54 protein-coding genes (1 of these 54 running past the window's edge) are annotated in these 57671 nt (G+C 56.9%); 31 read left to right on the top strand and 23 right to left on the bottom strand.

Translation table 11 applies throughout. The features are described from left to right. The 5 genes in view from ACOTTU_RS20765 to ACOTTU_RS20745 are tightly spaced (at most 10 nt apart) and all read right to left on the bottom strand, a layout consistent with a single transcriptional unit that may run on beyond the window. On the bottom strand, positions 1–595 hold the 5' portion of the coding sequence (locus tag ACOTTU_RS20765; protein WP_298921928.1) for an SDR family oxidoreductase. It extends 152 nt beyond the left edge of the window; 595 of the gene's 747 nt are visible here — the first part of the coding sequence; its start codon is at positions 593–595; the stop codon falls past the left edge of the window. A 10-nt stretch (positions 596–605) separates the two neighbouring features. Further along, positions 606–1103 (bottom strand): GNAT family N-acetyltransferase, encoded by a 498-nt coding sequence (locus ACOTTU_RS20760; RefSeq protein WP_425660779.1) that lies wholly within the window; start codon positions 1101–1103, stop codon positions 606–608. Next, complete coding sequence (locus ACOTTU_RS20755; protein ID WP_425660777.1) at positions 1096–2709, bottom strand: ABC transporter ATP-binding protein; 1614 nt, start codon at positions 2707–2709, stop codon at positions 1096–1098. The genes ACOTTU_RS20760 and ACOTTU_RS20755 overlap by 8 nt, the downstream gene beginning before the upstream one ends. After that, entirely contained in the window at positions 2706–3521 is an 816-nt protein-coding gene (locus ACOTTU_RS20750; RefSeq protein WP_425660775.1) for an ABC transporter permease, read from the bottom strand. The genes ACOTTU_RS20755 and ACOTTU_RS20750 overlap by 4 nt, the downstream gene beginning before the upstream one ends. Continuing rightward, entirely contained in the window at positions 3518–4465 is a 948-nt protein-coding gene (locus tag ACOTTU_RS20745) for an ABC transporter permease (protein WP_425660773.1), read from the bottom strand. The genes ACOTTU_RS20750 and ACOTTU_RS20745 overlap by 4 nt, the downstream gene beginning before the upstream one ends. A gap of 77 nt (positions 4466–4542) precedes the next feature. Between ACOTTU_RS20745 and ACOTTU_RS20740 the strand changes: the two genes are divergently transcribed. Next, positions 4543–5667, top strand: a complete 1125-nt coding sequence (locus tag ACOTTU_RS20740) for an acetoin utilization protein AcuC (protein ID WP_425660771.1) — start codon at positions 4543–4545, stop codon at positions 5665–5667. Positions 5668–5815: 148 nt separating this feature from the next. Here ACOTTU_RS20740 and ACOTTU_RS20735 read toward each other — a convergent pair whose 3' ends face one another. Both ACOTTU_RS20735 and ACOTTU_RS20730 read right to left on the bottom strand, forming a co-directional pair. Further along, positions 5816–6025: a hypothetical protein gene (locus ACOTTU_RS20735; protein WP_298921934.1), complete on the bottom strand. Its 210-nt coding sequence runs from the start codon at positions 6023–6025 to the stop codon at positions 5816–5818. A 313-nt stretch (positions 6026–6338) separates the two neighbouring features. Beyond that, a complete protein-coding gene (locus ACOTTU_RS20730) occupies positions 6339–7814 on the bottom strand; it encodes an ABC transporter substrate-binding protein (RefSeq protein ID WP_425660769.1) in 1476 nt (491 codons plus the stop codon). 165 nt (positions 7815–7979) lie between these two features. Between ACOTTU_RS20730 and panB the strand changes: the two genes are divergently transcribed. Both panB and panC read left to right on the top strand, forming a co-directional pair. Next, complete coding sequence (panB, locus tag ACOTTU_RS20725) at positions 7980–8819, top strand: 3-methyl-2-oxobutanoate hydroxymethyltransferase (RefSeq protein ID WP_425660767.1); 840 nt, start codon at positions 7980–7982, stop codon at positions 8817–8819. Beyond that, positions 8816–9670 carry a pantoate--beta-alanine ligase gene (panC, locus tag ACOTTU_RS20720; protein WP_425660765.1) on the top strand — a complete coding sequence of 285 codons (855 nt, stop codon included), beginning with the start codon at positions 8816–8818 and terminating at the stop codon, positions 9668–9670. Before panB ends, panC begins: the two co-directional genes overlap by 4 nt. Here the strand turns inward: panC and ACOTTU_RS20715 are convergent. Then, the gene (locus ACOTTU_RS20715) at positions 9667–10947 is read right to left on the bottom strand and encodes an acetylornithine deacetylase/succinyl-diaminopimelate desuccinylase family protein (protein WP_425660763.1); all 1281 of its coding nucleotides are present in this window, start codon (positions 10945–10947) and stop codon (positions 9667–9669) included. The two genes, panC and ACOTTU_RS20715, sit on opposite strands and share 4 nt — an antisense overlap. A gap of 55 nt (positions 10948–11002) precedes the next feature. Continuing rightward, positions 11003–12259 carry an aminotransferase class V-fold PLP-dependent enzyme gene (locus ACOTTU_RS20710; RefSeq protein WP_425660761.1) on the bottom strand — a complete coding sequence of 419 codons (1257 nt, stop codon included), beginning with the start codon at positions 12257–12259 and terminating at the stop codon, positions 11003–11005. Positions 12260–12356: 97 nt separating this feature from the next. Here ACOTTU_RS20710 and ACOTTU_RS20705 point away from each other — a divergent pair, with 97 nt between their 5' ends. From ACOTTU_RS20705 to ACOTTU_RS20690, 4 genes are all read left to right on the top strand, one after another. Then, on the top strand, positions 12357–13181 hold the full coding sequence (locus ACOTTU_RS20705) for a formate/nitrite transporter family protein (RefSeq protein ID WP_425660759.1): 825 nt from the start codon (positions 12357–12359) through the stop codon (positions 13179–13181). A gap of 65 nt (positions 13182–13246) precedes the next feature. After that, positions 13247–13438 carry a PLDc N-terminal domain-containing protein gene (locus ACOTTU_RS20700; protein ID WP_298921944.1) on the top strand — a complete coding sequence of 64 codons (192 nt, stop codon included), beginning with the start codon at positions 13247–13249 and terminating at the stop codon, positions 13436–13438. An 18-nt stretch (positions 13439–13456) separates the two neighbouring features. Continuing rightward, on the top strand, positions 13457–14344 hold the full coding sequence (locus ACOTTU_RS20695) for a YihY/virulence factor BrkB family protein (protein ID WP_425660757.1): 888 nt from the start codon (positions 13457–13459) through the stop codon (positions 14342–14344). A gap of 90 nt (positions 14345–14434) precedes the next feature. Beyond that, positions 14435–14932: a Dps family protein gene (locus tag ACOTTU_RS20690; protein WP_425660755.1), complete on the top strand. Its 498-nt coding sequence runs from the start codon at positions 14435–14437 to the stop codon at positions 14930–14932. A 45-nt stretch (positions 14933–14977) separates the two neighbouring features. Here the strand turns inward: ACOTTU_RS20690 and ACOTTU_RS20685 are convergent, their stop codons facing one another. Beyond that, complete coding sequence (locus ACOTTU_RS20685; protein ID WP_425660753.1) at positions 14978–15787, bottom strand: response regulator; 810 nt, start codon at positions 15785–15787, stop codon at positions 14978–14980. A gap of 144 nt (positions 15788–15931) precedes the next feature. On the opposite strand from ACOTTU_RS20685, the gene ACOTTU_RS20680 reads away from it, so the two are divergent. Genes ACOTTU_RS20680 through ACOTTU_RS20670 form a run of 3 tightly spaced genes read left to right on the top strand, consistent with a single transcriptional unit; the run spans position 15932 to position 18338 of the window. Next, on the top strand, positions 15932–16054 hold the full coding sequence (locus ACOTTU_RS20680) for a NepR family anti-sigma factor (protein ID WP_425660751.1): 123 nt from the start codon (positions 15932–15934) through the stop codon (positions 16052–16054). Continuing rightward, on the top strand, positions 16051–16608 hold the full coding sequence (locus ACOTTU_RS20675) for an RNA polymerase sigma factor (RefSeq protein WP_425660749.1): 558 nt from the start codon (positions 16051–16053) through the stop codon (positions 16606–16608). Before ACOTTU_RS20680 ends, ACOTTU_RS20675 begins: the two co-directional genes overlap by 4 nt. A gap of 2 nt (positions 16609–16610) precedes the next feature. Beyond that, complete coding sequence (locus tag ACOTTU_RS20670; protein ID WP_425660747.1) at positions 16611–18338, top strand: sensor histidine kinase; 1728 nt, start codon at positions 16611–16613, stop codon at positions 18336–18338. Positions 18339–18648: 310 nt separating this feature from the next. On the opposite strand, the gene ACOTTU_RS20665 is transcribed toward ACOTTU_RS20670, so the two are convergent. After that, positions 18649–19215 (bottom strand): cupin domain-containing protein, encoded by a 567-nt coding sequence (locus tag ACOTTU_RS20665; RefSeq protein ID WP_425660745.1) that lies wholly within the window; start codon positions 19213–19215, stop codon positions 18649–18651. A gap of 198 nt (positions 19216–19413) precedes the next feature. On the opposite strand from ACOTTU_RS20665, the gene gabT reads away from it, so the two are divergent. Next, positions 19414–20820 (top strand): 4-aminobutyrate--2-oxoglutarate transaminase, encoded by a 1407-nt coding sequence (gene gabT / locus ACOTTU_RS20660; RefSeq protein WP_425660743.1) that lies wholly within the window; start codon positions 19414–19416, stop codon positions 20818–20820. A gap of 53 nt (positions 20821–20873) precedes the next feature. Here gabT and ACOTTU_RS20655 read toward each other — a convergent pair whose 3' ends face one another. Further along, positions 20874–22490, bottom strand: a complete 1617-nt coding sequence (locus ACOTTU_RS20655; RefSeq protein WP_425660741.1) for an FMN-binding glutamate synthase family protein — start codon at positions 22488–22490, stop codon at positions 20874–20876. Positions 22491–23083: 593 nt separating this feature from the next. On the opposite strand from ACOTTU_RS20655, the gene ACOTTU_RS20650 reads away from it, so the two are divergent. The 14 genes from ACOTTU_RS20650 (at position 23084) to ACOTTU_RS20585 (ending at position 40482) form a co-directional block, all read left to right on the top strand. Then, the gene (locus ACOTTU_RS20650) at positions 23084–24142 is read left to right on the top strand and encodes a carbon-nitrogen hydrolase family protein (RefSeq protein WP_425660739.1); all 1059 of its coding nucleotides are present in this window, start codon (positions 23084–23086) and stop codon (positions 24140–24142) included. 76 nt (positions 24143–24218) lie between these two features. Continuing rightward, the gene (locus ACOTTU_RS20645) at positions 24219–26969 is read left to right on the top strand and encodes an aminotransferase class I/II-fold pyridoxal phosphate-dependent enzyme (protein ID WP_298921955.1); all 2751 of its coding nucleotides are present in this window, start codon (positions 24219–24221) and stop codon (positions 26967–26969) included. A 22-nt stretch (positions 26970–26991) separates the two neighbouring features. Beyond that, a complete protein-coding gene (locus ACOTTU_RS20640) occupies positions 26992–28443 on the top strand; it encodes a biotin carboxylase (RefSeq protein ID WP_425660737.1) in 1452 nt (483 codons plus the stop codon). A 21-nt stretch (positions 28444–28464) separates the two neighbouring features. After that, positions 28465–29436, top strand: coding sequence for a C45 family autoproteolytic acyltransferase/hydolase (locus ACOTTU_RS20635; RefSeq protein ID WP_425660735.1), 972 nt, complete (start codon positions 28465–28467; stop codon positions 29434–29436). 125 nt (positions 29437–29561) lie between these two features. Further along, positions 29562–31142 carry an ABC transporter substrate-binding protein gene (locus ACOTTU_RS20630; RefSeq protein ID WP_425660733.1) on the top strand — a complete coding sequence of 527 codons (1581 nt, stop codon included), beginning with the start codon at positions 29562–29564 and terminating at the stop codon, positions 31140–31142. A 114-nt stretch (positions 31143–31256) separates the two neighbouring features. Further along, complete coding sequence (locus ACOTTU_RS20625; protein ID WP_425660731.1) at positions 31257–32822, top strand: ABC transporter substrate-binding protein; 1566 nt, start codon at positions 31257–31259, stop codon at positions 32820–32822. Between the two features lie 96 nt (positions 32823–32918). Then, a complete protein-coding gene (locus tag ACOTTU_RS20620) occupies positions 32919–33899 on the top strand; it encodes an ABC transporter permease (RefSeq protein ID WP_298921961.1) in 981 nt (326 codons plus the stop codon). Further along, a complete protein-coding gene (locus ACOTTU_RS20615; RefSeq protein WP_425660729.1) occupies positions 33899–34849 on the top strand; it encodes an ABC transporter permease in 951 nt (316 codons plus the stop codon). Before ACOTTU_RS20620 ends, ACOTTU_RS20615 begins: the two co-directional genes overlap by 1 nt. Beyond that, on the top strand, positions 34849–35412 hold the full coding sequence (locus ACOTTU_RS20610; RefSeq protein WP_425660727.1) for a hypothetical protein: 564 nt from the start codon (positions 34849–34851) through the stop codon (positions 35410–35412). Before ACOTTU_RS20615 ends, ACOTTU_RS20610 begins: the two co-directional genes overlap by 1 nt. Further along, complete coding sequence (locus ACOTTU_RS20605) at positions 35409–36389, top strand: ABC transporter ATP-binding protein (protein WP_425660725.1); 981 nt, start codon at positions 35409–35411, stop codon at positions 36387–36389. The genes ACOTTU_RS20610 and ACOTTU_RS20605 overlap by 4 nt, the downstream gene beginning before the upstream one ends. Further along, complete coding sequence (locus ACOTTU_RS20600; RefSeq protein ID WP_425660723.1) at positions 36389–37351, top strand: ABC transporter ATP-binding protein; 963 nt, start codon at positions 36389–36391, stop codon at positions 37349–37351. The genes ACOTTU_RS20605 and ACOTTU_RS20600 overlap by 1 nt, the downstream gene beginning before the upstream one ends. Next, positions 37348–38466 (top strand): CaiB/BaiF CoA transferase family protein, encoded by a 1119-nt coding sequence (locus tag ACOTTU_RS20595; protein ID WP_425660721.1) that lies wholly within the window; start codon positions 37348–37350, stop codon positions 38464–38466. The genes ACOTTU_RS20600 and ACOTTU_RS20595 overlap by 4 nt, the downstream gene beginning before the upstream one ends. Further along, complete coding sequence (locus ACOTTU_RS20590) at positions 38463–39716, top strand: flavin-dependent oxidoreductase (protein ID WP_425660719.1); 1254 nt, start codon at positions 38463–38465, stop codon at positions 39714–39716. The genes ACOTTU_RS20595 and ACOTTU_RS20590 overlap by 4 nt, the downstream gene beginning before the upstream one ends. A gap of 43 nt (positions 39717–39759) precedes the next feature. Next, the gene (locus ACOTTU_RS20585) at positions 39760–40482 is read left to right on the top strand and encodes an SDR family NAD(P)-dependent oxidoreductase (RefSeq protein ID WP_425660717.1); all 723 of its coding nucleotides are present in this window, start codon (positions 39760–39762) and stop codon (positions 40480–40482) included. Here ACOTTU_RS20585 and ACOTTU_RS20580 read toward each other — a convergent pair. Beyond that, a complete protein-coding gene (locus ACOTTU_RS20580) occupies positions 40479–41231 on the bottom strand; it encodes an MBL fold metallo-hydrolase (protein ID WP_425660715.1) in 753 nt (250 codons plus the stop codon). The two genes, ACOTTU_RS20585 and ACOTTU_RS20580, sit on opposite strands and share 4 nt — an antisense overlap. 51 nt (positions 41232–41282) lie before the next feature. On the opposite strand from ACOTTU_RS20580, the gene ACOTTU_RS20575 reads away from it, so the two are divergent. Next, positions 41283–42416 carry an aminotransferase class I/II-fold pyridoxal phosphate-dependent enzyme gene (locus ACOTTU_RS20575; RefSeq protein ID WP_425660713.1) on the top strand — a complete coding sequence of 378 codons (1134 nt, stop codon included), beginning with the start codon at positions 41283–41285 and terminating at the stop codon, positions 42414–42416. On the opposite strand, the gene ACOTTU_RS20570 is transcribed toward ACOTTU_RS20575, so the two are convergent. The 9 genes from ACOTTU_RS20570 to ACOTTU_RS20530 form a co-directional block, all read right to left on the bottom strand. After that, entirely contained in the window at positions 42413–42979 is a 567-nt protein-coding gene (locus tag ACOTTU_RS20570; protein ID WP_425660710.1) for a PqiC family protein, read from the bottom strand. The two genes, ACOTTU_RS20575 and ACOTTU_RS20570, sit on opposite strands and share 4 nt — an antisense overlap. 2 nt (positions 42980–42981) lie before the next feature. Next, complete coding sequence (locus ACOTTU_RS20565) at positions 42982–45066, bottom strand: intermembrane transport protein PqiB (RefSeq protein WP_425660708.1); 2085 nt, start codon at positions 45064–45066, stop codon at positions 42982–42984. Beyond that, positions 45059–45709, bottom strand: coding sequence for a paraquat-inducible protein A (locus ACOTTU_RS20560; RefSeq protein ID WP_425660706.1), 651 nt, complete (start codon positions 45707–45709; stop codon positions 45059–45061). Before ACOTTU_RS20560 ends, ACOTTU_RS20565 begins: the two co-directional genes overlap by 8 nt. Next, a complete protein-coding gene (locus ACOTTU_RS20555) occupies positions 45676–46311 on the bottom strand; it encodes a paraquat-inducible protein A (protein WP_298921979.1) in 636 nt (211 codons plus the stop codon). The genes ACOTTU_RS20560 and ACOTTU_RS20555 overlap by 34 nt, the downstream gene beginning before the upstream one ends. 121 nt (positions 46312–46432) lie before the next feature. Beyond that, the gene (locus tag ACOTTU_RS20550) at positions 46433–47521 is read right to left on the bottom strand and encodes a substrate-binding domain-containing protein (protein ID WP_425660703.1); all 1089 of its coding nucleotides are present in this window, start codon (positions 47519–47521) and stop codon (positions 46433–46435) included. 29 nt (positions 47522–47550) lie between these two features. Then, complete coding sequence (locus ACOTTU_RS20545) at positions 47551–48573, bottom strand: ABC transporter permease (RefSeq protein WP_425660701.1); 1023 nt, start codon at positions 48571–48573, stop codon at positions 47551–47553. A gap of 13 nt (positions 48574–48586) precedes the next feature. Next, complete coding sequence (locus ACOTTU_RS20540) at positions 48587–50095, bottom strand: sugar ABC transporter ATP-binding protein (RefSeq protein ID WP_425660699.1); 1509 nt, start codon at positions 50093–50095, stop codon at positions 48587–48589. A gap of 185 nt (positions 50096–50280) precedes the next feature. Next, positions 50281–51678: an NADP-dependent phosphogluconate dehydrogenase gene (gndA, locus tag ACOTTU_RS20535; RefSeq protein ID WP_425660697.1), complete on the bottom strand. Its 1398-nt coding sequence runs from the start codon at positions 51676–51678 to the stop codon at positions 50281–50283. Beyond that, the gene (locus ACOTTU_RS20530) at positions 51675–52571 is read right to left on the bottom strand and encodes an SMP-30/gluconolactonase/LRE family protein (RefSeq protein ID WP_425660695.1); all 897 of its coding nucleotides are present in this window, start codon (positions 52569–52571) and stop codon (positions 51675–51677) included. Before ACOTTU_RS20530 ends, gndA begins: the two co-directional genes overlap by 4 nt. Before the next feature lie 73 nt (positions 52572–52644). On the opposite strand from ACOTTU_RS20530, the gene ACOTTU_RS20525 reads away from it, so the two are divergent. Continuing rightward, on the top strand, positions 52645–53067 hold the full coding sequence (locus tag ACOTTU_RS20525) for a GlcG/HbpS family heme-binding protein (protein WP_425660693.1): 423 nt from the start codon (positions 52645–52647) through the stop codon (positions 53065–53067). Between the two features lie 9 nt (positions 53068–53076). Here the strand turns inward: ACOTTU_RS20525 and ACOTTU_RS20520 are convergent, their stop codons facing one another. Next, complete coding sequence (locus ACOTTU_RS20520) at positions 53077–54108, bottom strand: L-idonate 5-dehydrogenase (protein ID WP_425660691.1); 1032 nt, start codon at positions 54106–54108, stop codon at positions 53077–53079. A gap of 139 nt (positions 54109–54247) precedes the next feature. Between ACOTTU_RS20520 and ACOTTU_RS20515 the strand changes: the two genes are divergently transcribed. From ACOTTU_RS20515 to ACOTTU_RS20500, 4 genes are all read left to right on the top strand, one after another. After that, positions 54248–55006 carry an SDR family oxidoreductase gene (locus ACOTTU_RS20515; RefSeq protein WP_425660689.1) on the top strand — a complete coding sequence of 253 codons (759 nt, stop codon included), beginning with the start codon at positions 54248–54250 and terminating at the stop codon, positions 55004–55006. Positions 55007–55026: 20 nt separating this feature from the next. Further along, positions 55027–55509 (top strand): gluconokinase, encoded by a 483-nt coding sequence (locus ACOTTU_RS20510; protein ID WP_425660860.1) that lies wholly within the window; start codon positions 55027–55029, stop codon positions 55507–55509. Then, entirely contained in the window at positions 55506–56393 is an 888-nt protein-coding gene (locus tag ACOTTU_RS20505; protein WP_425660687.1) for an NAD(P)-dependent oxidoreductase, read from the top strand. The genes ACOTTU_RS20510 and ACOTTU_RS20505 overlap by 4 nt, the downstream gene beginning before the upstream one ends. A gap of 97 nt (positions 56394–56490) precedes the next feature. Then, positions 56491–57510, top strand: a complete 1020-nt coding sequence (locus ACOTTU_RS20500) for a LacI family DNA-binding transcriptional regulator (protein ID WP_298921990.1) — start codon at positions 56491–56493, stop codon at positions 57508–57510. The last annotated feature ends 161 nt before the right edge of the window (positions 57511–57671 follow it).

Here is a 57671-nt window from a genome sequence, read left to right as displayed (position 1 = left end):
GCGTATCTTCGCCCATGAATGATTTGAGCAGGGGTGTCTCGCCCGCGACTGGATTGAGTGCATTGACCCGCACGCCATGGGGCGCCAGTTCAACCGCCATTGCCTTGGTCGCCGTGATCATCCAGCCCTTGGAAGCGTTGTACCAGTTCAGACGGGGGCGCGGCGAAACACCAGCTGTTGATGCGATGTTCAATATGGTGCCGGTTGCACGTTCTTTCATGTGCGGGACAATGGCGCGGGCGGTGAGATACACGGATTTCACGTTTACGGCCAGAACCTGGTCAAAATCCTCTTCGGTGACCTCTTCCATGGCGGCGGGCAGATGTGTGATGCCCGCATTGTTGATCAGAATATCAATGTGGCCCCATTCTTTCATCGCCTGTGCGACCATTGCGCCGACTGAATCACCATTTGCCACGTCAACATGGCAGGCAATGGCATGATCGCCCATTTGCTCAACGAGGCTTTGTGCGCCTTCTCTGTTAAGGTCCGCAATCATGACCCGGGCACCCTCGGAGGTAAACTTGCGAACGATGCCTGCGCCAAAACCTGAGGCACCGCCTGTCACAATCGCCGTTTTTCCCGTCAGTCGCATGTTAACCTCCCTAGATCTGGTGCTTCAGAACCCATCTGTTGTGCCCGTCGCTGTCTGGCGTTGCCGGGGCATATCGGTGGGGGACAAAGCCTTCGCGCGCCCAGAAATGCAACGCACGGGGGTTGGATTCCAACACGGCAAGTTTGAGCATGGTCATGCCCGCCTTGCGCGCCCTTGTCTTGATCAACTGTACCACATTGTGCCCGATGCCGCTGCCACGATATGCCGGGTCCAACAATAACAACCCTATCCACCAGTCTGTTGGCAATTCATAGCCTTTGGCAATGCAGACGATGCCGGTCATGGCCGTTTGCTGCATGACCCCGAAATTCATCAGGTCGGATTTGTTCAAATCGGGCGGGACGGCCTCGAAAAAATCATCAATGAAGGCGGCATTGGGGGCGTGGCCCACCTCAAGGATCACGTAATCCGCGGCCCGCTGAGCAAGGTCCAAAGCATCTTCGCTGTGATCTCGCTGGTTTATCGGCAACAGCTTGATGTCAGACATGGGTGGCTGTTTGCTCCTGCCTGTTGATCTGGGGAAGCTGTGGCACGGCTGCCAACAGTTTTTTCGTATACGCGTGTTGAGGATCGGTAAAGACCGCTTCTGTCTGGCCTTGCTCTACGATCTCTCCTGCTTTCATGACCATGACCCGGTCGGTGACCGAACGTACCACACTGAGGTCGTGAGATACAAAGAGATAGGTCAACCCGTAGGCCCGGCAGAGATCGGCCAGAAGGTCAAGTATCTGCGCCCTGACAGACACATCCAGTGCCGAGACCGCCTCGTCAAAGAGGATCAGGTCAGGTCGGATGATCAGCGCGCGGGCAATTGCGATCCGTTGTCTTTGCCCGCCGGAAAACTCATGGATATAGCGCCCTGCATCCTGAGGTTTCAGCCCGACATCAGTAAGGGCTGCGTCTATGGCTTTTTGCCTGTCAGCGCCAGTCGGCGGTTTTGTGAGCAAATGGAATGGTTCCGTGATCAGACGGGCGACGCGGTGCCTGGGATTGAAACTGCCGAAGGGGTCTTGAAACACCACTTGCATACGCCTGCGAACCTCGAAATCGGGCCGGCCGTCGGGGCTGATGGCGGCACCATCGAGCATTATCGTGCCTGATTGCGGGGTTTCCAGACCAAGGATCGCGCGTGTCAGCGTGGATTTGCCGCAGCCGCTTTCACCCACCAGCCCCAGCCTTTCGCCGCGCATCAGATCAAAGCTCACGTCCTTCACCGCGTCGAATGTTCCGGGTGGTTTCAACAGTGTGCGGCGGGGCAGGCGGTAACTGCAAGAAAGGTTTTTGACGCTCAATAAGGGGCGTGGTTCAGGCGGCGCGGGCAGATCGACCTTATGCGAAGACGCCTCAAAGAGCATGCGCGTATAGGGGTGGCGCATATCGCGCAATAGCTCTGCCGTCGGCGCGGTTTCAACGATTTCGCCGTGCCGCATGACGGCAATGCGGTCCGCCATATCGGCAACAACCGCAAGATCGTGGGTGATCATGATGAGCCCCATCTCGAAATCCACCACAAGCGATTTGAGCAGGTCGAGGATCTGCGCCTGTGTCGTCACGTCCAGGGCTGTTGTTGGTTCATCGGCGATCAGCAGTTTTGGCCGCAGGGCAATTGCGATGGCGATCACAACGCGCTGTCGTTGCCCGCCGGATAATTCATGCGGATACCGGCTGAGCGGGAAACGTTCCGGCGGCAGACCGACCCTTGTCAGGATGTCTTCGGCCTGTTTGCGGGCGTCCGCGGCGGAGAGGGCCGTGTGAGTGCGGATGGTTTCTGTCACCTGTCGGCCAATTGTGTGCACAGGGTTCAGGGCCGTCATCGGCTCCTGAAAGATCATGCCGATGTCATTTCCCCGCAAGTGGCACAGCTCACTTTCCGCAAGCGACATCAGATCCTTGCCATCCAATGCGATCTCGCCCATCGCTTTGGCACCGTTTGGCAGCAATTGCAGGGCGGCCAGCGCGGTCATGGATTTTCCGGAACCACTTTCCCCGGTGATGGCGACGATCTCTCCTTCTGCGACATCAAGGCTGACATCGCGCAGGATGGGCGTGTCTTGAATGCGCAGCGACAGGTTTTTGATCTGCAAAAGGCTCATGTACGCTGCCTTTGCAGCCGTGGATCAAGCGCATCGCGGAGACCGTCGCCTAGCAGGTTCAGGCCCAGTACAATGCCGATGATGGCGAGGCCGGGGAAGATCGCCAGATGCGGTGCAAAACCAACCATTGTCTGGGCATCCGCCAGCATCCGGCCCAGCGAGGGTGTCGGCGGTTGCACCCCAAGCCCGACAAAGGACAGGGCGGCCTCCACCTGAATGCCAAGGGCAAACTGAATGGTGCCCTGCACGATCAGCAGGTTCAGCACATTGGGCAGAATGTGTTCAACGGAGATATGGGCGCGGGATTTCCCGGCGACCTGGGCGGCCATGATAAATTCGCGTTCCCAAAGCGGCAGCGCCCCGCCCCGGGTGACACGGGCAAAGACGGGAATGTTGAAAATGCCAAACGCTACAATCGCATTGACGGCCGACGGGCCAAAAACGGCGGTGATCAGAATAGCCATGACCAGCAGCGGGAAGGCGAAGATGATGTCGTTTCCGCGCATGATGAATTCGTCCAGCCAACCTCCCTTGCGCATGGCGGCGATCAGCCCCAAAGGGACCCCAAAGCACAAGCCGATGGCGAGCGCCACGAGGGCCACGGCGATCGAGGTGCGCGCACCCACCATGATCATGCTGAGGATATCGCGGCCCAGATGATCTGTCCCCAGAATATGGGTGCCGCCGGGTGTTTGCAGTTTATCGGGGATGTTGAGGCTGGTGTGGTCAAAGGGCGTCCAGACCAGTGACAAAAGGGCCAGCAGGATAAAGAAGGCGGACAGGGCCGCTCCCAGAACAAGGGTCCGTCTCATGAGCGTGACCTCAAGCGCGGGTCAACGGCGGCATAGGCCAGATCCACCAGGAAATTGATCACAATGACACCGAAGACGACCAGCATGACCACGGATTCCACCACAATCAGGTCGCGGGCCGAGATGGATTGAAAAATCAGCCGTCCGAGACCGGGCAGGTAAAACACCTGTTCAATGATGATGGTCCCGGCGAAGAGAAAGGAAAATTGCAACCCGATGATCGTAAGCACGGGGATCAGTGCATTGCGCAGCCCGTGCCGCCAGAGCGTTTGGCGTTGAGACAGCCCCTTGGCGCGGGCGGTGCGCATGAAATCCTCGCCCAGCACATCCAGCAGGGCGGATCGCATCACCCGTGTCAGGATGGCGGCCTGCGGCAGAGCCAGGGCAATCGCCGGCAATGTGAGCGATTTCAGCGCGCCCCAAAACCCTTTGTCCCAGCCGGGAAAGCCGCCTGCGGAAAACCAGCGCAAATGGATTGCAAAGACCAGCACCAGCATCATGGCGAACCAGAAATTCGGTACGGCCACACCCAGTTGCGTGGCTCCGGTGACGCCAAGATCGCCCGCTTTGCCGCGCCGTGCGGCAGCGTAGAGCCCGGCGGGAAAGGCGATCACAATGGAGAGGATCAGCGCATAAAGCGCCAGCGGGATCGACACGCCGATGCGGTCGGCCACCATATCGGAGACCGGCGTACGGTAGGTGTAAGAGGTGCCGAAATCGCCCGTCAGCATGCCTCCGACCCAGTTCAGATAGCGCTGTGTCTTTGACACATCGAGGCCAAGTTCGTTGCGCAGGGCGTCGAGGGTTTCGGGCTGCGCGTTGATGCCCAGCATGAACGAGGCCGGATCGCCGGGGGCCACTTCTATCACGACAAAAATGATGCAGGATGCAACAGCGAGGCTGAGGACCAGCGAGATCAGTCGTTTGAGCACATAGCGCAGCATTGTGGAGACGTTAGGCGGTGGCTTGCCCTGGGTCCAGAGGGGTTGTTGATTGCGGCCAATGGTTTACGTCTGCTCTCATGGGTCAACCACGTTTCATCGGCGCTGAAATATTCCGTCATTCCAGCTATGGGCGCTGGCACCCGCTGCGCGTGCCGCGTGTCAGTACGGTGATGGATTTGTCCCGGGCATTGGGCTGGTTGTCGCCAGAGCAATTCATCACCGCCCCACGCGCGAAACCCAAAGCCCTGACCGCGTGGCACACACCGGACTACATTGATGCGTTGCAACGTGTCGAGGCCGATCAGTTCGCCACGGCCGAAGACACCGCGCGCCACGATCTGGGGTCCATCACCAACCCGGTTTTTCCGGAAATATATCGCCGTCCGGCCACTGCTGCCGGTGGTTCGCTATTGGCGGGCGAATTGCTGCGGGAGGGGGGTATCATCTATAACCCACCCGGCGGCACACATCACGGCATGCCTGACCGCGCCAACGGGTTTTGCTATCTGAACGATCCGGTGCTGGCCATGCTCAGCCTGCGCCGCAACGGTGTTCGGCGCATTGTCTATGTGGATATTGATGCGCATCACTGCGACGGGGTTGCTGTCGGGTTTGCGGGTGATCCCGATTGTCTGATGATTTCGGTACATGAAGAACGCCTTTGGCCCAAAACCGGCGTGCTTGAAGACACGGCAGATGGTTCAGCGCTGAATCTGCCGGTGCCGCGGGGTTTCAATGACAGTGAAATGGGGTTCATCAGGGACGCGTTGATTGTGCCGCAAACGACAGCCTTTCGACCCGATGCCATTGTCCTGCTCTGTGGTGCCGATGGCGTGGAGGAAGACCCGCTGGCGCATCTGAGCCTTTCCAACAATGCGCATTGGGCCGTTGTCCGGGCCTTGATAGGTGTCGCCCCGCGATTGCTGGTTCTGGGGGGTGGTGGATATAATCCGTGGTCTGTTGGGCGGCTCTGGACGGGGGTTTGGGCCACCCTGAACGATTTTGAGATTCCTGATCGCCTTCCGGTGGTGGCAGAAGACGTCCTGCGCGGTCTGAAGTTTGAAGGAAATCGCCTTGGTAAGAACCCGCCTGAGCATTGGTTCACGACGCTGCGCGATGTGCCGCGTGACGGCCCTGTGCGGGATACGATCAAGGACCGCGTGCGGGTTCTGATACAACGATCAATGGGAAGAGAAGTGTAGTCCAAATAAAGTGAAGGGAAAACCGAGCACGGTGTGACGTGGGTACAACGTCGGTTCCGTTTCGGTTTTCCCTTCGGTGGGAGGCACATTTCCTGCTCGAAATGTCAGGTTTTTTTGGGCCTGTCCCGTACCGGCGCGTTCGGGGGAATTACACCGGCATATTGTCGAACATGTCTTCGATAACTTCTTCCTTCAGCACGTTATTCAGCCGAATGAGCCGCTGCGGGACAACTTCCCCGCGGGCGCTTAAAGTTGCGATGACACGATCAATTTGAGGTACGAGTTCCAGTCTTTCCTTTTGTGAAGCTTTTTCGATCTGTTGTTCCAGTAGAGAGGCGCGCTGTTCGAGAGGGGTCAATGCAGTCTCCTTTTTGAGCAGAAAATCGAGTGACAGTAGTGATTGCAGCTTTGCCTATTCCAAGGTTGGCACAAACAAGTATACACGCTTAAGTAGAAATTTTGCAAGTAACTGCTCAAGAATTAAGCAAGGAATTTCCGAAAAGATTGGCTTTGGACACTTTGCAGACAGCGCGTGTCTCATCACTGCCCCAGCCTACACAGGCAATTCTGCATTTGTATTGATCTGAATCCGGACAAGTTGCGTCAATTTGAGACAGCACTAAGACGCCTCACCGAGCTGGTAGGCGCAAAATTGCGTACAGTGATAGAGGTCAATTGCCCCAGGTCACCGCCGTGAGATCAGTTGCCTGTGTCGGGGCATTTGCCCACAAACCCTGCAATTCCGCTTTGGCAACAGAGAGTTGCGCAAGTTGGAACAGGTAACCGTTCACGTAGTCATCGGCGATGATTTGTTGCGCTTCACCCATTAATTGGCCGCGCACATCCGGGTCGGTCGTGCTGTTCAATTTGGTAATAAGCGCCTGAAAATCAGGATTGTCGTATTGGAAGTAGTAGTCGGGGTTGGCGTAGATGCCGATGTCCATCGGTTCGGTGTGGCTGACAATGGTCAGGCCAAAATCCTTGCCGCGAAAAACTGATTCGAGCCACTGAGCCCATTCGACATTGTTGATCTTGGCAGTGATTCCCACTTCAGCCAATTGCGCGGCGATGATCTCGCCGCCCCGGCGAGCATAAGAGGGGGGAGGCAGGTAGAGCGTCGTCTCGAACCCGTCTGCCAGCCCGGCCTCGGCCAACAGGGCTTTGGACTTTTCGGGATCAAAAGCAGACTGACCTGTCAAATCCTTGTAAGCGGGATTATGGGGCGCGAAATGCGTCCCGATGGGTGTGCCATAGCCGAACATGGCGCCGTCGATGATGGCCTGGCGGTCAATGGCATGCGCAACGGCCTGCCGGACCAGAAGATTGTCGAAGGGCGGCAATTTGTTGTTGGTGCTCAGAATGGTTTCGCCTTCTGTCGACCCCACCAGCACCTGAAATCTCGGATCCGCTTCGAATTGCGGCAGGTTCTCCGGTGCCGGAAAGGCGTAGAAGTAATCCACATCCTCAGCCATCACGGCGGCAAAAGCGGCAGTGGGATCAGAGATGAACTTGAAGGTTGCCGCCTCCAGACTGGCGGGTGTGCCCCAGTAATCAGGGTTTCTCACCAGTTCGATCCTGTCGCTTTGCACCCATTCGACAAATTTGAACGCGCCGGTGCCGATGGGCATCTGCTTGATGTTTTCGATGCTTTCCGGGGCCACGATCACCGCATCACCCCAGGCAAGATTGAAAAGCATATTGCCGTTCTGTTCGCTCAAGGTGATTTTAACGGTCAACGGGTCGATGACGTCAACTTTGGCGATGGCCGAATACAGCGCTTTCTGGGCGTTGGCACTGTCTTCGGCAAGAATGCGGTCGAGAGAGAACTTCACATCCTCCGCGTCCATTGTCGTGCCATCATGGAAGGTGACACCTTCTTGCAATGTGAAGGTGTAGGTCAGGCCATCGTCGGAAATCTCCCAGCTTTTCGCCAGACCCGGCACAATGGAGCCATCTGCCATGAACCGTGTCAGACCCTCAAAGACATTGGCATAAAGCACCGAGTCGATGGCTCCGGCGGCGGCAGAGGTCGGATCGAGGTGCGGTGGTTCCAGTTGCAATGCGACGGTAATGTCCGTCTGGGCGGATGCCGTGATCCCAAAAGTTGCGAAAGCAGTGGCAAAAAGGGCGGTTCTCAACGTTGACATGACTGTCCTCCGTGTAGGGGCGGGGCACGGGTGCCGCGCCCTGATTTGTGGTGAAGTGTCACAACAAACCCGGCAGCAATCAAGTGGCAGGCGGGCGGTTTGCCGTAGATTTTCGGGGAGCACGTTGTTATCTGGCAGCGAAAGCTGATCGGAGGATTGCGGATCATGAGTGCCACAGCGCAGAAAAAAGCGCCGATGCCCACCGACATCAGGGCCCGCAAGGGTGACACGCCCCTCGTCAGCCTGACCGCCTATACGACACCGATGGCGCAACTGATGGACGCGCATTGCGATTTCGTTCTGGTCGGCGACAGCGTTGGAATGGTGCTGCACGGCTTGCCCTCCACGCTGGAGGTCACGATGGAGATGATGATCCTGCATGGGCAGGCTGTGTCGCGCGGTTTGAGTCGCGCGATGATGGTCATCGACATGCCTTTTGGCAGCTATGAACAGAGCCCTGAGCAGGCCTTTGACAGTGCTGCGCGATTGATGCGCGAGACCAGCGCGGGTGCTGTCAAGCTCGAAGGCGGGCAGCATATGGCCCCGACAATCGACTTTCTGGTCAAACGCGGCATTCCGGTGATGGCGCACATCGGTCTGACACCGCAATCCATCAACACGCTGGGGGGCTATACCGTTCAGGGGCGTGGGCCGCAGGCTGACAATCTGATGCAGGATGCAAAGGACGTTGCTGAGGCGGGCGCATTTGCGGTCGTGCTGGAGAAGGTGCCAGAAGGTCTGGCCGACCGGATCACGGCACAGATTGGCATCCCCACCATCGGCATTGGGGCCTCTGCGGGGTGTGACGGGCAGATCCTGGTGGTGGACGACATGCTGGGGCTTTTCACGGCCTTCAAAGCGAAATTCGTGAAACGCTACGCGCATCTGGGGGAAGCAGGGGAAGCGGCCATTGCCGCCTATGCGAGAGAGGTGCGCGCCCGCCGTTTTCCCGGCCCGGAACATGTTTTTGCCGATGAAGCCCCCAAACCGAAGGCCGGGGCATGACCGCACCGATCATCCGGCATCTGACCGATTTGCGCGCATGTACCAAGGGGTGGCACCGGGCGGAAGAAACCATTGGCGTGGTGCCGACCATGGGTGCGCTGCATGATGGTCACCTGAGCCTTGTTGCCGCCGCCAAAGCCGCCTGTGACCGGGTGATTGTGACGATCTTCGTCAATCCCAAGCAGTTCAACCAGTCAACGGATCTCGACAATTACCCGCGCACCGAAGAAGAGGATGCGCGCAAATTGGCGCGTTTTGAGGTTGATGCAATCTACGTGCCGGATGTGATGCAAATCTACCCTGAAGGGTTTGCGACAAATGTATCCGTCGGGGGCATGACAGATGTGCTTTGTGGCGCACACAGGCGCGGGCATTTCGACGGGGTTGCGACCGTTGTCACCAAGCTTTTCACCCAAACATCCGCTGATAAGGCGTTTTTTGGCGAAAAGGATTTTCAGCAACTCATGGTCGTGCGGCGTCTGGCGCGCGATCTTGATCTGGGCGTCGAGGTCGTGGGCTGCCCGACCATCCGCGAAGAGGACGGATTGGCCATGTCGTCACGCAACTTGCTGCTGTCCGACAGGGCGCGGGTGAACGCGTCGCGCCTCATTGAGATCATGGAGGATGTGGTCGGGCAACTCGGCACCGGGGCGGATTTCGCGCCGCTGCAGGCCAAAGCCCTGACACGTCTTGCCGCCGCGGGGTTCACGGATATTGACTACTTTGAGCTGCGCGCCTGCGATACGCTGGCCCTGCTTGCGCGGCCAAGCGCGCCTGCGCGGCTTTTCGCGGCGGCATGGCTGGCGGGTGTCCGGCTGATCGACAATATCGACATTCCGGTGCCAGATTAAGCCTTTGGCATAAGGAGGGTTTCCAGCGCGTGGCCCATCACCTGCGCGCTGTCGATCATATCGTCAATGCCCACATACTCGTCTGGCTTATGCGCCAGTTCCAGAATGCCCGGCCCATAGGCGATGCAGTTTTTCAGCTTGCCAATCCGGTCGATGTGTTTCTGGTCATAAGTGCCGGGGGAGGCCACGTATTCGGGGGGTTTGCCCATCACATCTTCGATGGCTTTGGCCACTGTCTGCACCACCGGTGCGTCGCGATCTGTCATGGAGGGCAGAACGCTGTTCAGCTCTGTGAGCTCATAGTCAAAGTCGGCGCGGCTGGCTTTCAACCCTTCGAGCAGCGCTTTGACTTCGTCGCGCACCTGATCCAGCGGTTCTTCCACCAGAAAGCGCCGGTCAATCACGATGCGGCAACTGTCGGGCACACAATGTGCAGGCAGGCCGGTAAAATCATCGGCCTGCTCCGGCTGCCCGCCGTGAATGGAATTGATGTTCATCGTGGATTGACGGGCCCCTTCGGGCACCACGGGCATGTCGGTGTGGCGCGCAGCCATGGCTGGAAAGAGCTTGTCCTCAAATTCCGATAGAACAGCGCTCATGTGGCGCACTGCGCAGTCGCCCAGAAACGGCATGCAGCCATGGGCGATTTCTCCTCTGGTTTCGATCTCCGCCCACCAGCCGCCCCGGTGACCAAGGCATATCCGGTCCTTGTTCAGAGGTTCTGGAATAATCACGTGCTGCACGCGTTCGGGATCGAAAAAACCCCGCTCTGCGAGATAGGCAACACCACCGTAGCCACCGGATTCCTCATCTGCCGTGCCCGAGATTTCGATAGCCCCGCAATAGGTTGGATGGGTCTCGATAAAGGCTTCGACGGCGATGATAGAGGCGGCCAGCCCGCCTTTCATGTCACAGGCCCCGCGCCCGTAGATTTTGCCGTCCTTTTCGGTGCCGCCAAAGGGGTCTATTGTCCAGCCGCGCCCGACTTCGACCACATCGGTATGGCTGTTGAAATGAACGCAGTCACCGGGTTTGCGGCCGTCACGACGCGCCACGATGTTCCAGCGTGGGTATTTGTCGCTGTCACCCGGTGTGCCCGTGGCCCGTATCAACTGCGTTTCAAACCCGCAGGCAGACAGGCGGCGGTCCAGAAATTCGCATATGTCGCGGTAGTTTTCGCCAGGGGGGTTGAGCGTGGGGATGCGAATGAGATCCCGTGTCAGCACCACAAGATCATCGCGTTTTGCCGCAATGGATTTTTTCAGGGTAGATGTCATGGCCGCAGTGTCCAAGCAGTTGCGCGGAATGGCAAGCACCGTGCTGAAAAGAATGTCAGGCGGCGGCGATTTCCTTCATGGCTGCCAGAAAGGTGCTGACCTCCTCGACGCTGTTATAGTGACACATGGAAACACGCACCGCGGCCTCCAGCCCCAGCGGCGTGAGGATATTGCCGGAATAGTGGTCGGCCTTGCGAATATGTGTCCGGATACCCTGCGCATTCAGGCGGGCAACGATATCCCCGGCAGGCGCACCTTGCAGCGCAAAGCATACCAGCCCTTCGCGCGCCGGATTATCCGCCCCACCCAGAATGGTGACGCCGGGCAGCTCCGTCAGACCCGGCAGATTGCCGACGCCGGTCAGCATTGCGCCCGTTAAAACCTGTTCATGGGCGTGAATAGCGGCACCTGCGGCTTCCAACCGGGTGCGGGGGTCATCGCTGTCACTGTGCTGATCCCCGAGCCAGTCAAGATAGGAAACAACATCTGAGAATGTGGCGTATGATCCTGTGTCGCGCGTGCCCATCTCCCAGTTTTGCCGGGGGCCATTGATCAGTTGCTCCAAGGGCAGCGCTGTCATCCGTTCCGAGACCCAGGCCACGCCATAACCGTGACGTGAAAACATCTTGTACGGGGAGACAACATATCCGTCGATGTCGTAGCTGCGAATGTCGATAGCACCGTGGCTGGCGTGCTGTATCCCGTCGACAAAGATAATTGCCTCCGGGGCCACCTTCCGGATGGCCGCCGAAATACCGGCCACATCATTGGCGATGCCGGTCACGGGCGACGTGTGCAGAATGGTTGCCACCCGCACATCCGCAGTCATGCGCGCGGCATAAGCCTCCGGTGACACCGATCCCGTCGCATCATCATGAGGGACCGATATGTAGTCCTTTCCCGCCATGCCGGCCCAATGGGTTGCCGCTGACCGGGACGCGGGATGTTCAACCGTCGAGCCGATGACGGCGCCACCCGGTTCGGATCCCATGACGGCGGTGCGGATCAACCGGAAGGACAGTTCCGTACCGCTTTCACCTACAAAATACTGACCACCATCAGCATTGAAAAACGTGGCCATATCCCTTTTGGCGAGATTGATGCGATCCACCAGCGCGTGGGCTGCGGGGTTGTCACGTCCCTGATTGTCGGGAAGGGCCGCAAACAAGGCTGACGTTTCCACAACGGAATTCAATGTCAGCGCGCCACCGGCGTTTTCGAAAAAGATGCGCGGACCCTGAAACGGGCAGCTTTCCACATGCGCGAACCTGCCGCGAATTTCAGACATTAAAGCAGGGGAAAACGCGGCCATAGGGGCTCCATCACATAATCGATTTGGAACTCATTCAGTCGTAACCGTGTTGAGTGTCAAGCGGCGTCGGCGTTTCCGGCGCTTTGAGGGAGGACATATGAATAAAACGACTGCCCGGGAAGAGAGACAAGAAGAAGCCTCGGTTCAGGAAGCCACGGCACTTGCACCCAAACTGATCTACGAAGTCATTCGCCGTGAAGGCGAGGAAGAAATGGCGCGTCCCAAGCGGTCGCTGATCTGGTCGGGCATTGCGGCTGGCGTGATGATCAGCCTGTCTGTCCTGGGCGAAGCTATTTTCCGCACCTACCTTCCGCCTTCCAAAAGCAGCTACCTGATTGAAAACCTGGGCTACTCTTTGGGCTTTCTCGCGGTCATCATGGGCCGGATGCAGCTTTTTACCGAGAATACGATCACGACGGTCCTGCCGGTAATGATGGCGCGAACATGGTACTCACTGGGCTGTATGTTGCGCCTTTGGACCATTGTAATGAGCGCCAATGTGGTTGGGGCTTTCGCGGTTGCCGCTCTGTTTGTCTTCACGCCCGCGATTGCACCGGAGGTTATGAAGGCTGACGTTGACTTGTCGCATCATGCCACGGGCATGGGCGCAAACGCGGCGTTCTGGAGGGCGATTCCTGCGGGCGTGATCGTCGCCCTCATTGTCTGGATGTTGCCACAGGCCGATAGCGCCAAGTTCTTTATCGTTCTGATATTTACATGGCTGATCGCGGCGGGCGATTTCACTCATATCGTTGCGGGTTCGGTCGAGATGGCTGTTCTTGTCTGGATGGGGGAGTTGTCGGCTTCCGGAGCTATTGGCGGGTTCTTCATACCGGTTCTGGCAGGCAACATCATCGGAGGCACTGTGATTTTTGCGCTTATGGCTTGGGGACAGGTGCGCGACGAGCTTCCCGAAGAATAACGTTAACTGCGGAACCCAACGGCAGGTCAGCGCGTTAGTCGGATGAAACTCTAAAGGAGGAATTCATGTTTGAATATGCTGGTATCGGGGGATTGATCGTGCTGGCCCTGAACATCTGGGCGATTGTTTCGATCATCGGCTCTGGCGTTGCAAACGGCAAGAAAGTGCTGTGGATTCTGCTGGTTCTGGTCCTGCCCATCATTGGCTTTGTGATCTGGTTCCTGATCGGTCCGCGGTCCTCGAAAATGGCCGTCTGATGTGATACCGAAAGGTCTATGAACCTTTCAGCAACCCGCCATGTGATCTCTGCGACCTTCGCCCAGATCACGCGCAACAACCTCGGCCTTATCGCGGCCGGGGTAGCGTTTTATTCCATGTTGTCGGTTTTTCCCGCCCTCGCCGCGCTGATCGCAGTGCTGAGCCTGATCGCTGATCCGGCCGTTGTGATCGTGCAGCTGGAAGAGATTCGCGGTCTGATGCCGGACGCCGTTTATAACATTCTGAACACGCAGATTGTCGGACTTGTCAGTACCAGTTCCGACACCCTGGGCTGGGCCGGGGCCGTTTCACTGGGCGTGGCCTTATGGTCTGCGCGGGCAGGTGTCGGCGCGATGATGCACGGTCTCAATCTCGTTTATGATACGCAGGGCCGCGCCACGCTGCGGCACTACCTGCGCGCGCTGCTCCTGACCATTTCTCTCTTGGGGGTGGGGGTCGTTTCGCTGATGACCGTGGTTGTGGCCCCGGTCGCCCTTTCATTTATACCGTTGGGCAACATAACGAGCATCATCATTGAATTTCTCAGGTGGAGCGTCGCCATTGCGGTGATTTTCGCAGGTATTGGCTTGCTCTACCGCTTTGGACCCAATCGCAGCGGCATACGCATTGGCTGGCTGACGCCAGGGGCCGTCATGGCGGGCACGTCCTGGGCCATCTTGTCGATCGCGTTTTCCTTTTATGTATCGCATTTTGGAAATTACAACGAAGTCTACGGCTCAATCGGTGCCGTTATCGCCATGTTGATTTGGTTATGGATCAGTAGTTTTCTGGTCCTGCTTGGCGCGGCCCTGAATGCTGAAGTTGAAAAGCAGCGCGCGAAAGATGAAACGCCGCGGAGCGATCCATATTTGGCACAGGTCGGATCCGGCGAGGCCGCGCAATAGCCGCGACAGACGGTCACGCCCCCGTATAAAACCGGAACAATCTACCTCCGTGCCTGTTTTTCTTTTGACGAAAATAAAAGGAAAAACAGCATGACGAGCGCTTTGAATGTAGTCCCGGAAACCACGGATATCAGCACCGGTGTCAAGGACGCCGAAGCGATGGCCAAGGGTCTGGAAAACGCTTTGGCGGACACCTATCGCCTCATTTTCAGAACCCATGCGACGCACTGGAACGTGGAAGGACCGTTGTTTTACTCGGTCCACAATCTGACCGAGACCCAGTACCAGAACCTTTTTGACGCGGCAGATGATATCGCTGAACGCATTCGCGCGTTGGGCCAGCTGGCGCCGTCGACGTTATCGTCAATTGTTGCGAATTCGGTCATTCAGGATGACGAAGCCCCGGCCTCGGCGGGTGACGCATGTGAAGCGCTTGCCGCTGATCATGAGCGCGTAGCGCACAGGTTGCATGCTTTGATCAAGATCGCGGGCGAGCACGGCGACCCGGTCACCGAAGATATGGCGACAGAGCGCGCGGCGTTTCATGAAAAAGCTGCGTGGATGCTGCGGTCCATCGCCAAAACCTGACGTCTATGGTGAAACGCCCCGCCAATTGGCGGAGCGTTTTTTTAGTCAGGCTTTCAACGTTTCGGTCGATGAAAAGAACATCGCCTGGCTGACCGCAGAAATAACCTGATCTTCCGTGTAGGGTTTGGAGATCAAAAAGGCCGGTTCGTGCTTGTCGCCTGTCAACAGACGCTCCGGGAAGGCAGTGATGAAGATCACGGGTCGCTCCCCGAGGTTCGCCATGAGGTCGTTTACCGCGTCAATGCCCGACGAGTTATCTGCCAGTTGGATGTCGGCAAGGATAAGGTCGGGTGCGTCAGCGGCGCCCAGGGCCACGGCTTCGTCTCTTGTACGCGCCACGCCGGTAACTCTGTGGCCCATCTCGGACACGATGCTTTCGATGTCCATGGCGATGATCGCTTCATCTTCGATGATCATGACCGACCCTGATACGGCATCCGCCATCTCGCGACGCGCAATCTGAACCAGTTCTTCGGCTTCGGACTGATCAATGCCGATGATGCTGGCAATCTCACCAAAGGTGAAACCTTCGATGCTGTGCAAAAGCAACGCTTCGCGGCTGTTGGCAGTCAGTTTCGCAAGATGCTTCTGGGCGCGGGCTTTCAGGCCGCTTTCGCCCTCATCAATGGGGGCACCAGCACTGGACCAGATGCTGAAAAGAACACGGAAGACACCGGTTTTTACAGAATCACCATCCAGCACTGAACGATCTGTCAGAATCGTTTCCAAAGCTGCCGCAGCGAAACGGTCACCGCTGCTCTGGCTGCCCGTCATCGCCCGCGCGAAACGGCGCAGGTAGGGCAGGATATTTCCCAACTCTACGCTGATGTCCGGGTTTGCAGTCGCATCCGACATAAGAAATCTTCCTTTTTTTGACTTTTCTCGGAACCAAACCCGCAGTGAGGGGTTTGGTTCCGATGCAGGTGGGATATTTTTTAACCTTCTCGGGGAATTAACAGCAGTATGTCTCAATCAAACGCGAACCGGAAACGCGAAAGCGTGATCGACGAAAATTTAAAGCGGGTCTACGAGGAAGCGCTCGATGAGGGTGTTCCGGACCGGTTCAAGGATTTGCTGAACGCGCTCAAGCAACAGGACCAACCCAAGGGCAGCCTGAAATGAGCGAACCTGATCCTCGCGATGCGCTGGTCGAGCATCTGCCTGCCATGCGCGCCTTTGCCATCAGTCTCACGCGGAATGGCGCAACGGCCGACGACATGGTGCAGGACACTTTGGTCAAGGCCTGGACCAATATCGACAAGTTTCAAGCCGGGACAAACATGCGGGCCTGGTTGTTCACGATCCTGCGCAACACCTATTATTCTTCGAGACGCAAGGCAAAACGGGAAGTCGCGGACGTAGACGGTACGCACACGGAGGCGCTGGCGGAAAAACCGGCTCATGACGGGCGCTTGCAAATGACCGACTTCCGCGATGCATTTGCGCAGTTGAGTGACGAACAGCGCGAGGCTCTTTTGCTGGTAGGTGCCTCCGGGTTTTCCTATGAGGAAGCGGCAGACATGTGCGGTGTGGCCGTGGGGACGATCAAAAGTCGTACCAACCGGGCGCGCCTGCGTCTTGCCGAGTTGATGCATCTGGATGACGATGAGGCGCTGGAGATGACAGATGATGCGACCATGTCTGTGCTGACGGCGTCCAAGGCGGCATCTTTCTAATCATGACCGGCGGTTTTCTGGATGGCGATGTCTTTCGGGGTCTCGCTTTCCGCATTCTGATTTTTCTGTCACTTGCATTGCTGCCGTTTGGGTTGATCGCCGTCGTCCAGACGCGAGAGATCGCACGCCAGGCCGAAATCTCGACAGAGCTGTCCCTGATCGGGTTGACGGAACAGGCCTCCGGCGCGGAACGGACCATTATTCAGGAGGGTTTTGGTGCCGCAGAAGCGCTCAGCTCTATCATTCGGCTGTTTGGCGATGACACTGAAGCCTGTGTGTCTTTTCTGAGAAACTACAAGAATGCGTCTGATCGCTATTCACTTGTGGGGTATCTGCCGGCTGATGGCATGATGACCTGTTCGTCTGACGGTGGCATTTATGATTTCAGCGCCTATCCGGATTTCGACAAGGCGATTGATGCACCGGAACGGGCTGTCACGTTGAGCACAACGGGACCGGTAAGCCAGCAACCGGTTCTGGTTATGACGCATCCCTTTTTCGAGGGGGACATATTTGCGGGTTTCATGGCCTTATCCGTCCCCCTGTCCGCGCTGCGGGATCTTCCCGAACAACCCATAGAACTACGCCCCGCCGATCTGGTGATTTTCGGGGCCGGGGGTGAAGTTGTCGCCTCCGAAAGACCACGTCTTGTGACCGAAGCTGATCTGCCGCTCAACCGAAGTCTGAAAACGCTCATCGGGAACAAAGCTGTCGTATTTGAAGATGTAAACACCGAAGGCGAAGAACGCGTCTATGCGGTGGTGTCTATTGTGCCGGGGGTGACCTACGCCATGAGCATCTGGCAACGTGAGGAAATCATTGCAAGCGTACACCAGTCCGGGACGCTCAGCATTTTCCTTCCCATCCTGATGTGGCTTGCGAGCCTTGTCGTGGCATTCTGGGCCATCAACCGGCTTGCGATCCGCTACATTCGCAAACTTGGACGCCAGATGCGTATATTCGCTTTTAATCGTTCCCTGCCGCGCTCGACGATGGGGCAGGGCGTGCCGCGAGAATTCGTTGAAATCCAACGGGCTTTCATAGGTATGGCCGATTCAATCATACGCGACGAAGCCTCCCTGGAGGATTCTTTGCGCGAAAAGAACATCCTGCTCAAGGAAGTGCATCACCGCGTCAAAAATAACCTGCAACTGATCTCTTCGATTATGAATATGCAGATACGTCGCGCCAAATCCGAAGACGCCCGATTTGTGCTGAAAAGATTACAGGAACGTATTCTGTCACTGGCGACGGTTCACAAGAACCTCTACCAAAGTGACGGCCTGGAACGCGTGGATGCGGGGGCCCTTGTCGAAGAAATCGTCGGGCAATTATTGGTGGTCGGCCTTCCCGCAGGCTCTTCCGTTGAAATTGAGCAGTCCTACGAGGCCGTGAAACTGGATACCGATGACGCTGCTCCGTTGACGCTATTGGTTTCGGAAACCGTTACCAACGCGATGAAATACATTGGTGTTCTCGATGCTAAAAACCCGGCCTTCCTGAAGATATCCTTGGTACAAACCGACCCCGAGACAGCGGATTTCACGATCATCAATAGTGTCGGCAGCGCATCGAGTGCTGCCGACGGAACGGGCCTTGGCAGCCAACTGATCAACGCCTTTGCGCGACAGCTCAATGCGCAGGTGGATGTGACAGCAAAAGACAATGTTCATGCCTTGACCGTGACTTTTCCGGTCCCGCACAGGATAAAACCTATTCAAGATTACTAATTTGCAAAGGTTTTATGGAACTATGCATGCCGGAGCCGCGTTGGCCCCACGAACACTGAAGAAAGGAACCCCGACATGTCGACAGACTTGTTCTTGTACGGGCTTTCCATTCTGACTGTGGTTGCGCTGATTGTTTTTGTTATGACAAACGAAGGCAAAAACGAGCGTGGTGATGACGGTGAATAAAGTAGACTCGTGATTACTTGACCATTGTTGGCCGTTTGGATTGACCAGACAGCCGCCATCCTCGGCGGATGGAAGCCAGACACTCAAAAACCCCGGCTGCCACGAGCGGTCGGGGTTATCAGTTTCAGAAACTGGGTGGTGTGCAGGCGCTGATGATCACACAGTCCTCATTGCCCAGATTCCGGAACCGATGCGGGAGCCTGCTGTTGAAAAGGTAACCATCTCCCGGCCCCAGAAGGCTTACCTCGTCATCCACCGTGATCTCAATCTGACCTTGGATTATGACGCCAGCTTCTTCCGCGTCGTGGCTTAACAATTCAGGTCCCGTATCCGCGCCCGGCGCGTATCGTTCGTGCAATACCTGGAGTGAATGATCCTGTGCATTGCCCAGCTGCCGCAGAGACAATAGCTGTGCCTCGGGTCCTTCCAACTCTGGCGGTGCGATCTCCGTGAACTCACCAGCAGAATAAAAATACTTGCTTTGCGTCGTTTCCTCGATGGTTGCAAAAAACTCCGCCATGGAAATCTGGATGGCATCCAGAAGGCTCTTCAAAGAGGCAACAGAGGGGCTTGTCTTGTTCTGTTCGATCAGCGAGATGGTGCCATTGGTCAAGCCCGCACGTGTGGCAAGTTCCCGCTGGGAAAGTCCGCGTTTTTTACGGATTGCGCGAAGCCGGTGTCCGATGTCCAAAGGGCGATATCCTCGTCGAGCGTGTGACGTATTGGTTTTACTCGGGTTTTTAGACAGCAGCTTGCCGGAAGTCTCAATCTTTTTCTTTTTTTCCCGACACGGGGTCATTTTTTGCGGTGCAGAATCCCGATTGACAATTAAATTAAACGGAGTATCGAGATTTTAAACACTCTGTCCCGCCATCGAAGGAATCCGTAAATGGCTACATCTGCTAAATCGAAGACACCCAAACCCGCTGTAAAGAAAGCCCGCAAGCCGCGCGCAACCAAAACACCGAAGATTGCCGTGGTATCGACAACGCCAGAGGAAAAAACAAACGCAGCCCTTTTGGCGCGCCGCGAAACGGCAGTGCCACGCGGTGTTGCTTCTGCGGCGCCGGTTTTTGCAGAGCAGGCCGAAAATGCTGAGCTCTGGGATGTCGAGGGTAAACGCTACATTGATTTCGCTGGTGGCATCGCGGTTCTGAATACCGGCCATCGGCATCCGGCAGTGGTTGCGGCTGCGAAGGCGCAGGAAGATAAATTCACCCATACGTCGTTCCAGGTGGTTCCTTATGAGGGCTACGTAGCATTGGCAGAGAAGCTGAACGCTCTTGCCCCGGGCGATTTCGCCAAGAAATCGCTGCTGGTCACAACCGGTGCCGAAGCAGTTGAAAACGCGGTCAAGATCGCGCGGGCAGCAACCGGCCGCCCCGGTGTGATTGCATTCACAGGAAGCTATCACGGACGCACATTGCTGACACTGGGCATGACCGGTAAGATCAGCCCTTATAAAAAAGATGTGGGCCCATTCCCCTCCGACATTTTCCGCGCGCCGTTCCCTAGTGTCCGCGATGGTATCACGGTCGAAGACGCTTTGACCGGATTGCAAAACTTGTTCCTCACCGACGCACAGCCGGACCGTATTGCCGCGATCATCATTGAGCCGGTACTGGGCGAGGGCGGCTATACGCCGGTACCATTCGAGATGATGCGGGCGCTGCGTGATATTTGTGATCAGCACGGCATTTTGCTGATTTCGGACGAGATTCAAGCCGGGTTTGGCCGTACTGGCACCTGGTTTGCTGTCGAACACTCCGGCGTTGTGCCTGATCTGATCACTGTGGCGAAATCTATGGCTGGCGGCTACCCGATTGCCGGTGTGATTGGACGCGCCGAAGTGATGGATGCGCTGGCACCCGGTGGTCTTGGCGGAACCTATGGTGGTAATCCGGTGGCCTGTGCGGCTGCGCTGGCAGCCATTGAGGCGATCGAAAGCGAAGGCCTTTTGGCCCGGTCTTTGGAGTTGGGCACCCATTTCCGTACGCGGTTTGCTGAAATTGGTGCGCGGGTGGCCCCGTTCCGGATGTGGGACATCCGTGGTCTGGGCGCCATGCTGGCCGTGGAATTCGTGACTGATTTCGACACGGCAACGCCTGATGCAGCGCTGGTCAAATCAATTTGTGCGCATGCGCTCAAACGCGGATTGATCCTCCTGGGGTGCGGCATGCACGGGAACGCTCTGCGGATCATGGTGCCGCTGACCGCTTCCGATGAGATCATCGAAGAGGGGCTTGCGATTTTCGAAGCATCTTTGGCGGATGCTGTGGCTGAGCTTTCAGCCTGATTTACCTTGATACCGTTGCAAGAAGGGCGCTTATCGAGCGCCCTTTTTTGTTATCAGGTCGGCGGCGCAAAACTGGCTGCATCCGCACGGGCCCAGCGTTTGCGATAATCCGCGCCGATGTCACCTTCATCCGACAACAAGAACCCTTCGGGCAGATAGGGATAGGCTTCGCTGCCCTCCGCCATTTCCTTATCTCCGAGGCGTACCATCAGGTGCTGCGGCAGAAAATCACCCGGATGTGACAGGCCCGCTGCCCCGGTGATCTCGCCAAGGGCTTTCAGTGTATTCTCATGAAACCGGGCGACGCGCTTGCTTTTGGAACCAACGTCCAGAGCGCGCGCGCGCAACGGGTCTTGTGTGGCCACGCCGACCGGGCAGTGGTTGGTGTGGCAAGCCTGCGCCTGAATGCAGCCGACCGCAAACATGAACCCACGCGCAGAATTGCACCAGTCCGCCCCAAGTGCCAAAGCGCGGGCGATGTCGAAAGAGGAGACAACTTTGCCTGCCGCTCCTATCTTTACCTGATCGCGGATACCTGCGCCTCGCAGGGTGTTGTGCACAAAAGTCAGGCCCTCCACCATTGGCATGCCAATGTGATTTGAAAACTCCACCGGTGCCGCGCCGGTTCCGCCTTCCGTGCCATCGACGACGATGAAGTCAGGGATGATCTTTGTTTCAAGCATCGCCTTGACAATGCACATGAATTCGCGCCGGTGACCAATGCAAAGCTTGAAGCCAACGGGCTTGCCACCTGAAAGATCACGTAGTTTTCCCAGAAACTGCATCATCTCCACAGGGGTCGAAAAGGCAGAATGCGCCGCAGGTGACACGCAGTCCTTGCCCATCGGGACACCGCGTGCTTCCGCAATCTCAGGGCTGATCTTGGAGGCGGGCAACATGCCGCCATGACCCGGTTTCGCGCCCTGAGAAAGCTTCAACTCGATCATCTTGATCTGGTCGAGCGATGCCGTCACCTTGAATTTCTCAGTATCAAAGGTTCCATCGTCGGCGCGGCATCCAAAATACCCTGAAGCCACCTGATAAATCAGATCGCCGCCCCCCGCCTTATGGTATCGGCTGACCGATCCTTCGCCAGTGTCATGGGCAAAACCGCCGATCTTTGCGCCTGTGTTCAATGCTTCGATCGCGTTGGCAGATAATGAGCCAAAACTCATGGCGGAGATATTGTAGAGCGAGGCATCATAGGGTTGCTTGCAGGCGTCACCGCCGATTTTCACTCTGAAGTCCGTATTCTCAATATGCTTTGGCGTGACCGAATGCGTCACCCAGGCGTAACCCGCATCATAAACACGCATCCGCGTCCCAAAGGGGCGCTTGTCCTCCTGACCCTTTGCGCGCTGGTAGACAAGGCTGCGCGCATCGCGGGAAAAGGGTTCTTCGTCCTGATCGGATTCAATGAGGTATTGGCGAATTTCGGGGCGAATGCCTTCGAAGAGAAACCGCATGTGGCCCAGAACAGGATAGTTACGCAGGATCGAATGGCTTGGTTGACGGACATCATGAATGCCCAACAGCGACAGATAGGTGAAAAATGCAAAGGGGATGAGCAGCCACCACGTCCAGATGAGAGCAGCGATCAGACATATGAAGCTGCAAAGGATGACCCCTGCAAATGTCGCGTACCGTGTCATGGAACTGAAGTCTGGCATCTGATAATTCCTACCTGTCTGGCGATTGGAAATCATTCCAGGCAAGACTGCCAAAGAGCCTGGAATGTATCGCAATATTTTAAACGCTCGGGGATGATGTTGCATTGTTCCCAAGGACGCAAGCATTGCAGTCTCTGATCGCGCTCCTGAACAAGGGTGCATAGTGCTTGAACAACATCCAAAAGCCTCGTACGCTTCGAAAAGCGGCGTTCTGCTGTTGAAGTTTTGAGTGAAATAGGGCGTGCCGGTCACGTGTGGAGCAGCATCGAATTGAATTGGGCTCGCGTCATTCCGAAGCTTTTGTTGCTTGGTTTGAATCGGCTGCTGTTTCAAAAGGAATCACAACCTATGGCTGGTCAGGACGGGGAGGCAAAATGGCGACGTTTAATATTCTGTTCAAGATTGACGAAATTTTGCTTACCCTTGATGGCTGATTTCGCCCATTTTCTGAACAAACGTTGCGTCATCACAAAAGTTTTTCCTGCGGAGCCAATTCGGCAGTTCCAACCGGTGTTCGAAGGGCGTAAGGCAGTTCGGCGCGAAGCTCAATTCGGGCCACGTTGGCCCACTTCGTCGCGACGGAGTGTTTTGTTATGACCCCATTCGCCATTGCCGGTGTGCAGATGTATGTGAATGCGTTGCAATCCAACGTGGAAGGGATGATCCAGCGGTTGGATGTGCTGATGGCGCGTTTTCCCTGGACGCAGATGGTATTGTTTTCCGAACTGGCACCTTACGGCCCGCTGGACCGGTTTGCGCAGGCGCCTGAAAACGAAGCGCTCGACACCTTTTGCGAAGCTGCGCGCAAGCATCGTGTCTGGCTGATCCCCGGATCGATGTTCCTGCGTGATCCCGAGACCGGGCTGGTTTTCAATACATCCGTCGTAATCAACCCGGAAGGCGAGATCATCCGCCGTTATGCCAAGATGTTTCCGTTCCGGCCTTACGAATCAGGGATTGCCGCAGGGACGGAATTCTGTGTGTTCGACGTGCCGGAAGTGGGCCGTTTCGGGCTTTCAATCTGCTATGATATCTGGTTTCCGGAAACCACGCGCCAATTGACAGCGCAGGGTGTCGAGGTGCTGCTGCACCCGGTTCTGACGGGCACGACCGATCGCGATGCAGAGCTGGCGATTGCGCGTTCCACGGCTGCGCAATTCCAGTGTTATGTATTTGACGTCAATGGGCTGGGCGCTGGTGGTGTCGGCAAGTCGCTGGTGGTGGACCCGTCCGCGCATGTGCTGCATCAGTCTGCCGGGCAAGAGGATATGTTCCCCATCGAAGTCGATTTATCGACAGTTCGGCGTCAGCGCGAAACCGGCATGAAAGGTCTCGGACAGGTTCTGAAAAGTTTCCGCGACCGATCCGTCGATTTTTCGGTTTATGATCGAAACAGTGGAACCGACGACTACCTCAAGACGTTGGGCCCACTGGAAATACCTCAACAAGGGACGCGCGCCGGACTTCACGTGGATGTGCCAGCAGGAAAAATTCAGGAAGCCCCCGCATTCAAGGGCCTGGCTTTTGATACGCTCACGGGCTCTGCCACAGCGCAACCGGCGATAAACGTCCATTCGGCGCCAACGACCGAACCAGAGAAACAACCCCTGAAAAGTGAAACGCAGGGGAGCGAAAAACAGTCCAGCGGGTAGATCACCGGCTCCCAACGAGCGGGGATATCCGTTCGCAGGCATCTGAGTGGTTTTCTCGTACAAGGGAGAACAACTAATGCATGCGATGAATGACTATTCTTCGGCTATACAACTGCGCTCTGATCGGTGGAGCGCTTTGCGGGAAGCAACAAGTGCCCTGACACGGGATCCAAAGCCGAAACAATTGGCCGCCCTCCGAAAACGGACCGAAGAACTATTCAAATCGCTTGCGGTGATCGAGCCCTATTGGGCGTTTCCCGGCATGTCCGCCTTTGATCACATGCGACGTCAATTCGAGCATAGCTCGCTGGACGATCTGGCATTTGCGGTCGGCAGGGTCACACGGGCCCTGACTACAGGGGCCTACCGGCGTCGGCACATTCCCTTGGAACGCGACAGTGTGGATCAGGAGGAGCATGACGATGAGGCCATGTTGCCGCCCGAAGCGCGCGCGCTGGCAAAACCCTACTTCGAAGTTCTGATCGTAGATAACGTCAATGAGCATCAGGAACGCTGGCTGCGTAATAACGTGTCCAGGATGCGACGCCCTGAGGACAACTTTGTCTATGAGGCGCTGGTTGTTCCCAGTCTCGAAGATGCTTTGGTTGCGGTGCTATTCAACCACAATATTCAAGCGATTGTGGTGCGTCCGGGATTGGTTCTGAAATCCAAGATGGATCAAAACATCATTGCCCGTTACCTCAACCGCGCCGGCGGTCAGGAAGAGATCGACAATATGCTGCCCGAAAATTATGGGCCTGAGCTGTGCCGACTTGTTGCCAAGGTACGTCCTGAACTTGATGCATACCTTGTAACAGAACGGTCCGTGGAAGAGATAGCGGGGCTTGATCTGGGTATCTGCCGACGGGTTTTCTACAATCAGGAAGACTTCATGGAGTTGCACCTGAACATTCTGCGGGGTGTGCAGGCGCGTAACAAGACGCCGTTTTTCACGGCTCTTGTGGAGTATTCCAAGCAACCCACCGGTGTTTTCCACGCCATGCCCATCAGCCGCGGCAAATCGATTTCGCGCAGCCATTGGATACAGGATATGGGTGCTTTCTACGGCCCCAATATCTTTCTGGCGGAAACTTCTGCGACGTCCGGGGGCCTCGACAGTCTGCTGGAACCACACGGACCGATCAAGGAGGCGCAGGAACTGGCCTCTCGTGCCTTTGGCTCAAAACAGACATTCTTTGCGACAAATGGCACCTCAACCTGCAATAAGATCGTCGTGCAAGCCCTTGTTCGGCCTGGAGATATCGTTCTGGTCGACCGGGACTGCCACAAGTCACACCACTACGGCATGGTGCTGGCCGGCGCGCAGGTCTGTTACCTCGATAGCTACCCGCTCAATGAATATTCGATGTATGGGGCGGTGCCGCTGCGCGAAATCAAGCACCAACTCTTGAAGCTCAAAGCCGAAGGCAAGCTCGACCGCGTGCGGATGTTGCTGCTCACTAACTGCACCTTTGACGGTCTGGTTTATAACGTCGAGCGGGTGATGGAGGAGTGTCTGGCGATCAAGCCGGACCTTGTGTTCCTGTGGGATGAGGCGTGGTTCGCCTTTGCGCGGTTCAACCCGACCTACCGCCAGCGCACCGCCATGGCAGCCGCCAATAATCTACGCGAGAAATTCCGTACAGACACGCATCAGCGCATGTACGAGGCGCAGCAGTCCATGCTGAAGGATTGCGACGATGAAAAGCTGTTGGACACACGGCTGATCCCACCACCGAATGCGCGGGTGCGGGCTTATGGCACGCAGTCCACGCATAAAACGCTCACTTCGCTGCGGCAGGGGTCGATGATCCACGTCAATGATCAGGACTTCAAAGGGGAGGTCGAACAGGCCTTCCACGAAGCTTATATGACCCACACTTCGACCTCACCCAATTACCAGATCATCGCAAGTCTTGATGTCGGGCGTCGGCAGGTGGAACTGGAAGGCTACGAGTTCGTGCAACGTCAGATCGAGGCGGCGATGTCCATGCGCCGGGCGGTCATGACGCACCCATTGCTAAAGAAGTACTTCAAGGTGCTGACCGCAGGCGACATGATCCCCGACCATCACAGGCAATCGGGTGTGACCAGCTACTATGATGCGGAACAGGGTTGGACCGACATGTGGGATTGCTGGGAGCAGGATGATTTCGTGCTCGACGCCACGCGGGTGACGCTGGCGGTTGGCGGTACTGGCTGGGACGGCGACACCTTCAAGACCGATATCCTGATGGATAAATACGGCATCCAGATCAACAAGACATCGCGCAACACTGTTTTGTTCATGACCAATATCGGCACGACGCGCTCCTCCGTGGCCTATCTGATCGAGGTGTTGGTCGAGATTGCCAAATCCATTGATGAACGTCTGGACGACGCCAGCCGGATGGAACGCCTGTCATTTGATCGTCGGGTCAAGGGTCTGATGGAAGACCTGCCGCCGCTGCCGGATTTCAGCCGGTTCCATGATGCTTTCCGGCAATGTGAAGTGACGGGCGAGGGCGATATCCGCTCCGCCTTCTTTCTCGCCTATGATGAAGAGAAATGCGACTACCACGACATCAATGGATCGCTGGGTGAGGCGCTGGAGGCCGGTGAAGAAGTGGTTTCGGCCAGCTTCATTATTCCCTATCCGCCAGGTTTCCCGATCCTAGTGCCCGGTCAGGTGGTCAGCAAGGAAATCCTGGCTTTCATGTTGGCGCTGGATGTCAGTGAAATTCACGGCTACCGGCCCGATCTGGGCCTGAGAGTCTTTACCCAAGAAGCGCTGCAAGCGCTCGTCGATGCCAAATCCGGCACAAAACTCGCCCCCGCGGCTGAATAATCAAACAGAGAGGACATAAGACATGGCAGCTACGGTTCTGAAGAACATCTCGGAGATCCGCCGCTATTTCCACCGCAACGAGGACCCGGTCTATTTCATCTCGGCCACGAACTTCAATTTGTTGGGGTTAGATGAATGGGTGAAGAATTTCAAATACATCTGCTACATTGATTGCTATGGCGGCAAGCATCCAAACGTTTTCTGCCCGTCTGAGCAGCCACATGCGGAGTTCCAATCCATTGAGGACATCAATAACTACCTTTTGCAGCACAAAGAGGTGATTGATTTCATCAAGCGGCGCGGCGGCAAGCCGAAATTTGTTTTCTTAATGTTCGATGCTGAGACTGAACGGCTGTCAAAAGAACTGGGCGCGGATGTCTGGTTCCCGAAAGCCAAGCTGCGCACGTCGATGGACAACAAGATTGAAACGGTCCGCATCGGCAACAAGGCGGGTGTGCCATCCGTGCCGAATGTGCTGGCCGAGGTGAAAGATTACGAGGGCCTGAAAAAGACCTGCGAGAAGGCCAAAATCGGGCATGATCTCGTGCTGCAATCGGCCTTTGGCGACAGCGGGCATACGACCTTCTTCATCAAATCCGAAGCGGATTTCCGACGCCACGAGCATGAGATCGTCGGCGAGGGCGAGATCAAGATTATGAAGCGCATTGATTGCCGCGGATCAGCGATCGAGGCCTGTGCCACCAAGGAAGGCACAATTGTTGGCCCCCTGATGACCGAACTGGTGGGCTTCAAGGAGTTGACACCATATCGCGGCGGCTGGTGCGGCAATGAAATCCTGTCGACCGCCTTCCCGCCGAAGGTCCGCCAGAAGGCGCGCGATCTGACCTTCAAATTTGGCGAACAACTGCGCAAGGAAGGCTATCGCGGGTATTTTGAGCTTGATTTCCTGATCGACAAGAAAACCGGTGATCTCTGGTTGGGGGAGTTGAACCCGCGCATTACGGGCGCGTCCTCGATGACCAATCACGCAGCCTTTGCCCATGCGGATGCACCGCTATTCCTGTTCCACCTACTGGAGTTTTCAAAGAAGAAATTCAATCTGGATGTGGACGAGTTGAATGCCCGTTGGGCGGACAGTGCCAATATCGATTCATGGTCACAGATGGTGATCAAACATACCGAGGACAGCGTGGATATCTGCACGGGCAGCCCCGAGACTGGTATTTACAAGATGCTTGAGGACGGTCGCGTCGTCTATGATCGTTTCGATTATCACCGTCGTGCCGTTGAATCCGAGAACGAAGCCTTCTTCTTGCGCATCCTGCAACCGGGTGATTACCGCTATGAAGGGGCGGATATCGGGATTCTGGTGACGCGCGGGCGGTCGATGACCAAGAATTTCCGGTTGAATGAACGCGCGAAAAAGTGGATTCACGGGATCAAACAAACGGTCACGGCCAAGCCATTGCCAACCGCGACGGCATTGTCGGATCCGGCCTTCAAGATCCTCTAGCCAGAAAGGACTGCGCACCCGATGTTATGGCGCGCCGTAAGTGAAGAAAGCCCCGGGCCAAAATGGTCCGGGCTTTTTGCCGAGTACTGGCCGGACTACAAGCGCTGGTGGCGGAAGGAGGGCGAGAATGCGCGCCCGACCTATGGAGAATCTCGCACAGCCCTTCAGCAGCATATGCCCGAAATCGTGCCGCTTTACGATGAGCTTTGCGAGTTAGCAGGCGGTGGTGATCTGGCCGCGCGGTTTTTATCGTTTTACTGCCCGCCGCCCTATTTGGCCGGGTGCAGCCAGGCAATCTGGACCGGTAAGGAGCCGGTCATGGTACGCAATTACGACTACAACCCCAACGCATTTGACAGTCTGGTCTTGCACACAAAATGGGGTGGGCGCGAGGTCATGGGCACGTCGGATGGGCTTTGGGGCATGGTGGACGGCGTCAATGACGCCGGCCTTTCAATCTCACTGACCTTTGGGGGGCGGCGCATCGTTGGCGATGGTTTCGGCGTCCCGTTGATCCTGCGGTATGTTTTGCAAACCTGTCAGACCGCCGATGAGGCTGGCGACGTGCTGGCCCGTGTGCCTACGCATATGAGCTACAACGTCACAGTCCTGGACAAAAAACGTAACTATCTGACCGCCATGATGGCTCCTGACAGACCGACGCTCATCACCCATGCGGCCGTCGCGACCAACCATCAGGAAAACGTGGAATGGGTCAGCCATGCGCGGTTCACTGCAACCGTCGAACGGGAGCGTTTCTTGTTACACCGGTTGAGGTTGCACCGCGACCCCGAAGAGAAGTTCATCGGAGCCTTTCTGAAACCGCCGCTTTATTCCACGGCCTTCACAGCCGGGTTTGGCACGCTCTACACAGCCGTCTATCGCCCGAAACGCCGCCAAATGGAATTGCGCTGGCCAGGGACTGTCTGGCCTCTGACCATGAAAGCTTTCGAAGAGGGTCACCGCCAGATTTTACTACCCGGTGCCGCCTGATTTCGAGCAGGTCAGTATTTTATCCAATAAAATCAATTTTGTTCTCGTTAAAGATGCAGAAGGGGCTTGCCAAACCGTGCTGCGTCCCAAAGATTGTCGCCAGAAAAATAATAGGGGAGACTACCATGAAAAAGACCACAACATTGCTGTCGGCTGCGGTATTGCTGTCGACCACCTGTCTTGCCAGCGCGGAAACGCTGCGGTGGGCCCGCGCGGGGGACAGCCTGACGCTTGATCCGCATGCTCAGAACGAAGGCCCGACGTCTGCTTTGGCACACCAGATCATGGAACCGCTTGTCATGCGGGATCATTCCGGCGCGATTGTGCCCGCCCTGGCGACCGAATGGGCGCCGTCCGAAGAAGACCCGAATGTCTGGACATTTTCACTACGCGAAGGTGTGACGTTCCACGACGGATCGGCCTTTGACAGCTCGGACGTCAAATTCAGCCTTGAGCGCGCGATGACCGAGGATTCCGACTACAAGGAATTGCTGGCCTCAGTCGCCGAAGTGCGGGCCCCGGATGACTACACTATCGAGATTGTGACAAACGGCCCGAACCCGATTATGCCAAACAACCTTACCAACATGTTCATCATGGACCAGGATTGGGCAGAGGCAAACAACGCCGTCAAGGTTCAGGACTATGAGGGCGGCGAAGACACATTCGCGGCCAAAAACGCAAATGGAACAGGGCCTTACAAACTGGTTAGCCGCGAGCCGGATGTAAAGACCGTGTTGGCTGCCAATGAAAACTACTGGGGCATTGGGGAATTCCCGCTGGAAGTTTCCGAGATCATCTACACACCGATCCAGAATGCTGCGACCCGCGTGGCAGCACTGTTGTCCGGCGAGGTGGATTTCATTCAGGATGTGCCCGTGCAGGACCTTGACCGTGTGGCAAGCACCGACGGTCTGGATGTGCGCACAGCACCCCAGAACCGCGTTATCTTCTTCGGGATGAACTCGGGTGACGCTGACCTGAAAAATGACAGTGTCGAGGGTGCCAATCCGCTGGCGGACGTGCGCGTGCGTGAAGCGATGAACCTTGCCATCAACCGCGATGCGATCAAGCAGGTGGTGATGCGCGGCCAGTCGGCACCCGCAGGCATGATTGCCCCTCCTTTCGTGAACGGATGGGATGAGGCAATGGACGCATCTTCCACCACGGACCTCGACAAGGCCAAGACTTTGATGGGCGATGCGGGTTACGGCGATGGGTTCTCAATCCAGCTTGATTGCCCGAATGACCGCTACATCAACGACGAAGCCATCTGTCAGGCCGCTGTTGGTATGCTGGCGCAAATCGGGATTACTGTGAATCTGGATGCGAAACCAAAGGCACAACACTTCCCGCTGATCAACAATCTGGAAACCGATTTCTATATGCTGGGATGGGGCGTTCCGACGTACGACTCTGAATACATCTTCAACTTCCTCGTTCACGGTCGTGATGACAAATACGGGTCCTGGAACGGTACGCGCTTCACCAACGATGATCTGAACGCAAAAATCCAGAGCCTCGCGTCGAACACCGATCTGGAAGCGCGGGATGCGGATATTGCCGCCATCTGGCAGGTTGTACAGGACGAGAAACTCTACATTCCGATCCACCACCAAGTGCTGAACTGGGGTATGAAATCGGGCGTCGATACGGTTGTCGAAGCCGAAGATTCCCCGAAGTTCAAGTACTTCAAGTTCAACTAATAATGTTAGGCCCCATATTGCGGGCCCGGCAAACACCCTGAACCAACTGGGCGCAGGCCGAACGGGTCTGCGCCTGCGCCTCATCCAATTCACCTTCTCGCAAAGGACCTTGTCATGCTGCGTTCTGCCGGATTTGCCGCTGTTTTTATCGCCACCGCCACCGCCGGGGTTGCCGAAGAATTCACCTGGGCGGGAACGACCGATCCACAGACAATGGATCCGCACGCGGTTAACTCCGCGCCTGTTCTGGGATTTCTCAACAACGTATACGAGGGGCTTTTGCGGCGCGGCAAGGATATGCGCATCGAGCCGGCGCTGGCCACCAGCTGGGAACCGATTGGCGCAGGGGAGGGCTGGCGTTTTACTCTGCGCCAGGGCGTGACATTTCACGACGGTAGCAGTTTTGATGCAGAAGATGTGTTGTTCTCATATGAACGCGCATCAGACGAGTCCTCAGATACCCGTAGCTGGTTTGCTTCAGTCTCAGAGGTGAAAATCGTCGACGACTACACAGTCGATATCATGACCACCGCGCCAAATCCGATCTTTCCCGACAGCATCTCGAATTGGATGATGCTCGACGCCGGATGGGCAAAGGCCAATGATGCCGAACGTCCCGACAAGGACAACGGCAACTACGCAACACTTAATGCCAATGGCACCGGGGCTTTCAGGGTCGCTGTTCGCGAGCCGGGATTGCGCACTGTTCTTGAACCCTTCGACGGTTGGTGGGACGAAACGGAGCATAATATCACGCGGGCCGAGTTCACGCCCATTCAAAACCCGGCGACGGCGGTTGCCGCCCTGTTGTCGGGTGATGTCGATTTTATCAACCCGGTCCCCATTCAGGATACCGCGCGGCTTGCATCCAACCCGGAGGTTAAAGTGGTGCAGGGGATCGAAGCACGGGTGATCATGCTGGGGTTTCCGCATGAGGCCGAGGCGTTGAAGTATTCGGCGGAAACTTCCGATAAAAACCCGTTTTCCGACGTGCGGGTACGGCAGGCGGTTGCCCATGCGGTCAATGTGCCCGCAATCCTGCAAACGATCATGCGGGGGAATGCCGAAGAGGTCAGCCAATTGGTCAGCCCGGCCATGCGTGGCTATAGTGCCCCGCTCGCGGACCGTCCCGCCTATGACCCTAACAAAGCCCGCGCGCTACTGGCTGAGGCCGGTTATGCGGATGGATTTTCTTTCGGCCTCAAGTGTCCAAATGACCGATACCTGAACGACGAAGCTGTCTGTCAGGCCGTCACCGGGATGCTTGCCCAGGTGGGGATCAAGGCCACGCTTGACGCAATGCCGGTCCAGAATTACTGGCCTGAGCTACGTGCGGACAATTATGACATGTATCTGCTGGGTTGGTCCCCGGGCACGTTCGATGCGGAACACCCCATCCGGTTCCTTGCAAGCACCCCCAACGAAGAAAAGAAGCTGGGATCATGGAATTTCGGAGGCTTCTCTAACGGACGGGTTGATGAGCTTTTGCCTCTAATACAATCCGAGATCGACGACACAAAACGCCAAGCCATGCTTGATGAAAGTACCAAGATATTGCAACAGGAAGTGGCTTATGTGCCGCTCTACGTGGAACCACTGGTTTGGGGGGCTGGTGCGAATATTGACTTAACTCAGCGCTCGGACAACTTCTTCATTCTGCGGTGGGTGACGGTCAATTGACTTTGATCCCGACGTTCATCTGATGGCGAGAATACAAACACCCTTGATCAATTGTCGCACCCCTGCGACACCTTGGAGGCACCCGAGAGGACAAAGATGCTTGCCTATGTGATACAGCGCGTCTTTCAATCGGCCATCGTTTTGCTGGTTGTGGGTCTTGTGGCCTTTTCCATGTTCCGGTTTGTTGGTGATCCTGTCGACAACATGCTTGGCCAGGAACGCACGCAAGCCGATATCGAGCGGCTACGGACCCAGCTGGGTCTCGACCAACCCTTTCCAGTGCAGTACTTCAAATTCCTGCAAGGTGCCGCACAGGGTAATTTTGGTGTGAGCTATCGTCAGGGGCGCCCGGTTTCCGATATCCTGATGGAACGCGCGCCCGCCACGCTGGAACTGGCAGCTGTTTCTGGTTTTCTGGCAATCAGCATCGGGATCGCTCTGGGCGTTTTCACCGCGATCAGGCGAGACGGGTTCGCGGCCAATGCAATCATGTCAGTGTCACTCATCGGTGTGTCTCTGCCCACTTTTCTGATCGGTATCTTATTGATCTACCTGTTTTCCGTGGAGCTGGGGTGGCTGCCAAGCTTTGGGCGCGGCGATACGGTCAAGATTGGAGGCTGGTCAACCGGGTTCCTCACAGAATCCGGTCTTAAGGCGCTGATCCTGCCGTCTATTACCCTTGGCCTTTACCAGATGACCCTGATCATGCGGTTGGTGCGCTCCGAAATGCTGGAAGTGCTCAGACAGGATTACATACGGTTCGCGCGCGCGCGGGGCCTGCGGGACCGCGCCGTGAATTTCCGGCATGCGCTGAAAAATACACTGGTCCCGGTGATTACCGTGACCGGGTTGCAGCTGGGCTCGATCATCGCTTTTGCAATCATCACCGAAACAGTTTTTCAGTGGCCGGGTGTCGGCTTGCTGTTCATCAACGCAATCCAGTTCGTGGATATCCCGGTGATGGCGGCTTATCTGATGCTGATTTCGGTCATGTTTGTCGGGATCAACCTGATCGTTGACCTTTTATACTTCGCAATAGACCCACGCCTGCGCGTGGATAGAACGGCGGCGCACTGATGGCTGACTCTGCACTGAATACACCTGCCAAGGAACGCTCTCGCCTGCGCGTCGCGTTAGACAGTGATTTCGTCTACCAGTTCAAGAAATCGCCCGTGGCAATCGTTTCGGCAGTGGTCGTGCTGATCATGGTTTTTTGCGCCGTCTTTGCACCTCTGATAGCGCCATTTAATCCCTTTGATCCTGCCTCGCTCAACCTGATGAACGGGTTTTCCAAACCCATGGAGCCCAATGCTTTCACCGGCGAAACCTTCTGGCTCGGGACGGACGATCAGGGCCGCGATGTTTTCTCCACCATTCTTTACGGCATGCGTATCTCGCTCTTTGTCGGGGCGGCAGCGGTGCTTTTCGCGATGGTTCTCGGCATCACGCTGGGGTTGATCGCGGGCTACGTCGGTGGTTGGGTTGAGACGATCATCATGCGTGTCGCAGATGTACAATTGACCTTTCCCGCCATTCTGGTGGCCATGTTGATTTTCGGCGTTGCCAAGGGAATCACACCCGTTGAGTACCGCGATCAAATGGCCATCTGGGTGCTGATTATCGCCATCGGCCTGAGTGACTGGGTCCAGTTCGCCCGCGTCGTGCGTGGTGCCACATTGGTGGAAAAGAACAAGGAATATGTGCAGGCTGCGCGATTGATCGGGCGTGGTTCAGGGGCGATCATGCTGCGGCACATTCTGCCCAATGTGCTATCCCCCGTTCTGGTGATCGCCACGATCTCGCTGGCTTTGGCAATCATTGCAGAGGCTACGCTCAGTTTCCTCGGCGTTGGCGCTCCCCCAACACAACCGTCCCTGGGCACTCTTATCCGCATCGGGCAGGGGTTCCTGTTCTCCGGTGAGTGGTGGATTCTGCTCTTCCCCGCTGTAACCCTTCTGACGCTGGCGCTAAGCGTGAACCTGCTGGGCGACTGGTTACGCGATGCGTTGAATCCGAGGCTGCGGTGATGGTGTTGTCAAACCACAACCCAGATGCTGCCATCTTCGTACCCACCAAACTTGAAGCGGCGATCCGATCGGTTCAGCCATATTTTAAGGAACTGAACAGCCTCGACAAAGCGGCCCTCGCCCAGTTTTCTTTGATCTGGACAATTTTTGAATCTCGCATCGCCGAAAAGCTTTCGCTTGAAGGTAGGAGCGTCAATGCGAAGCAGATTTGCATCTATTCTGACCATCAGGACGTAAACTGCCTGCCGCAGAACCAGACCAACCAGGCCGTCGAATTCTGGCACCAAAGATACATTGATGCGGGCCAACCAAATGCGTCTTTCGGAAGTTTGAATTTCAAAGATTGGGACAAAAAGGAACTGGTGATTGCTACACTGAAATGCACGGAGCATAGTCCGGAAAACCGCAAAGCCGCTTTGATTATTATCTATCGCATCCGCTGCAACTTATTCCACGGCACGAAATGGGAATATGGGATGCAGGATCAAAGGGAGAATTTTCAGCATGGCGTAAACGTAATGCTTGAAGCTCTCGGCGCTGATGCAGGGCTTTTGCCAGTATGACGGCTCCCGTTCTCTCCATCCGCAACCTGACTGTCGAAATTCCGACACGCCACGGCATTCTGCGCCCGGTAGACGGCGTAAGCTACGATATCGCAAAAGGTGAAATACTGGGCGTTGTGGGCGAATCCGGGGCGGGGAAATCCATGGCCGGAAATGCCGTGATCGGCCTGCTCAACCCCCCTGCACATATTTCCGAAGGAGAAATCCGTGTGGGCGAGACACGCGTTGACAACCTTTCCGGCGAGCAGATGCGGCGCATGCGCGGCAAAGAGATCGGCATGGTCTTTCAGGATCCGCTGACCTCGCTTAATCCCTTGCTCAGGATAGGCGATCAGTTGACCGAAACCATGCTCGCCCATCTCGATATTTCTCGTAGTGAGGCGGAAAAGCGGGCGGTAGCAGCGCTGGAAGAAGTGGGCATTCCGGGAGCCGCGGAGCGGGTTGGCAGCTACCCCCACGAGTTTTCCGGTGGCATGCGTCAGCGGGTCGTAATTGCATTGGCCCTTTGCGCGGAACCATCGCTGATCATCGCGGATGAACCGACCACGGCGCTGGATGTGTCGGTACAGGCGCAGATCATTTCCCTGCTCAAGAAGCTTTGCCGCGAAAGAGGCACTGCGGTTATGCTGATCACCCACGACATGGGGGTGATCGCCGAAGCCGCTGATCGGGTCGCAGTGATGTATGCCGGTCAGCTGGCCGAGCTTGGCCCCGTGCGCGATGTGCTGACGGCCCCGCACCACCCTTATACGGACGGGCTGATGGGATCGACGCCTCTGGCCTCGCGCGGCAAGGATCGGCTGCATCAAATCCCCGGTGCCATGCCACGCCTCGATGCCTTGCCGACTGGCTGCGCTTTTCACCCCCGTTGCCCGCATGTGCAGGACCAGTGCCGCGCATCACCGGGGCCCCGCATCGAAGATGGGGCAGGGCGCGTCGCCTGCTGGTACCCTATGACGCGGGAGGCCGTGGCCTGATGGCGCTGGTAGATATACGCGGCCTGACCCGCATTTTCGATGTGTCCAAACCCTGGCTGAACCGTGTGGTTGAACGTCGGCAAAAAGCCTTTCTGACCGCAGTTTCCGACGTCAGTTTCGACATTGCCGAACGCAGTGTCTATGCGCTTGTCGGTGAGAGCGGGTCAGGCAAATCCACGATTGGTAAGATGCTTGTCGGGCTTTTGCCTCCGTCAGAAGGGTCGGTCGAAATCCGCGGCGTTGATCTGGCGCGGGAAACCGATGCCGCAAAAGTAGACGCGGTTCGGCGCGACATTCAGATGATCTTTCAGGATCCCTTTGCCTCGCTGAACCCGCGCTGGCGCGTGCGCGACATCATCGCGGAACCGGTTGCCGCCCGGGGGGGCGAAACAACAGGATTGGCAGAACGCTTGCTGGAACAGGTGGGCCTTTCCGCGCGGGACGCAGGCAAATTCCCGCATGAGTTTTCCGGCGGACAAAGACAGCGCATCTGCATCGCGCGCGCACTCGCATCAGAGCCAAAACTGATCGTTTGTGACGAGCCTACATCGGCTTTGGATGTGTCGGTGCAAGCGCAGGTCCTGAACCTGATGAGCGATCTGAAAGACACCTTTGGTCTGACCTATCTCTTCATCAGCCACGATTTGACCGTGGTTCAGCATATGGCTGACCGGATCGGCGTGCTCTATCTTGGTCGCCTTGTGGAAGAGGCCGACCCGGAGGCGCTTTTTGAAGATCCAAAACACCCTTACACGCAAATGTTGCTTGCAGCCGCCCCACAGCTTGACAACTTTGGCCGCGAAGTACCGCCGCCAACGGGCGAAATTCCCGACCCGATCAACCCGCCGACGGGGTGCGCTTTTCACCCGCGTTGCGCCATAGCTCAGGCAATCTGCTCTCAGAAACGGCCGGAAATGCGCATGCTGCGCGGCGCGCGGGTGGCCTGCCATCTGGCCGAATGACCGGGCCGCTTGCCTCGCTGAAAGTGGTAGAGTTCACAGGGCTTGGCCCTGCACCGCTGGCAGGTCAATTGTTGGCGGATCTTGGCGCAACCGTTATCGCGATTGATCGAGGGTCAGCCCCGGTCGATCCAACGGACATCAATCGGCGCGGCAAACGCAGTATCGCCCTTAATCTGAAATCTGAAACCGGGAGAAGCGTTGCTAGAAAGTTGATCGCGCAATCGGACGTCTTGATCGAAGGGTTTCGCCCCGGCGTCATGGAACGTTTGCAACTTGGTCCGGATACATGTCCCGAAACGTTGATCTATGCCCGCATGACCGGGTGGGGGCAGGTTGGCCCCTGGTCGCAAAAGGCCGGACACGATATCAACTACCTGGCGATGACGGGTGCATTGCACGCCATTGGACCGGAGCGCGAACCCCCAACCGTGCCGCTGAACCTGATCGCGGATTTTGGGGGAGGGACCATGTTCCTTCTGCTCGGAATTCTATCGGCACTTATTGAAAAAGGCATTTCCGGAAAAGGACAGATCGTTGATGCTGCCATGGCCGATGGCGTGCCAGCCATGATGGGGTTGATCCACGGTATGCTGGCCAAGGGATCATGGACCGTAGAACGGGGTGCAAACTGGCTGGATGGCGCTGCACCCTTTTACAGGTGCTACGAATGCGCGGACGGAAAATTCATATCTGTCGGTGCGCTGGAGCCGCAATTCTATGCGGAACTTGTCGACAAGGCCGGATTGCCGATCCATGATCTTTCCGCCCAAAACGACAAAACGCAATGGCACAAAACCAGCGAGGACTTCGCGAAGGTGTTCATCACCAAGACCCGCGATGAATGGGCAGCCGTCTTCGAAGAGTCCGATGCTTGCGTCACCCCGATTCTGGATTTTGACGAAGCGCCCGTTCATCCGCAAAATGCGCAGCGCGATGTATTCTTCGCCGACCGGGAAACAACTCAGGCCAGTCCCGCCCCCCGCTTCAGCCGCACCTGCCCCCAAAAACCCGCGCCGCCAAAAGCCATTGGTGCTGATACAGATGATCTGCTCAGGGAGATGGGATATTCCAACGAATGCATTTCACGGATGCGGCAGGCGGGAGACATTACATGACCATCCTGATCGCCGGTGCTGGTATTGCAGGGTTGACACTTGGGTTGACGCTGCATCAGATTGGCATCCCTTTTCGCATCTTTGAAGCGGTGCGGCAGCTAAGACCATTAGGTGTCGGGATTAATCTGCAACCCAATGCCGTGCGCGAATTGTTCGATCTGGGGTTGGAGAACCCGTTAAACGCGCTTGGTGTCGCAACCCAGAGCCTCGGATTCTACACCAGAACGGGTCATGAAATCTGGACGGAACCGCGCGGTACTGCCGCTGGCTACAATTGGCCACAGATTTCCGTGCACCGGGGTTTGCTGCAGATGTTGCTCTATGAAACACTTGTTACACGGGCGGGAGAAGACTGCATTTTAACCGGGCATCGCGCGACCGGATTTGCCCAGACCACCAGCGGCGCTGCACTTCTTGTCGAAACGCCCAAGAGGCGCTCTGAAATCACTGGCGATGCTGTTGTTGCCGCAGATGGCATACATTCCGCCCTGCGGGCGCAAATGTACCCCAATGAGGGCGTGCCTGTCTGGGGCGGTGCAATCCTCTGGCGCGGCACGACACAAGCTGCCCCGTTCCTGTCAGGTGCAGATATGATCCTGGCGGGTCACGACACCCAGCGCATGGTGGTGTACCCGATTTCGGCGCCTGACCCGCGCACGGGCTCTGCGACGCTGAACTGGATCGCAGAGCGGCGCGTTGATCCGACGCTGGGATGGCGCAGGGAAGACTGGAACCGGGCGGCAGATTTGGAGGATTTCTTGCCGTCTTTCGAGACATGGAAGTTCGACTGGCTCGACGTGCCGACCCTGATCAAAGGCGCGGATGTAATCTATGAATACCCGATGGTGGACCGCGATCCGGTCGCGCAATGGACACAAGGATGCGTGACGCTGATGGGTGATGCGGCGCACCCGACATACCCTGTTGGCTCAAATGGCGCGAGCCAGGCGATTGTCGATGCGCGCACAATGGGCGCTTGCCTGAGAGATCATCGTGACGTTCAGGATGCGTTTGTCGCTTATGAGAACACTGTTCGGCCAAGAACGACGCAAGTCACGCTTGCCAACAGAGGCAGCGGCCCCGATGCGATCCTGCAAATGGTAGAAGACCGCTGCGCCGGTCGCTTCGACGATATCCACCGTGTCGTCCCGCGTAGCGAACTTGCGGCGCATGCGGCAAAATACAAATCTCTCGCAGGATTGGACAAAGATGCGTTGAACGCCCAACCTGCGATCATCGGGCCCGTGTAATGGTTCGGACCTGCGGGAATTTGCTTGGTATCGAGAAATCATGATGGAAAAAATTGCAGTTGTAACAGGAGCCGCAGGCGGCATGGGGCAGGCTATCGTTTCTCGATTGCTGCTAGACGGTTTTCACGTCATCGGGTTTGATATCGATACCGGCGGGCTGACCAAATTGTCGCAGGCCGGATTTGAAGGCGTCGAGGTCGATCTCACTGATCCCGCAGCCATCGCGCAGGCATTTTCAAGCATCGGCAAGGCCCACGGTGGCATTGATGCGCTGGTCAACAACGCAGGAACTTGCCTGATGTCGGAGTTTCCGGAGATTCCGGCTGACGAATTCGATCAGCAGATGGCGCTCAACTTTTCCAGCGCTTTCCACTGTTGTCAGGCTGCGGTGAAGCTGATGCTGGGGCGCAGCGGGGTCCGGAAAATCGTCAATATCTCTTCCAATGGGGCCTATAATTTCGATGTGTTCGACCCGCCGCATTACCGCGCGTCAAAGGCCGCCATGGACACCTTGACCAAAGATCTCGCACGGCGTTTTGCAAAGGAAAAAATCGCGGTGAACTCTATTGCGCCGGCGATGACGGAAACGCCATTGTTCAACGTTGTGAGCCGGGAAGTTCTCGACACTGCGATTTCACAGATGCCGCATGGCAGGGCAATGCAACCCGCAGAAGTGGCCGCATGGGTTGGTTTCCTGATTTCACCGGCCGGTGATGTTTCCAGCGGCAATGTGATCATCCTCAATCAGGGCCGGGATGTGCGCTAGCTATACCATTCCGGTGCTTTTCTGAGCGTGGGCCATTGCTCCGGACTATGCCCAAAAATTACTTTGGCCTTTTGATCCGTCGCAATCTGCATCAACCGCGCGCCATGCATGATCGCCAGATCTTCATTCCAGGACCCTGCAAATTTCTCATCGATTTCGGCCGCGCGACTGATCGCATCCGAGGTCAGGAGGGTTGGCCCAGTCTCTGGCAAACGCACCATGAAAGCCAATTGGCCCGGCGCATGGCCCGGCACCAGAAAAACGGTAAACCCTGGCCCAATGTCCACGTCTTCGGTAACCCGCAGATACTCTCTGTCAGGCCATTCCATAAGCTGCTTCCCCGACCAGTAGAGCGGTCGCGGCAAAGCACGTTCCGCGGCAGCAATGAGGATTGGAACACCGGGAAATCCGTCCATGAAGCCCACGTGATCAATATGCGTATGGCTTTGAATCATCAGATCAATATCAGAAGAAGACAAGCCAAGCAGCGCCAACTGAGCAGGTGCCATATTCTGATGCGTGATCGAAAGAACACGTCCGAAGCTGCCCAGATCGTCCTCGTCCGTGGCAAGCTGTGCATCTTGCGCATATTTTTCGGGAAACCCGGTGTCGATCAGCACGTTCTCTTCTTGGTCTGTCTGGATCAGAAACCCGCAAATCCCGATAATGCGGTTGTTGGCGTGCACCTGGAACAGACCGTAGTCCAGAACGGCCATGCGCAGCGGGCGACCTTTCAGAAGGGGTTGCATAAGAACCGTCCGACCTCTCTTGTTGGAAGAGAACTAGACGAGACGCAGCTTATGAAAGTCAAGATACACACGCTTTTCCAGTATCTTCTTGAAACAACTTCAATGGCACCCGAGGCAATTGTCGGGTTTTCATTGTCGGAATCGCCAAGGCTTGGCGCCTTTCTGGATGATCTTGACCCGGATTTGCCCCTGGACTGGAATAATCGCGACTTTCGTGGCTTGCCCGAATTGCGCACCCATGTTCTGGCTCAGGCCGGGTTGACCGGTATCTGCGGGATCGAGGATGTGCTGATTACAGCAGGCGCGGCAGAGGCCAACTATCTGTCGATCATGCAGCTTGTGCAGCCCGGCGACGAGATTGTCGTTGAAACCCCCGGTTGGCCGCAGGCTGAAGTTCTGGCGCGCGCCATCGGCGCGGATATCGTGACGGTCGAACGTCGAGAAGAAGATAGCTGGAAACTATCGCTGGACGCACTCAAGGCTGCGGTCACGCAGCACACGCGCCTGATCTTTCTAAGCAATCCGAACAACCCGACCGGGCAGGTTCTGGGTAAATCTGAGTTGGAAGAGATTGCAGGGATCGCGGATAAAGTCGGAGCGTGGCTTTTGGTAGACGAGGTTTATGCCGGTCTGGAATGGCAAGGGCCCAGGGCTCCCTCCATCGCCGGGTTATACTCCAAAGGCATTACCACAGGCTCGGTCTCAAAAGCGCTTGGATTGCAGGGATTACGCACGGGCTGGCTGATCTGTTCGGACCCTGATCTGGTCATGGACGCGGTTATCTTGCGCGAAAACTCCTCGGAAATCATGAACATCATGGGCGAGGTCATCGCGGAATTAGCCTTGCGACCGGACCGGCTCCTACCCGCGATGCAGGCCGCGCGCACGGCAGGTATGCGAAATCTTGCGCGGATGAATGACTGGTTAGCAACGCAACCCGATCTGAGCTGGGTGCCGCCGCAAGCGGGGTTAATTGGGCTTGGCCGTTTGCCGCAGGGTTTGGACAGTGACCGGTTCGCGCGTCGTCTGCTGGAGGCCCCTTACCGAACCTTTGTGTTGCCCGGCAGCGCCTATGGGCAACCCGGTCACATCCGTCTTGGTGTTGGCGGCGGAGCAGATGTTAAACTGGAAAAAGGACTGGGCCGGGTTGGCCAGGCATTGGCGGATTGGCGCAACGGGCTCTAGCGCAACCCATTCACCGCGATATAGCGCGCCAGATCAAGAATGATCTGCCCACGCGCAGTAGCAATCGCTTGCGGCCCGCCCGCGGGATCAAATGTTTGCGACAGATCGAACAAGCCGGAGCGTTCACGCCCCCCCTCTGCAACTGCGACGAAATACTGTCCAACCGCGCGGAACTGTCCATCCGTACCGGCCACCAGACTTTCGAACCGCAGCTCCAACCGAGCATCCGGCAGCGTGTCCAAAGGCCAGGGGGCGGAAGCAACCCTTGCTCCACTTAGCCCTGACAAATGGCGGGCAAGCTCCAGTGCCACTGCGCGCTCCGGCGTGTCGGCCCACAAAACCCCACGCTCGTTCGTGAGTTTGCCATCTGTGCCCAAGCTGGAAATCTCATCAGAGGCGGCATAGGCGGGCAATGAGATTTCTCTGATCTCGACGGAGCGAAAGGCAATTCTCTGGCGTTCCGTCGCCTCGGTTGCAGGAATGACATATCTGTCTGGCGCCGATGCGCAGGCCGTCAGGCAGCACAAGGCTAAAACCGGGAAGAGAGGTTTGATAAATCCCATAGTCAACGTCCTCTGATGAGCGCGGTTGGATTGCGTTCCAAAAGCCGTGCCAGGGCTGTCAGCGCGTTCGCAGCCTTTGAAATGTCGCGCAAAGCGGCCTGTGCATCGCGACTGATGACATCGCCCTGATTGTATCCCGCAATTGTCCGGCTGGCCTGATCGAATACAGCGGTGATCTGTTCGACCAGTTGCGGCAGATCGCGGCTGGAAAGAGCCACGGCGTCTGCTGCTTCACGCGCAGAATTCAAGGTTGCATTCACATTGCGCACGGCACCGCCTTCGCGCAATTCGGTCAGCGTCGCATTCAACTCATCCAGCGCGGCACCAAGCGATTCCGGAAGCTCCTGTGCCGCTGGTGTCCCGAGGATTGCATCAGCGGAGGCCAACAACTCCGTCAGTTGCAAGGTCAATTCGTCGAGCGGCAGAGCCTCGGCCTTGGCTGCAACCCCGCTCAAACCTTCTATGAGTTCAGGCACCCCGGCCACCGACGCGCTGACTGAATTCGCGGCTTCGGTGGCCGCAGCAATTGCTTCTACAACGCGGGAGACAGCCTGGCCTTCTTCAATTTGCGACAGCAAGGTTTCAGCGCGTTGGATAGCGGCATTCAGAGAAACCGGGATGTCTTTGACTTCCTGCGAAGACACAATTGCGCGTATGTCGCCCAGCAGTGCTCGGATTTCCTGAGGCGTCTCCCGCAGCTCCTTGCTGGAGACAAACGCCTCGGCTCCTTGCATGAATCCAATGGCGCTGTTGAGCAGTTCTTCGAATGGCAGGCTGTTGATGCGGGTAAAAACCCCCTCTACCGTAGCGGTCGCATCGGAGATTTCGCTGTCTGTAGAAGGAAGGGTTGGCATGCCTTCCTCTTCGGTGATGGCAGCAGCAATCGGTGCATCTTCGATCTCCACCAGCTCAACCTTCAATCCGCCTGTCAGCAGGCTTGCAGTTGCGAGACGCGCTCTCAGACCTTCCTGCACCCTTGCGTTGAGGAAAGAAACAACCGCCTCTGGGCCCAAATCCCCCGAAAGACCCAATCGGGCTGGCTGAATACCGATGATCACGTTTAGTCGGACGCGCGCATCACCAAACCGCTCACGATCCACGATCCCCGACAGAGCTTCAACCGAGCCGATGCGCAGACCGCTGAATTCAACGGGTGCGCCAAGTGCGAGGCCAGAAATATTTTCGTCGAAGATAACGCGCAGTTCGAGCAGCTCGGCCTCGGACCGGTTGAAGACGCTGTTTCTCGCTGTGACCTCATCGGCGAAGACTTCAAAGACGGTGCCATCGGTCACCGGCTCGCCGCCGGATACGAATGTATCGAAGGTGAGCCCGCCACCGATCAGTGTAGCCAGAGAGGAGAAATCCACCTCAGCACCTGAAGGACCAATGGAGACGCTAAAACCGGAGGTGTCCCAAAACCGTGTATTGCCGGTGACCAGACGGCCATGCGGTTCATAAATAATGGCCTCCGCAATCGCAAAATTCCCTTCGCGAGAGATACGCGCCGAGCCCACACGCCCGATTTCAATACCTCTGAAGAGGATCGGACTGTTATCTGTCAACGACCCCCCCGGGGTTGTGCGCAACGCGATCTGCAGGCCCTCTTTGCCCGGACGGAACAGGGGCGGTATCTCCAATCCTTTGAATGCCGTGCGGATTGGCCCGATCTCGCTATCCCATGAACCTTCGATGAAAACGCCACTCAAAACGGTATCGAGGCCCGAAACGCCCTGGACAGACAGCTGCGGGCGGACAACCCAGAAAGAAGCTCCCGCATCCACATATCGCGCCACTTCCTTTTCCAGACGAATATGCGCGACAACGCCCTCCAACCCTTCGGAGAAAGTGACACCTTCGACGATACCAACCGTGACATCCCTAAACCGGACCTCGGTGCTGCCGGCGGCAATCCCGGCACCGTTTTCAAACTCGATCGAAATCAGGGGACCGCGATCATTATATGACTGCCATGCGACAGTAAGGGCGACGATCAGCGCGAGAAACGGGATCGCCCAGACGATTGAAGCGCGCCCAAACAGCGTCTCGCGCGCAGGGTCGATCGGAACCGGATCGGGGGCGTTATTCATGGTCTTTCTTTCCTTTGCGCCACCGCTGCGCATCCCAAATCATCCGACTGTCGAAAGCCTGTGCAGAGAGCATAGTGAAAATCACTGACAAGGCAAAAAATAAGCTGGCAGGACCGGGACTTATCGCCACCAGGACATTGAGTTGCACCAGTGACGACAGGATCGCAACCACAAAGATGTCGATCATGGACCAACGACCGATATATTCGACCACCTCGTAGAGCAGCTGCCTTTGATTTTTTGACACGGTGGAAGGGCGGGTGACGGAAATGGCCAAAAAGGCGATTGCCATGAATTTTGCCAGAGGGATCGCAACACTCGCAATCAAGATAATGAGCGCGACGCCCACGCTGCCATATTCGATCAACTCAATGGCACCTCCAACAATTGTACTTTCCTGAACGGTCAACAAGGTGCGGGTTCGGAGCATCGGATAGAGGTTGGCCGGTACATAACACATCAAACCCACCAGCCACAGCGCCCAGACACGTTGCAGACTTTTGACGTCCCGGTGGTAGACGCGGTGACCGCACCGGTTGCAGGCCCGGGTCCCTATCGGCCAGACCTGAGCGCAGCGCGTACAAGCCACCACACCAAGATCACGGGCATTCAGGATTTCGCCGGCTTGCCGAGCGCGTTCCATACGGACCACCTGCACAAAAAATTATCCTGCACGACGACAAGAACAACAAGACCTGCAAACAACCAGAATGCAGGACCAAACCCAACTTCGGCCAAATCGCTGATTTTCACCAGTGCGACGGCGCATCCGATAGCAAATATTTCCGCCATGGACCAGGGACGCAAAGCTTCTGCCAGACGGAAGGCCTGAGCGGCATGCCGCGCCGGAGGTTTGTCGAGAACAATCGGGATCAGCACGTAAAGAGAGAGCAGCACACGTGTCAAAGGGATGAAAATGATCAAAGCTGCGGTTGTCAGCGACAAAACGATCAGGGGACCATCGCTGAATGCAAGCGCCGCATCAAGCACAGACACGGTGTTCCGGGCGCCGCCAACCGAGACAGACAGGAACGGAAAAATCGCCGCTGCTGTGATCAGAACGAGAATGGCAAAGGAGAGGGCAATGATCTGCACACCCGCTTTTCGGCGTGGTGTTATCAGAACGGTATGGCACCGATGGCAGACAGCGCGTTCCCCCGGGGCCGGGCGCACAAGCGCGTAAGCCGCGTCGCACTTCGGGCAGACGATCAAATCTTCACGGGGATTCGCGGCGCTTGCTGACATGCGTTTCGTTTTAAACGCTTTCCGGGCAAACGAACATGGGTCATGTGCGCGGGATTGCAATCGAGGAATTGCCACCGACCGCCTATTTCAGCGGACGGAGGCAATCATTTACTGAAACGCGTTATTTGCCCCAGATTTTCTTGTACTCATCACGGTAGCCGTTACCGGGATCGAAGATGTTGTTCTCACCACCGTCAAAGGCAACATTTTCCTGCGTGACCACATGCAACGGCGAGGTATAGGCAGAGCATTCTTCGCCCCGAATGGCCCGGTTCAGCTCATCCACCAGTTGCCAACCTTGCAGATTGAGCGGCTCGGCCACGGTCACAGCCTGATACTGGTTGGAACGAATACGTTGGTACGCGCTCTCCGAGCCATCACCTGCGGCCACGGCCAGCGGTTTCTGGTCGCCCCCCAAACCGGCAGAGGCAAGGCTTGGTCCCATGAAATCAAAATAGATGTCATTGATCGCAAGGCTATGTGTCCACTTGTCTCCGTGACGCTGCAACAGGGCCGTTGTCAGCGTCGGCATGCGGCTGGAGGTGTCCGCGATGGGCGTGTCGACATACTCCAGAACCGTACCCCCCAGTTTCTCGATGGTTTCCTTGATGCGGTCCGCCTTGGCGATCGCGATCTGGTAGGTGCTGTCGGTAAAGATCACGACACCCGGCTCACCACCCGCATCGGCAAAGGCCCATTGGGCAGCGGCTTCAGATACCTGCATGGCATCCGTCGAGACGTTGGCAAAGATGCCGTTGCCCGGGTTGCATCCGATCACCGGACCGGAGTGCCAGGCAACCATGGGAACATTTGCGTTTTGCGCCTGTTCCAGTGCGGCCTGCTGTTCCACTGCGTCAAAGCCGTTGATGATGATACCCGCCGGTTGCAGCGCCAGCGCCTGACCGAATGCGGCTGTGCGGCCCTGAATGGAGCCCGCGCCATCCAGAACGCGTACGTCCCACCCAATGGCAGCGGCAGCTTCTTCGACGCCATTTGTGACGCCAAGAATGCCGCCATTCTTCAGATCACCGGCCAGCACAACGATGGTGCCAGCTTCTGCTGCGGTTGGGCCCGATGTGGGACCATCCCAGGCGGTTTTCTGACCTGCGTGCAGTTTCACTGCCGCCATGGCTTCTGAAACGGCGTCCGCATATGACGGACCGGCGACAGCCAGCGCCAGGATTGAGGCTGTTAGAGTTCTTCTGAGCATAGTGTCCTCCCTTTCTCAGTTTTTGTTGATCACTTCGGGCCGGAGCCCTTTTTTCGCTGTGCATATCCCGCGATGCCAATGGCGATCAGCAGGGTCAGGCCATTGAACATCGGCTCGACCCAGAACGATCCGCCAAATTGCTGAATGCCCGAGATGCCGACCGCAAGAATGACCACACCCACGATTGTACCCCAGACATTGACCCGCCCCGGTTTGATCGTAGTGGACCCCAGAAAGGCACCGACAAGGGCAGGCAACAGGAATTCCAGCCCGACAGAGGCCTGACCAATGCGCAGTTTTGACGCCAACAGAACGCCGGTCAAAGCGGTCAGCGTACCCGATGCAATGAACGCGCCAACGACATATTTACGGGTGGGAATGCCATTCAAAGCTGCGGCTTTCTGGTTCGCACCGATCGCATATAGAAACCGGCCGATGGGCGTGTATTCCAGGATGAGCCATAAAACGATCGTGATCGCCAGAACGTAAAACCCCGTGATCGGCAGGCCAAGTACAAAGGTGCCGTTTAGCGCGTAGAACCCATCTGGCAGCACACCCACAACCTGTCGTCCGCCAGTGTGCCAGAGCGCCAGCGCATAGAGCACGGTGCCAGTGCCCAGAGTGGCGATGAAAGCGTCGATCTTTGCGATTTCCACCAGAAATCCGTTTGCCAGACCCGTCAATGCACCAAGACCAATCACGGTGATCACCGCCATCGGCCAGGGAAACCCATAGAGTGTCTGCAAGGAGATTGCGAGGATGTGCCAAAGGACAATCCCATAGCCGACCGTCAGGTCAATGCGGCCCGCGACCATCGGGATCATCGCCGCCAGTGACAGCAAGGCGATGATCGATTTATCGGAGACAATGGAACGCAGATTGAGCACCGTGGGGAACGTGTTCGGCAGCAGCACCGAAAACAGGATGATCAGCCCGAACATCAGGATCACCAGCCCGTAAACCGGGGCCAGACGTATGAGTTTTTGCCCAAAGGTCATGCCCGCAAGTTGATCCTTGGTTGGCTCCAGAGCATCGGATTCGATGGAGTTCACGTCTTTGTCTCCCTCAGGCCGCTTCACCGGCCGATGCGGCCTGAATGAGCGATTGTGTTGTAAGTTGGTCGCCGGACACTTCGGTCACGGGCACGCCCCGGCTGAAAACCAGAGCGCGATGACAAATGTTGGCGATTTCCTCGAAATCGGTTGAAACGACAAGCACGCCCATGCCAGCGGCCATCGCATCGTAAAGCAGTTGATAGATTTCCGCCTTGGCACCCACGTCCACCCCGGCTGTGGGGTCTTCGGCAATCAGAAAGCTGCGCCCTGTGTCGAGCCACCGACCCACAACGATTTTTTGCTGGTTACCGCCGGACAACGCCTCAATCGCCAATGTCGGATCATTGGGGGACAAGCCAACGCGGCCACCAAGCGCGCGGGCGCGGACGTCTTCGGGTCGCGATCCCATGAAGGAAAAGAGTTTGCGGCCATGCGTCAGCGGATTGAGATAGGCGTTTTCGCGGATTGTCAGCGCGGGCGCGATGGATTCCACAACCCGATCACGCGCCACAAACCCGATGCCCGAAGATACCGCCCCAATCGGGGAGGTCAGATCGGGCATTTGGCCCAAAAGTGTGACCGATCCCTGATGTGGCAGGAGACCAAAAAGCGCGCGTCCAATGTCTTCATGCCCGGCACCGCGCAATCCGACAAGCCCAAGCATTTCTCCCTTCTGAACGGTGAAACTGGCAGGGCCTGCGGTTTCTGTCCGCAGGTCTTTCACATCAAGTACTGCGTCCCCGGTCTGGGCGTCCGGACGCGCGATATCGCGTGTCTTGCCGCCCACGATCAGGTCCACCAAGTCTTCGGGATCTGTCTCAGCGATAGTGCGCATCCCGACCATTTCGCCATCGCGCAGCACGGCCACCCTGTCCGCGATTTTGAAAATCTCATCCAGCCGGTGCGAAACGTAGATCATCCCCACACCTTTGTCCCGCAGCGGCCTGAGAGCGGCAAACAACCGTTCTACCTCGTCGGCAGGCAGGGACGCCGTGGGTTCATCCAGCACCAGGAAATCGCATTCCACCGCCAATGCCCGCGCAATAGCCACCAGTGATTTCTCGGTGCGGGAAAGATCCGAGACACGCGTTGTCGGCGCGAAATCAGCATCCACCAGCGCAAGCGCATCGCGCGCAATGCTCTCCGTAGCAACCCAGTCAATCCGGCCACCGCGCCGCATATATCCAACGGCCAGCGCGATATTTTCAGCGACGCTCATCCACTCGATAAGCCCCAGATCCTGGTGGATAAACGCAACGGCTTGTCGCTCGTTCACCGCGCCTGCGACGTGCTTGTAAGGCACGCCTTCGATGCTGACGCTTCCGCTGTCAGGCGCGTGGATCCCGCCCAGCACTTTGATGAGCGTTGATTTTCCGGCCCCGTTTTCGCCCAAAAGTGCGACGATTTCACCGCGGCCCACATCCAGCGAGACGCCCCGCAGCGCATGCGTGCCCCCAAAGGTTTTCACGATGTTTTCAAATCGCAGGTCGTTTTTTTTCGAAGATGTCCCTTCGGACATGGTGGTCCTCCCTCGCTACCAACAAGGATCGTTACCGGTAACATATCGGATCATCGGACCAGATCCCCAGGGAGTCAACAAGAAAAGTTATCGATAACATTTATTGTGAAGAGAAAGCCCGCAGATCGAATTTAGGACCTGCGGGTTGGTTGTTCTGTCTTGAATTGAAGCGCCGGTTCGTAGGTTTAATGCGCCCACGGACCATGTTGGCCCGTACTGCCATCGTCCAGCCGTGCAAATCCATGTAGCCCAAAGAAATCGCGCTGGCCCTGAATCATATTTGCTGTGCCGCGATGGGTACGCATGGCGTCGAAATAGGTGAGCCCAGACCCCAGGGCAGGGGCGGGGATACCGTGCAGCGCCGCCTGAGCCACCACCTGCCGCAAAGCGTCGTGGCTGGTTTTCAGCTTTTCGGAGAAAAATGGCGCAAACATCAGGTTCCGCATGGGATCATCGGTCAGGGCCGAGGCCATATCGTTGAGCATGTCTGACCGGATGATGCAGCCCTCGCGCCAGACACGGGCAATCTCGGGCAGGGGCAGGGCCCAGCCAAAAGCGTCAGACGCAGCGGAGATCATCACGAAACCCTGCGCGTAGCACAGGATCTTGCCACAGATCATCGCCTGTTCCATTGCGTCAACTGTCAGTGTTCCGTCTGCCATCGGTCTGGGTGCCGCGCCAAAAAGCACTTCACCCTCTGCGCGGGCGTCCCGACGCGATGAAAGATTGCGCGCAACCACTGCCGCTTCGATCGCGGGGATGGGCGCGGCGAGGTGTTGCGCTTCGATGACCGTCCACCGGCCCGTGCCTTTTTGGCCGGCGGCATCTACAATGACGTCCAGCAATGGCGCGTTCGTGGCGGCATCTGTTGTTCCGGCTACTTTTCCGGAAATTTCCACCAGATAGGACCGCAGCGGCCCCTCATTCCAGCGGTCAAAGACAGCCCCGACAGCCCCGGCATCATAGCCCATGCCATCACGCAGAATGCCGTAAATCTCTGCGATCATCTGCATATCCGCGTACTCGATGCCATTATGCACGGCCTTCACAAAATGACCCGCGCCTTCCTCACCCATCCACGTGGCGCAAGGCGTGCCTTCGTATTTGGCGCTGATCGCTTCGAGCACATGTGACACGCGATCCCAATATTCCCGTTTGCCGCCGCCCATGATTGACGGACCATGACGCGCGCCTTCTTCGCCCCCCGACACGCCAATTCCCAGGAACGGACCGGTTGCTTCGCGTGCGCGACGGTTGGTGTCGTGGAAATTGGCATTACCTGCATCTATGATCAGGTCATCAGGGCCTAGTAGCGGGCGCAGTGCCGCAATCTGGTCGTCCACCGCCTGCCCGGCGGGAACCATCAAAATGATCGCGCGCGGTGCCCTGATGGCCGTAACAAGGTCCTCCAAGCTGTCGGTGGGTGTGATTTTCGAAGCGAGCTCTCCGGATGCTGCGTGAAAATCATGCGTGACCTGCGTCGTACGGTTCCAGACTGCGATGTCGAAACCCTTTTCCGCAATATTCATGGCGAGGGCCGCGCCCATCGTCCCAAGGCCAACCAGCCCGATTTCACTTGTCATGGAAATTGCACTCCCGCTCTGTTCAGTGTCACACGGTAGACGCTGGTCGTCGCCGTGATGTAAAGTTCATGTTTTGCGCGCCCACCGAAGCAGATGTTGGACACCAGTTCCGGCACCAGAATCTTGCCCAGTAGGCGACCGTCCGGTGCAATGCAATGCACCCCATCCGCCGCCGAAGACCAAAGGTTGCCATCGGTGTCCACACGAAAGCCATCCGCAATACCGGGGTCGATCGTATGGAAGTGACGCCCGTTCTGAACGCTGTCACCCACGACGTCATACACCCGGATATGCTGCGCATCATCGGAAAACATGCGGCCCGTATCAGCCACATAGAGCAGGCTTTCGTCTGGAGAGAACGCCAACCCGTTGGGGCAGTTCATGTCCTCGATCACAACGTCAAGCGTGCCTGCGTCCGGGTCGGCACGGTAAACGACACAGGGGTTTTCCTGCGGGCTTGTGTAACCTTCATAGTTGGTCATGATCCCGTAGTGTGGATCGGAAAACCAGATGCTGCCATCGGATTTTACGATCACATCATTGGGCGAATTCAAGGGCTTACCATCGAATTTATCGGCAATGACCGTGACCTTCCCGTCATGCTCGGTGCGGGTGACACGGCGTGTTCCGTGCTCGCAGGAGACCAGTCTGCCCTGACGGTCGCGGGTGTGCCCGTTGGCGTAGTTGGAAGGGCTGCGATAGGTCGTCACGCCACTTTCCGGTGTCCACCGCAATATGCGATTATTTGGAATGTCCGAGAACAACAGGCACCCTGCGTCGCCAAACCAGACCGGTCCCTCAACCCAGTCAAATCCCGTGGCAATCTGCTTTACAGGCGCGTTGCCCAGCACATATTGCCCAAAGACGGGATCGTGAATTTCGAAAAATGACATGGGGTTCCTCCCACTTTTCTTTCCCTTGAGTTAACGATAACACCCAAAGGCGTCAAATCGAAAGGTCCGTTCCATGTCGAACCCGTATTTCAACTCCACTGAAGTTTTGACCCACGCCGGTGTCATGGCAATGCTCTCTGCCGGAATTGCGCGTGCCGAAGCAATGGGCCAGCCACAAGTGATTGTCATTGTGGATGCCAGCGGCGAACTTCTGGGGGAAATCCGCATGACCGGCGCAAAGTATCTCAGCCGAAAAAGCGCTTTCAGCAAAGCGCGCACCGCTGCCTCTATTGGTGCGCCGAGCGACAGTGTACCCGAAGCGGTGCGCACAGGCGTCGGGCTTGCAACAGGCGGCGAAGTGACGGGCTTGCCTGGCGGATTGCCCATTTGGCATAACGGTGTCTTGCTGGGGGGCATCGGGGTCGGCTCCGGCACAGGGCCGCAGGATATTGACGTCGGACGCGCAGCACTTGCCGCGATTGGGGCGGATACGTGAGCGTCACTGTCAGGCAAAGGAAATTTGCGCTTTCATGGCCTGCGTCCGGTCACTCGCCAGATCAAAGGCTTTGACCGCGTCCGCAAGGGGCAGGGTTTGGGTGATCAGGGGTTTGACGTTGATCAATCCCTTTTTCATCAGTTCAACCCCGGTAAAGAATTCCTCGTGAAAACGGAAAGACCCGCACAGTTTGAGCTCTTTGGCGGTGATGGCCTGCACGGGCAGGGTCATATCGCCCCCCATCCCCAATTGTACGATTGTCCCGCGCGGGCGTAATGCGGCAATTCCCCCTGCCAGTGCAGGGGCGGCGCCGGTGCACTCAAACAGAACATCGAAGGTGCCTTTGTCGGCCTCATAGGCTTTCAACGCCTCGGGATCTTCCAATGAGTTGATCACGCGGTCCGCACCATTTTGACGGGCCATGTTCAACGTGAAATCGGTCAGATCGGTTGCCACGATTTCGGCCGCACCCGCGCGGCGTGCCACCAGAATACAAAGCAGGCCGATCGGCCCGCAGCCGGTGACCAGAACGCGTTTGCCCAAAAGTTCACCGGCCTGACGCGCGCCGTGTAGACACACCGCAAGAGGTTCCGCCATGGCGGCTTCTCCTGTGGTCAGACCCTCAGCGGGAGCACATTGCTTTTGGTCCGCAACCAGCATTTGCCGGAAAGCACCCTGAATATGCGGGAACGGCATCGCCGAGCCATAAAACCGCATGTTCAGGCAATGATTAAGAGCGCCCTCATGGCAATAGCTGCAGGCAAGACATGGGCGTGACGGCGACACCGCGACCAATTGACCAAGGCTGAGGCCGTCGACTTCGGGACCCAGTGCAGTGACATGCCCTGACACCTCGTGCCCGAGGATCATCGGTTCTTTGACGCGGATCGCACCAATGCCGCCATGATTATAGTAATGCAGGTCGGAACCGCAAATGCCGCCGGTCGCGATCGCGATCTGAACTTCTCCGATACCCGGTGCCGCAACGGATGTTTCCTCGATTCGCAAATCCCGTTGGCCGTGGATGACGATAGATTTCATGTTGTGTTCCTTCTGGAAAAAAGACCGACCAACCGAAAGGCGGTAAGAATTCGCAGCATATTGAGTGATCTCTTGACAAGTTTTGTTAACGATAACATAAACTGGTGTTAACCCTATTGTCGAGAAGAAAGAGAGCCCCATGAGCCTGAGCCTATTTGATCTGACCGGTCGCCGCGCGCTGATAACCGGCTCTTCGCAAGGCATCGGATTTGCGCTGGCCAAGGGATTGCAGGCCGCCGGGGCTGATATAGTCCTTAATGGGCGTGATACCGCGAAACTGGATGCGGCGGCAGCACAATTCGATGGCCATGTCGATGTCCTGCCTTTCGACGCGACGGATCACGACGCGGTGCGCAAGGCTGTGGACGGGTTCGAGGCGGAAAAGGGTGCCATCGACATTCTGGTCAACAACGCCGGTATGCAGCACCGCACACCGCTCGAAGATTTTCCTGCCGATGCGTTTGAACGTCTGATGCAGACCAATATCGCCAGCGTTTTTCACGTCGGCCAAGCCTGCGCGCGGCACATGATCGGTCGCGGGCAGGGCAAGATCATCAATATCGCATCTGTCCAGACAGCACTCGCCCGTCCCGGAATTGCCCCATATACGATGACAAAGGGCGCGGTCGCCAACCTGACCAAGGGGATGGCCACGGATTGGGCCAAACACGGTTTGCAATGCAATGGTCTGGCCCCCGGATATTTCGATACACCTCTGAACGCAGCATTGGTGGCAGATCCGGAGTTCTCCGCCTGGCTCGAAAAACGCACACCCGCGGGGCGATGGGGCAATGTTGATGAGCTTGTGGGGACCTGCATTTTCCTAGCATCAAACGCATCTTCATTCGTGAACGGCACCACCGTCTTTGTCGATGGCGGCATCACGGCCTCGTTGTGAGCTTTCCGCGCTACATTGTGATGGGCGTTTCAGGCTGTGGAAAAACATCCATCGGAATGGCCTTTGCCGAAGCGACTGGCGCACGCTTCATTGACGGCGACGATCTGCATCCTGAGGCCAATGTTAAAAAGATGGCGCGGGGGGAACCCTTGAACGACGCAGACCGGCGCCCTTGGTTGGCCGAGGTCGCGGCTCAATTCAGAAAATCACAGGACGGGCTGGTCATCGGCTGCTCGGCTTTGCGTCGAAAGTACCGCGACTGGCTCAGAGACGGCGCGGGCGGCAAAATTGTGTTTCTGCATCTTTCCGGGACACGCGATGTCATCGCGGAACGCATGCAGGCCAGAAAAGGCCATTTCATGCCGCTATCTCTGCTCGACAGCCAGTTTTCAGCACTTGAACCACCCCAGGCGGACGAGCTGAGCGTTACGGTAGATATTGACCAAAGTATCACCGACATCGTTTCCGATCTGACCCGAAAAATCGAAGGAATTCATGTATGAGTGTCAAGGTCGCGTTAATCGGTGCAGGGGCCATGGGCGGTGCGATAGGGGCCCGTCTGGCCGAGACCGGCAACCAGCTAACCGTGTTCGATCTTGATCAGGCAAAAGTGGCCGAACTGGTCGCCAGAGGCGCAAATGCGGCACCGTCCGCCGCGGCTGCAGCCAAAGCATCGGACTACGTGATCACAAGTCTTAATAGTCCGAAAATTGTGGAAATCGCAGTGTTTGGCCCTGATGGAATCGCGGAAGGCGCGCGCGAAGGCACATTGATCATCGACATGTCGTCGATTGATCCCGATGCCACAAAAACATTGGCCGACCGGGCGGCGGAGGCCGGCTTGCGATGGGTCGATAGCCCTCTGTCAGGTGGCGCACCCAAAGCCGTTAGCGGAGAGCTCACTTTAATGGCTGGCGGCAGCGCGGCAGATTTCGAAGACGCGCGCAATGTGCTGAAACATGTGGCCAGCAATTACACGCATATGGGGCCGGTTGGTGCTGGTCAGACGACAAAACTTATCAATCAGGTGCTGTGCGGTCTCGGTTTCATGGCTGTGGCAGAGGCCACGCAACTGGCTTTGGACGCAGGCGTAACAGCCGAAAAGGTGCCCGTCGCCTTGCAAGGGGGACGTGCGGACAGCGCGATCCTTCAGGAATACATGCCCCGGTTTGCAACCAAGGACTACCGTCGCACCGGGCGCATCGACAATATGGTCAAGGATCTCAATGGCGCGCAGGATTTGGCACGGCGCACAAATACCTCCATGCCGCTGACGGCGCTTTGTCTGGAGGTTCACAGGATGCTGACAGCCGCCGGGTTGGGCGGCGAAGATCAGGCCGCGCTGATGGAGTTTTTCAAGGGTCCGCAACAGGAGCCGTTTTCATGATTGATACCGGAGCACAACCGGACGGTCACAAAGCAGTCGAGGCGCGAAAGCTCTGAAACCTGAGACAGGCCGACCCCTTCGGCGATAGGAGAAATTGATGGACAGACCGCCCACGATGAAAGATGTCGCCCGTGCCGCAGGTGTTTCCGTCATGACCGTGAGCCGAGCGTTCAAAAGTGATCGTTCCGTCAGTCAGCAAACTCGTGAAAAGGTGCGCGAAATTGCCGAAAAGATGGGGTATGTTTTTGACAGCACCGCCGCGAATCTGAGATCGCAAAAGTCCGGTTTCATCGCTGTTACCATTCCGACGATTGATAACGGAAACTTCTCCGATACCGTGGGGTCGCTTTCCGCTCATCTCAATGCGTCGGGCCTGCAAATCCTGCTCGGCTATTCCGACTACAGTATCGAAAAGGAAGAGGAACTGATTGAGCAATTACTACGCAGGCGCCCCGAAGCCATCGTTGTGACCGGCGGACGGCACACGGAGCGAACCAGACGCTTGCTGAAGCAGGCAGGCATTCCAGTGGTCGAAATGTGGGATTTGCCAACTGACCCGATTGATCATGTCGTCGGCTTTTCCAATGCTTCAACGATGGAGATGATGGTCGATCATCTGGTTGAACAGGGGTATCAGCGAATTGCCTTTGTCGGTGGTGATACAGTCTGGGATACGCGTGGTGCGGATCGCCGTCGGGGTTTTGTAACCGGAATGGCAAGACATGGTCTATCGGGTCAGGCTCGGTTTATCGCCGGGGGTAAACCACCGATCTCCATGCGCCAAGGTGCGGATGCGATGACCGAACTGCTCGAGCAATACCCGGATACCGAAGCCGTCATCTGCGTCTCTGACCCGGCAGCATTTGGCGCAACAACCGAATGCATGCGACGCGGTCTGGTCATTCCCCAGGACATGGCGGTCGCTGGGTTTGGCGGGTATGAGCTCTCCTCTATTTCGCATCCGACGATAACCACCGTAGACCCGCGTCCGATGGACATCGGATCACAAACAGCGAAACTGATTTCCTTCCTGTTGAATTCGGCGGAAAGACATGAAGGCTCGAAGCGGGTCGAAATCTCTCCAGTCCTCCGCCCTGGAGCGTCTACGATGCGCTAATAATCTACATAATATTGATTATAGGAATTTATTTTGTAGCAGCAAAGCTAAAATGTCACCCATCTGCAATTCAGGAATGTCACTCTCGCCCGCAACGATAACAGGCAGAGGTTGCGGGCATGGGATGGGTGATGATGAGCGAGCGCGAGCTGAACCGGGTC

Source organism: Roseobacter sp. EG26 (assembly GCF_049830555.1).
GTDB lineage: Bacteria > Pseudomonadota > Alphaproteobacteria > Rhodobacterales > Rhodobacteraceae > Roseobacter.
Note: the sequence above shows the minus strand (reverse complement) of the source record. Positions and strands in the feature narration are given on the sequence as shown.

Coding starts and splice junctions, on each gene's coding strand:
- ACOTTU_RS20615 (WP_425660729.1), top strand. CDS start 33,899: ATGGCTGACTCTGCACTGAATACACCTGCCAAGGAACGCTCTCGCCTG.
- ACOTTU_RS20740 (WP_425660771.1), top strand. CDS start 4,543: ATGGGTCAACCACGTTTCATCGGCGCTGAAATATTCCGTCATTCCAGC.
- ACOTTU_RS20700 (WP_298921944.1), top strand. CDS start 13,247: ATGTTTGAATATGCTGGTATCGGGGGATTGATCGTGCTGGCCCTGAAC.
- gabT (WP_425660743.1), top strand. CDS start 19,414: ATGGCTACATCTGCTAAATCGAAGACACCCAAACCCGCTGTAAAGAAA.
- ACOTTU_RS20750 (WP_425660775.1), bottom strand. CDS start 3,521: ATGAGACGGACCCTTGTTCTGGGAGCGGCCCTGTCCGCCTTCTTTATC.
- ACOTTU_RS20590 (WP_425660719.1), top strand. CDS start 38,463: ATGACCATCCTGATCGCCGGTGCTGGTATTGCAGGGTTGACACTTGGG.
- ACOTTU_RS20635 (WP_425660735.1), top strand. CDS start 28,465: ATGTTATGGCGCGCCGTAAGTGAAGAAAGCCCCGGGCCAAAATGGTCC.
- ACOTTU_RS20695 (WP_425660757.1), top strand. CDS start 13,457: ATGAACCTTTCAGCAACCCGCCATGTGATCTCTGCGACCTTCGCCCAG.
- ACOTTU_RS20760 (WP_425660779.1), bottom strand. CDS start 1,103: ATGTCTGACATCAAGCTGTTGCCGATAAACCAGCGAGATCACAGCGAA.
- ACOTTU_RS20655 (WP_425660741.1), bottom strand. CDS start 22,490: ATGCCAGACTTCAGTTCCATGACACGGTACGCGACATTTGCAGGGGTC.
- ACOTTU_RS20515 (WP_425660689.1), top strand. CDS start 54,248: ATGAGCCTGAGCCTATTTGATCTGACCGGTCGCCGCGCGCTGATAACC.
- ACOTTU_RS20500 (WP_298921990.1), top strand. CDS start 56,491: ATGGACAGACCGCCCACGATGAAAGATGTCGCCCGTGCCGCAGGTGTT.
- ACOTTU_RS20685 (WP_425660753.1), bottom strand. CDS start 15,787: ATGTCGGATGCGACTGCAAACCCGGACATCAGCGTAGAGTTGGGAAAT.
- ACOTTU_RS20550 (WP_425660703.1), bottom strand. CDS start 47,521: ATGCTCAGAAGAACTCTAACAGCCTCAATCCTGGCGCTGGCTGTCGCC.
- ACOTTU_RS20745 (WP_425660773.1), bottom strand. CDS start 4,465: ATGCTGCGCTATGTGCTCAAACGACTGATCTCGCTGGTCCTCAGCCTC.
- ACOTTU_RS20575 (WP_425660713.1), top strand. CDS start 41,283: ATGAAAGTCAAGATACACACGCTTTTCCAGTATCTTCTTGAAACAACT.
- ACOTTU_RS20585 (WP_425660717.1), top strand. CDS start 39,760: ATGGAAAAAATTGCAGTTGTAACAGGAGCCGCAGGCGGCATGGGGCAG.
- ACOTTU_RS20600 (WP_425660723.1), top strand. CDS start 36,389: ATGGCGCTGGTAGATATACGCGGCCTGACCCGCATTTTCGATGTGTCC.
- ACOTTU_RS20560 (WP_425660706.1), bottom strand. CDS start 45,709: ATGGAACGCGCTCGGCAAGCCGGCGAAATCCTGAATGCCCGTGATCTT.
- ACOTTU_RS20620 (WP_298921961.1), top strand. CDS start 32,919: ATGCTTGCCTATGTGATACAGCGCGTCTTTCAATCGGCCATCGTTTTG.
- ACOTTU_RS20520 (WP_425660691.1), bottom strand. CDS start 54,108: ATGAAATCTATCGTCATCCACGGCCAACGGGATTTGCGAATCGAGGAA.
- ACOTTU_RS20530 (WP_425660695.1), bottom strand. CDS start 52,571: ATGTCATTTTTCGAAATTCACGATCCCGTCTTTGGGCAATATGTGCTG.
- ACOTTU_RS20690 (WP_425660755.1), top strand. CDS start 14,435: ATGACGAGCGCTTTGAATGTAGTCCCGGAAACCACGGATATCAGCACC.
- ACOTTU_RS20630 (WP_425660733.1), top strand. CDS start 29,562: ATGAAAAAGACCACAACATTGCTGTCGGCTGCGGTATTGCTGTCGACC.
- ACOTTU_RS20625 (WP_425660731.1), top strand. CDS start 31,257: ATGCTGCGTTCTGCCGGATTTGCCGCTGTTTTTATCGCCACCGCCACC.
- ACOTTU_RS20705 (WP_425660759.1), top strand. CDS start 12,357: ATGAATAAAACGACTGCCCGGGAAGAGAGACAAGAAGAAGCCTCGGTT.
- ACOTTU_RS20730 (WP_425660769.1), bottom strand. CDS start 7,814: ATGTCAACGTTGAGAACCGCCCTTTTTGCCACTGCTTTCGCAACTTTT.
- panC (WP_425660765.1), top strand. CDS start 8,816: ATGACCGCACCGATCATCCGGCATCTGACCGATTTGCGCGCATGTACC.
- gndA (WP_425660697.1), bottom strand. CDS start 51,678: ATGACAAGTGAAATCGGGCTGGTTGGCCTTGGGACGATGGGCGCGGCC.
- ACOTTU_RS20525 (WP_425660693.1), top strand. CDS start 52,645: ATGTCGAACCCGTATTTCAACTCCACTGAAGTTTTGACCCACGCCGGT.
- ACOTTU_RS20710 (WP_425660761.1), bottom strand. CDS start 12,259: ATGGCCGCGTTTTCCCCTGCTTTAATGTCTGAAATTCGCGGCAGGTTC.
- ACOTTU_RS20670 (WP_425660747.1), top strand. CDS start 16,611: ATGACCGGCGGTTTTCTGGATGGCGATGTCTTTCGGGGTCTCGCTTTC.
- ACOTTU_RS20555 (WP_298921979.1), bottom strand. CDS start 46,311: ATGTCAGCAAGCGCCGCGAATCCCCGTGAAGATTTGATCGTCTGCCCG.
- ACOTTU_RS20755 (WP_425660777.1), bottom strand. CDS start 2,709: ATGAGCCTTTTGCAGATCAAAAACCTGTCGCTGCGCATTCAAGACACG.
- ACOTTU_RS20715 (WP_425660763.1), bottom strand. CDS start 10,947: ATGACATCTACCCTGAAAAAATCCATTGCGGCAAAACGCGATGATCTT.
- ACOTTU_RS20580 (WP_425660715.1), bottom strand. CDS start 41,231: ATGCAACCCCTTCTGAAAGGTCGCCCGCTGCGCATGGCCGTTCTGGAC.
- ACOTTU_RS20605 (WP_425660725.1), top strand. CDS start 35,409: ATGACGGCTCCCGTTCTCTCCATCCGCAACCTGACTGTCGAAATTCCG.
- panB (WP_425660767.1), top strand. CDS start 7,980: ATGAGTGCCACAGCGCAGAAAAAAGCGCCGATGCCCACCGACATCAGG.
- ACOTTU_RS20610 (WP_425660727.1), top strand. CDS start 34,849: ATGGTGTTGTCAAACCACAACCCAGATGCTGCCATCTTCGTACCCACC.
- ACOTTU_RS20650 (WP_425660739.1), top strand. CDS start 23,084: ATGACCCCATTCGCCATTGCCGGTGTGCAGATGTATGTGAATGCGTTG.
- ACOTTU_RS20510 (WP_425660860.1), top strand. CDS start 55,027: ATGGGCGTTTCAGGCTGTGGAAAAACATCCATCGGAATGGCCTTTGCC.
- ACOTTU_RS20540 (WP_425660699.1), bottom strand. CDS start 50,095: ATGTCCGAAGGGACATCTTCGAAAAAAAACGACCTGCGATTTGAAAAC.
- ACOTTU_RS20595 (WP_425660721.1), top strand. CDS start 37,348: ATGACCGGGCCGCTTGCCTCGCTGAAAGTGGTAGAGTTCACAGGGCTT.
- ACOTTU_RS20640 (WP_425660737.1), top strand. CDS start 26,992: ATGGCAGCTACGGTTCTGAAGAACATCTCGGAGATCCGCCGCTATTTC.
- ACOTTU_RS20565 (WP_425660708.1), bottom strand. CDS start 45,066: ATGAATAACGCCCCCGATCCGGTTCCGATCGACCCTGCGCGCGAGACG.
- ACOTTU_RS20675 (WP_425660749.1), top strand. CDS start 16,051: ATGAGCGAACCTGATCCTCGCGATGCGCTGGTCGAGCATCTGCCTGCC.
- ACOTTU_RS20570 (WP_425660710.1), bottom strand. CDS start 42,979: ATGGGATTTATCAAACCTCTCTTCCCGGTTTTAGCCTTGTGCTGCCTG.
- ACOTTU_RS20505 (WP_425660687.1), top strand. CDS start 55,506: ATGAGTGTCAAGGTCGCGTTAATCGGTGCAGGGGCCATGGGCGGTGCG.
- ACOTTU_RS20645 (WP_298921955.1), top strand. CDS start 24,219: ATGCATGCGATGAATGACTATTCTTCGGCTATACAACTGCGCTCTGAT.